This is a genomic window from Mesorhizobium sp. P2_H9 (assembly GCF_056403215.1).
This window is the reverse complement of sequence record NZ_JBFUFX010000005.1, coordinates 334,780-388,271: the sequence shown is the minus strand read 5'-3', so window position 1 is coordinate 388,271 and position 53,492 is coordinate 334,780. Positions and strand designations below refer to the sequence as shown.

Genomic DNA, 53,492 nt, shown 5'->3' with positions numbered 1-53,492 from the left:
ATGCCAGGGTTTTGTGGGGCCAGATCGGGGTGCGCGATGACGCTGCTGCCCGGTTAGCGGAGGAAGCGGGCTTGAAAGTGGTGATGAACCGCTGTCCCAAGATCGAGTTGTTCCGCCCCTTCTGGAAGCCGAAGTTGCACCTGGGAATATGATCGCAGGTCACGGAATTCCGAGTTGTCGCGGCAATCAACCTGTTCCCTCCGGTCCTGGACGATGATGCTGCTAGCTCATTGAATTCTGATTGAGGTATGATGCCAGATGGTCGCTGAGATCACGCGCGTCGTCGCCAGCGCCGTCGATCAGCGCGGACTTGCGGCGGCGCAGAAACTGCATCCCCATCAGGTACAGGCCCGGATAGTCAGCAACCCCGCCGTCGTGACGGACGTAGCCCTTGCGGTCGAGGACCGGCAGCTCCAGCCAGGAGTAGTCCGGCCGGTAGCCGGTGGCCCAGACGATCGTCCTGATCGCGCCTCCGGCGAGGTCGAGGCCGAGCGGCGGGCTGTCCTCGACACGGGTCGGCGGCAGGCGATCCGGCGGCCCGACGGTCGCGTCCAGGCCGTTGGCGCGCGCCCATTCGTCGATGAGGTCGAGCAGTCGGGCCATCTTGAGATCGGAAAGCGCGCACATGTTGCGCAACGACCCCGCAAACTGGGCCTTGCCATCTTCGGTGATGCCGGCGAGACGGCCGACGAGCCTGACGCCGAGGTCGACCAGCGCATTGAGATCGAGGGTGGTGCGGTCGGGCGTGCCGGCAAGCTGCAGCGAAGGAACCCGTCGCGCCCGCCTGATGTCGTCTACCTCGTCGTAGCGCTCGTCGAGCACGCCGGCGGCGTCCATCCACCATTCCAGGTCCTTGCCGCGATAGACGCGGGGCGCCCTTATGTGCTCGCCCACCGACAGGGTCACTTGACGCCCCGAACGCTGCAGCTCCTGTGCGATCTGGGTGCCACTGGCCGACGCGCCCGCCACCAGCACACCACCGTCGGCGACCTGACCCGGATTGCGATAGGACTGCGCCGTCAGCATGGCGACCGACGGCGGCACACGGGCGGCGAAATCGGGCAGGCGCGCGACGTTGCATGCGCCCGACGCCAGCACCACGGTCCGGCATCGCCACTCGCCGCGGTCCGTGCGCACGAGATATCCCGCCCCGTCGCTGCGAACCGAGGTAACGGTCGTGTGTGTTCTGACCGGAGCCGAGATCGCCTTGGCATAGTTCCCGAGGAAGTCGATCACCTCAGGCATCGTCCGGTAGCCGTCGGGGTCGTCGCCGTCATAGCGGAAGCCCGGCAGCCGGCTCTGCCAGTTCGGGGTGAGCAACCGCAGCGAATCCCATCGCTCGGTGCGCCAGGTATGGGCGATCTCGCCGCGCTCCAGCAGCACATGGTCGATAGAGCGCTCCGCGAGGCAGCGGCTCATCGCGAGCCCCGCGTGCCCTGCGCCGACGATCACTGTGGTGACGGAACTAATCGCGCCCTCTCAGGAGAGTCTACGGCTCGAAGCGCCTTTCAGTTCACCACGACCGTGACGTTCGTCGGATTGGTAACAATGTCATAGACCGCCGATCGCTTTTGCGACTGAGCGACGAGAGCCTCGATGTCTTCTTGCTTGGCGTCGGCGTCGATGTTGTACCTCACCGTGATGCCGCTGAAGCCGTTGCGCACGTCGCTGTCGATGCCGAGTATGCCGGCGAGATCCATGTCGCCTTCGATGGTCGCCTTCACCGACTTCAACTGGATGTTCCGGTTCTGGGCAACCGCGGCGATGCCGGCGGTCAGGCAACTGGCCAGCCCGACCAGCACGTATTCGACCGGCGTGGCGCCCTGATCCAGGGAAGCGAAGACCTCCGGATGGTCGGCATCGAATGCGAAGGTGGTCTTGCGATGCTGGTCCTGGCCGAGACCGTAAAAACTCTCGACCGTCGAGTGGCTGTGGGTGCCGTCCTTCCATTCGCAGGCCGCGCGCCACTTGAACTGCGCCGCCTCCGGGGCATTGGTAAGCGCTTCTTTTGCGGCGAGCAGCGCCTCTACGTTAACGCCATTGTTTGCCTGTACTTCGGAAGCCATAATTATTATCCTCCCTACCTTGCACTGGCTCAAAAACCCGACCGATTCCACTGACCTCCTGATCAGATTTCACCAAGACCTGGCATGGTATGGGCAGCGACGCGTTTCTACAAGGTGTTTCCGCGCAGGCATGGTCGCCCTCGTGCACCGAGTTGCGCCTTGCAAGGTGCCCTGCGTGTCTGTCGGCGTTGGTTCTTGAAGGGCGCCAGCAAGTTGGCCCACTGCATTTCGCGCGGCGATCTTCACGGCGTTGCCGACCGCTGGTTCGCCGCCGTGGACGCCATCCAGAAGGCTGCAAGGTCAATTTCGGGGTGCAAAGCCGATTTTCGACACGATTGAATACGCGTCAGCGTACCATCACCTCTGAGCGCTTAGCCTTTGCCGACTCTCCACCACATCCAGCCTTTCCTGCAGATGCCCGTTGAGCACGATCATCTCTTTCAGCGCCTTCACCGCGTCGCCCTTGTGCTGCGCGATGAAGCTGTCGGCGATGTCCTGCAGGGCGGCTTCCTGGCGGCTGTCCAGCGTCACGATGTGATCCATGGCGATGTCTCCGATTGGCTTATTAGGGGATAGTGAACAAATAGGGAACAAAAATGTCAAGGGCGAATTGACTCGGCGAGGAATGCGTTCCTATTTGCTGAGAGGTGGGGCGGTTGCTCGCAATCCGAGGAGAGCCGCGATGGGCAGACGAAACAGCCGCTATGACCGCTTGTTTGCAGGCAATGCGGAGGCAATCATCAACGATGCGCTGCGCCTGCGCCAGACGGTGCTTGCGGCACAATTGCACCTGAAGGCCAATGGCGCGCTGTTCTGGCAGCTGAGCGGGCTGACCGACAAACTGCATGAGGTGATGGCGACGGTGGCGGAGAAGGAGCCCGATTTCCGAGCGGCCGGGCTCGGTCTGCTGCCGCTGCCGCAGGATTATCATAAACGGAAATGAGCCATGGCCGGGCCAATGGACAGCGTCGGGCGAGCGGCCAAGGCCAACATGCTGCTCATTGTCGAGTGCGGTCACTGCTACCATGTCGGCCGCTTCCGCGCCAACGAGGTGGCCAAGGTGGCGGGCTGGAACAAGCCGCTGGAAGCCATCCGCTTCAGGTGCAAGCGCTGCAGCCGAACGGACACGACGGTGCGGACGCAGTTCATCGACCAGGACCATCCGCCGAAGGGCTACGTCTGGGTGCTGCAGAAGTTCAAGCTTTAGAACAGCGAGCCCTGCACCGGCGCCGGCGGTGTTTGCGGTGGTGCCTGCGGCGGGAACTTGATCTGCGTCGCCGGCTTCTCGACAATCACCAACGCGTCATCAGGGGCGGTGCGCTGCAAATGCCTTGCTTCAGACCACGGCGCGGTCAGCCATGTCTCGGTTTCCTCCGGCGTGGTCAGGATCACCGGCATCGCCTTTTCGTGGATCGGCGCGATCAGCGCATTGGGCTTGGTGGTGAGGAAGCCATAGAGCTCGAAGTCGCCCGGGCCGTCCTTCACCTTGCGCACGCCTTGCCAGCGCGTCCACAGGCCGGCGAAGAAGAATAGCGGCCGCTCTTCGCCGCGTGCGAACCAGACATTGCGCTGGATGCCTGTCTCAGGGTCCTTGTCGCCGGGCGTCGGGCTCGGCTCGGCAAAGCTGGTGAGCGGCACCACGCAGCGGTTCTCCACGCCGAGATATTGCTGCCAGTGGCCATATTGCGGGTTGCGGATGTTGGTGGTGCCGTAGTCTGCCTTGCCCTTCACCCGCTCGATCGGCGTCGGCATGCCCCACAGCAGATTGGCCAGCTCGCGCTGCCCGTCCGCCGCGTTGCGTACCACCGGGCCGGCTTGGTTGGGATAGATGTCGATGGAGGGTTCGAGATTGCCGAGGATATCGCGCAAGGTATGTGTCCATTGGCGGATTGCCTCCTGGCTGGTGGTGATGTTGTAGAGGTTGCACATGCCACGGCCTTCCCGGATGTCGCCGCATCTTGTTGGAAAGGGCAGGGGATTTCCAGCCTTGCCCGACCGATTGGTGACAGACCGCCTCAGCCGACGCCCCAATTCCCCAGCCCAGATTAGTTTGCATGCAAATGTTTCAAGCATGCCCGGTTTTGTGAAGTCTTTCACCGTTCTCGCGCAATCGACCGGATACAGACACATCGCAAAACCGGCGCAATGCGACGGGGCGGCGCTGCTGGTTCTGTCGCTGCGATATGGAGGATATCGATGTTCAGGAGACTTGGCCGCCTTGGAGCGGCTCTCAAACGCGCCAGCAAGCGCAAGAAAACCATGCGGGCATTGAACGACTTGCCGCCGGAAATCCGGAAGGACATCGGCTGGCCGAGGACGGTCGAATCCGACGAAATCCGCCTGCCGTTCTAAGGCGAGGCGGTGGCTCTGTCGGGCCGAAGGTCAGCGCAGCCACGCCGACTTTCGGTTTTGGATCGAGGCCCGTCAGCCAATCCCGTACACCAGGCTCACACGCCCATCCGACAGTTTCTCGACCTTGCGCAGCTCGAGCCCGCGACGATTGTGCGCCGCGCCGAACAGCGCCTTGCCGTCGCCGGCAAGCAGCGGATAGAGGATCAGCCGCATTTCATCGACCAGCCCGGCATCGATCAGGCTCGCCGTAATCCTGGCGCCGCCCATCAGGTAGATGTCCTTGCCGGGTTGCTCTTTCAGCGCCGCGATGTCGTCGAGATTGCGTACGAAGCGGGTCGTCGGCCAGGCTGCCGAAGTCATGCTGTTTGACAGCACATAGTGCGGGGTTTTTGCGGCGAAGCGGGCCCATATCAGCTCGGCCGGGTTGACCAGTTTGCCGGTCATCGGCAGCGGCTGGTCCGGCTCGTTCTGCTGGATCGCGCTCCAATAGCGCTCGTAGCCGGAATACATGACGCCGCCGAGCAGGCAGGCGTCGATTTGCGGCATCAGGCCGTATTCCTCCGACCAAGCATCGACCCAGTCGGCGTAACCCTCGGGTCCTTCCATCTTGCCGTCGACGGAAATCTTCATTCCGGTGATCAATTTACGCATGACGTCCTCCATCGGGCTTGCCCGAGGCAAGCACGTTTCATCGTTTCAGGATGTGGGGAAGGGGATGGCTCGCTCGGTTGAACCGGGCGGCGGATTATCTAGGCGACGAGCGCCCGCTCGCTGTCGGTCATCGGTTCGCCGAGATTGGGGTGGCCTTTGCCCGATGCAATCAGGCTCTTCAGGCTGCCGTTGATGTAGGTGCGCCAACCGTCCGAGCAGGCGTCGTAGCACTCATAGTCGGGAACCAGGCCCTGATGCGTGAAACGGATTTCGGTCTTGCCGTCTTTCTCGGCGATGTCGAAGAGGATGTCCGTGCCCGTCCACTCCGTCTTGTCCTCGGTAAAGCTGAAGTAATTCTCCAGCACGCGCCAGGCCACCTTCTTGCCGGGGATGAGCTCCGTTACCTTGATCTTGCAGCGGTGCAGATCCCGGTAGCGATAGTCGAACACCTCGCCGGACTTGTCGGTCGGGCCGATGATTTCTTCCGACCACCAGCCGCGAACATTGGTGATGGCCGCGAAGGCTGCATCCGGGGTCTGGTCGACGGTGAAGGCGGTGGTGAAGCTGGTCATGACTGTCTCCTGTTGCGTTGTGCCCGTGGGCAGGTAGGGTTCCAAATCCATGCGTTGCGTCAGACCGGCAGGCGCCGGTCGTAGTCCGTCATCAGGCGGCTCCAGCCGTCCCAGAACGGTTCCGGCGTGCTCGCCGTCACGCGGGCCGCCAGAATGTCGAGATGCATGTGCCAGCCGGCAACGTGCATCAGCAGGCTCGAGCGGTCGGCCAGGCGGCGGTGGATGATGGTGAGCAGCACCTCGTCGCCCTTCTCCACCAGCTCGAACGAGACGTTGCCGCTGCCGCTCCAGGCGATGGTCAGCTTGCGCGGCGGATCGCACTCGACGATCCGGCTCTGCATCCGGTGTTCCTCGCCAAAGCCGGCCGGGCGCTCGCCGGGCGGGTCGGTCAGCTCGTCATTGCGCCAGGTAAGCTCGAAAGGAGTGCCGGCCTTCATCTCCATCTCACCGGCCGCCAGCCACTGACGGCGCAAATCGCTCCGCGTCAGATATTCCCAGACGCGCTCGATGGTTCCGGGCAAAAGCCGCTCGATCTTCAAGGTGGCGGGCTCGATCAGTTCGCCATAGCCATCGAAGCTTTTCATCTGGTTCATTTGTCGTCTCCCTTTGGTGTTGGCGTTGTTGGCGGTGAGGGGGATTTGCGCGCGATCTCGTCGCGCAAAAGCTGTTCGAGGACATCGAGACGGCTGCTCCAGAAGCGCTCGTAAAAGCTCAGCCATTCGTGGGCGCTGGCCAGCGGCCCGGCTTCGAGCCGGCAGACATGGGTGCGGCCGCGCACCTCGCGCCGGATCAGCCCGGCATTCTCCAGCGCCTTGATGTGCTTGGAGGCCGCCGCCAGCGACATCGCAAAGGGCTCGGCCAGCTGGCTCACCGTGCGCTCGCCGCCGGCGAGGTCGCGAAGCATGTGCCGGCGCGTGGCGTCGCCGAGGGCGTGAAAGACCTGATCCATCTGTGGCGTCTCTAATTCAACCATGTAGTTGAATATAGATATGCGCTTTCAGATAGTCAACCGTTTGGTTGAATGATTTTGAGCGACCGAGGCGGTTCAGCCGTATCAAAGCGGCGGCATCGTTCCGCTCATGGGATTGACAGGGGCTGGCCAGCGATCGGATTGTCGGCGCTTCCACTCGCCAGCAGGCGTTTGATCCTCCATGACTGACAGGTGCGGACCATGACGTTGTCGGGCTTTGTTGCTTACTCGGGCGCGCTGGCAATCGCCGCGATCATTCCCGGTCCGCAGATCGTTGCCATTGTCGCGCAGGCCTTGAAAAGCGGATATCGGCAAGCCGCCTGGGTGACCGCCGGCATGGTCCTAGGCGACGTGCTTTATCTCGCCACGGTGCTCGCCGGCCTGGCGTTCATAGCGGAGACCTTCAGCTTTCTGCTGATCGCGATCAAATGGGCGGGCGTGGCCTATCTCTGCTGGCTGGCGGTGCAGTTCTGGCGGTCCGGCGAAACGTTCGACGGCGCCGACGCGGGCTCGGTCAAGAGTGGCAAGAACGCGTTTGTTTCGGGTGTCCTGATCACGCTGGGCAATCCCAAATCCGTCCTGTTTTATATTTCCATCCTGCCGACAGTCGTCGACATCCACGCGTTGTCGTCGATGGATGTCCCCATTCTCCTGGCAATCACCGCAATCATCCTGGCAGCCGTTCAGTTCCCGTTTGCCATCGCCGGGGCGAGAACCCGCCGGACCCTGCAATCGCCGCGCGCCACCCGGCTGTTCAATCGCGGCGCTGCCGTGTGCATGGGTGGCGCCGCCGCGACGATCGCCTTCAGAAATTAGGGCCCCGACCGTCGCCTAACGCTGGACTGCAAAAGACCGGCAAATCGGCTATCGTGCCGAGCCGAATGAGACGACGATGACCGGCTTCAGCGTAAAACCTCTTGATGAAACTACATGGCCTGACTTCGCCGCGCTGGTCGAGAGACACAACGGCGTCTGGGGCGGATGCTGGTGCATGGCCTTCCATGCCAAAGGCGTCGGCGCGGTGCAAAACCGCCAGGAGAAAGAGGCCAGGGTGCGCGAAGGCCGCACCCATGCCGCCCTGGTCTTCGACGGCGCGGCCTGCGTCGGCTGGTGCCAGTTTGGGCCGACGGATGAGCTGCCGCGCATCAAGCACCAGCGTGCGTATCGCGACGGGCTGGTGAGCCTTCCGGACTGGCGGATCACCTGTTTCTTCGTCGACAAGTCCTACCGCGGCAAGGGCGTCGCGGCGGCGGCTCTCGAGGGCGCTGTCCACGAAATCGGCCGTCGAGGCGGCGGGACGGTGGAAAGCTACCCCGAGGATGCGGAAGGACGGTCGGTCCCCGGCGCCTTCCTGCACAATGCAACGCTTGCCATGTTCGAGCGCCAGGGTTTTGAGTGCGCCCGCCGCCTTGGCAAGCACCGCTGGCTGGTCAGCAAGGTTGTGATGGCGAAGGGCTAGGCAGCGAGTGCGGCGCCTGCAGGCAGCCGTCCGCCCGGCGTCAGACCAGCGGCTCCCTCACGGAAAAGAGCTGCAGGCTGCCCGGCAGCCCGCTTGCTTCCATCTCGCCATGCTCTTCAAATACCAGCCCGGAGCCGACCACGAGATCGCGCACCGTTCGCGATGCGATGATCTCGCCCGGCCGCGCATGGTCGAGCAACCGCGATGACAGCTCGATCGCGATGCCGGTGAAGTCATTGCCGCGCTCCTCGCATTCGCCGGTGTGGACTGCCGACCGGACATCCAGATCGGAATGCCGCAGGCGATGGCGGATGGCGATTGCGCACTGGATTGCCCGCGTCGGCCGTTGGAACACGGCGAGGAATCCGCTTGCCGAGCGCCTGATCTGGCGGCCTTCGGCAGCGAGCAGTTCGCCACGGATATCCTCGGCGTGTCGCTCGATCAGATCTGTACCTGCATCAGATGGCTGGCCGCCTATCTCCAGCGACAGCACCGACACCAGAACCCCTTCGCCCGACGCTGCCGGCAAGGCGCGGGTGACGAAAGCCTGGATCTCGTCAACGAGGCGATCGGAATTCTCGCCCCAGATCACGTGATCCCGGCCAGCAAGCTCAGTATATCTGGCGCCTTCGATATGCGTCGCCAGGTAGCGTCCTTCTTCCCGCTTTATCCAGCCGTCGCCCGTCGTCTGCATTATCAAAGTCGGAACATGAATGGCGGGCAGAATGTCGCGAACATCGATTTCGGTCGCCCAGCGCCAGAGCGCAATCGCGTCTGCCGGCGAGGCTGAATTCCTGAGGTAGGCGGCGAACCATTCCCTCTCGACAGTGTCGCCCATCAGGCTGGGCGCTGCGTTGCTCATATCCGCCGCCTCTCCCCACTCTCTTTCGACAGAGCCGAGGTCTTCTTCCACCTGCTCGCTCGTCTTCGCCCAGGGATAGTCTTTCGACCATCTGCCGCTGGCATAGGCCCCGTTGAGCACGAGTGCCGCCGTGCGCTCGGGATAGGTCGCTGCGAACAGCATGCACATGAGGCCGCCCTCGGAGCTGCCGAACAGGACCGTGCGCTTCGAGCCGACCGCATCCAGCACTGCCCGCACGTCTTCCATCCGCTCTTCCAAGGTCGGCAGACCGACATTGCGGTCGGACAGCCCCGTGCCGCGCTTGTCCATGCGGATCAGGCGCGAGAAGGTGCCGAGGCGGTGGTGAACATGCGCCAGCCGCGGCGATGCCCAGGCAAGGTCGAGATTGGAAACCCAGCCAGGCACGTGGATCAGGTCGATCGGCCCATCGCCGGTCACTTGATAGGCGATATTGATCCCGGCCGATTTGACGTAGTGGGTCGACGGTCGCAGGGGCTCGCCGCTTGCCTCGGCCTGGACGCGCGACGGCTCGGAGGCCGAAGCCGGACGCGGCGATGTCGTGCGGCGGGCCCGCAGCATCTCGTGCAAATGTCTTGTCTCGGGCTCGGGCTGCAGGTGAAGCTCCCGCTGTAACGCACCGCGACAATTCTCATATTGCCTCAGCGCGAGGTTGATCCGGCCCTGGGCCGCATAGGCTCGCATCAGGGCGCGGTGGATGTCCTCCCTCAGCGGCTCGATGGACAGCAGGCGCGTTGCAGCCCGCACGCATGAGGCGGGATCATTGGTCACGCAATAGTGCGAGACGAGCTTGTCCAGTGCCGCGACGGCCATCGCCCTCAGGCGTTCCCGTTCGACCCGCAGCCAATCCTCGAACGGCTCCTCCTTCAGGCCGAAGCCGTCAAGCAGGTCGCCGCGATAGATGACAAGTGCCCGTTCGAGGTCGTCGGGCGCCGAGCTGACGGCCAGCACCTCGAACTGCGCGACGTCGAAATCAAGGCCATCGAGAAGGAAGGCAATGTTGTCGCCGTCCTTCAGGAAGCGCCCGCTGCCGGACGCCTGCATGACTTTGCTGACGACCGATACCGCCTGCCGGAGGTTCATCCGGGCCTGGGTCTCGCTGTTGCCACCCCAAAAAAGGGCGCCGAGCTTCTCGCGCGACTGCCAGTGTCCGGACTGCAACGCGAGGTAAGCCACCATCGCCCGCGCCTTGCGGCTAAGGGCCGGGACCGCGGCCCCGACACCGGCAAAGTCGAAACCACCCAGTAGATAAAGATGAGGCGCCGTCATCGGATCCGCCACAGCCACAATTTGGCGGCGATCCTTTCGCGTCGCGGTCTCTATTTCAACGTGTTTCTGCCTGCATGGCGCTTTTCACGATTTCATCACGATGGTTCCAACGCGTTTCTCACGGTGCTGGAGGAGATTGCCTGGACAAGGCAGCCCTTGTCTCAGGAGGACGCTATGCTACGCCCGAACTCGACCGATTGGCCCATCCGGCACAATGATTCCTGGCAGAACCCGCAGCTGCGCGACGGGCCTGTGCCGCTTCGTCATGATATTGCGCTTGCGCGCTATCTTGAGATGCAGCGGGGCTGGCGGGCAGCAACGACCCGCAGGTTCGATCTCTGGGCCATCACGATCGGCTCATGCGAGCGGATAGCGCGTATCGCACGCGCTTTTTTCCGGCACCTGCGTTCTGGTGGGAGCGGCTCGGCAGCTGGACGGGTTCGAGGTGGCGCGCTCTAGGCGGCGTCGCTCCTGCGCGCCTCAAATTCCCGAGCCATCCAGTTGCTGGCTGTCCTCGCCTTCCCAGGGCGCCGGCATGGAAGCCCGGCTTAGATTGGCTGTCGGCAGCGGCATCCAGCACTTCAGTTCCGGTTCGGCGTATCCAATCACGTGTCCCGGAGACGAGTCGGAAGCGCGCCAGCCTTCAATGCCGAACTGATCGGCTCGCGACCAATAGGCGAGGTCGACTTCGGCCGGCCCCTGTTCGGATGGCCGGATCGTGACCAGGATCCTGCTGCCATCCTTCGGCGCACTGGTCATGTGCCGCCACCGTTCGGGCTCGTCCATCGCATGTCCTCCTGCAGTCTGGCTGTCCGAGCAGAATAGTCGCTTCGCGGCCAAGGCTGGTCAACCGATCTTTGCAGGGGACAGCTCCATCGTTCGCGGCTAATCTGGCTCGGCTGCATCTGGGATATGCGCGATGAAGAGCGAAGGGTTACTGCCCAACGCCACCCGGTGTTCCCTGGGCGCGGACATGGCCGCTGTCGTGCAGCGGGGAAACCGCCCGTGGGGTCATGGCCACGGGACCGACTTCGGCCGGTTCGACACAGGGGGAAAACGATGTCGATCAAGGTGATCGGAACCGGCTTTGGCCGCACCGGAACGGATTCGATGCGCGAAGCGCTGACCATCCTCGGTTTTGGCCCCTGTCATCACATGTCCGAAGTTATCGCCAATGAGGAGCAGAAGCGGCTCTGGCGCGCGCTGGCGAAGGGCGCCGTGCCCGACTGGAGTGCGCTGTTTGCAGGCTATGCCTCCTGCATGGACTGGCCATCGGCGTATTACTGGCGCGAGCTGATCGAGGTCTATCCCGACGCCCGGGTCATCCTCACTTGGCGCTCTGCGGAAAGCTGGTGGCAGAGTTTCGAGAAAACCATCCTGGCCGGCATCAGCCAGAGCCAGGATCAGGAATCGCTGGGCATTGCCTTGGTTTCGAAGCAGGTCTTCGGCGGCAAGGCGCACGACCGCGCGGCCGCGATTGCCCTCTACGAGGCTAACGTCGCCGCGGTCATGGCGACAGTGCAGCCGGAGCGGCTGCTGGTCCACAATCTCGGCGACGGCTGGGAGCCCCTGTGTGCGCATCTGCGCGTTTCGGTGCCGGACCAGCCCTATCCCAATCGCAACAACACCAGGGAATTTCAGGCGGGATTTGCGCTGAACCAGCGCGCTGAGGGAAGGTCGGCGGCTTCGGCTCCGCCAGATCCGCGAGGCCGAAGCTAGAGCCTGTTCCATCCCGATGGAATCGGGATAGGCCTATCCCTTTGTTTGAGCATGATCTTTTCCGAAAACCGGATTCCACTTTTCGGGATCATGCTCTAAAAGGCAGGGCCGACTATCGCAGCCTTGCCGCAATGGGAAATTCCACGACGTCACCCGCGGGCCGAGTGTATTGGGCCGCGACAATTGCCTCGATCAGAAGGTCCAAGGTCGCGCGGGCATGGCTGCTCGTCCCATCGTCGCCGCGCAGATAGTGGCATGCTCGTTCAAGATGGAGGTGTGCGGCGGCAAAGTCGCTCTTCATAAGCTTCTCCTTATTGCCCGCCGTTCAACAGGGATGGCCGATTCGCTTTACCCGATGGCAAATATCCACAGTCGGATTTGAATTAAATGCCTGGCTTGTCGATCCTCACCATGCCGCAATATCCGCAGGCGCGCGGCCCCAAAGCCGCCACGTGGCGCCATCGCCTGAGAAGGGGCCGGCGCCAGACTGATCATGCTATTGAGATGAGGCCAGGCCCGCCGTCCAGCTCGCTACAAACGCAAGCCGCGGAGCCATTCCGACACCGCGGTTTGTGCCTCACCTGCATCCTCCCCCAGCACCGCGAGGCCGTCCAGCACGCTGGCATCCGGGCACAATTCCTGGATGTCCCGCCGGGACCGGCCGAGGCCGCTGACAATGTAGGTGACGAATGGTGCAATGATCTTGCCTGACAGATCATGGCTGGACAGGAAGCTGCGGACCGGCGGCGTCAGCCTGACGTTCCAGAGCGGCGAGCCGATGAAGACAACGTCGTAATCCCGAAGATTGTCGATTGTCGTCTGCAAGGGCGGCATGTAGTCGGAGCTCTGTTCTTCGACGTTTTGTGCGACAAGCGCATCATAGTCATCCGGATAGGGCTGCACGGTCCGGAGCTCCACCATGTCGCCGCCAACCAGCCCATGGATTTGGTTGGCGACAGTCCTTGTGTGGCCGGTGCGCGAATAATAGAGGATCAGCACCTTTCGGCCGGCAAAGTTCGGCTTTGCCGGCTCGGCGAGGATTATTGTTGGCATCAGAAAAAGCCCGCCTGTCACAAGCCCGGAAATTGCCTTCCAGGAAGAACCGAGGAATTGCCTCCGATCCTTCGATATCCGCCTCATGCCAGGCTGACGCTGGCGCGCCATCGCCTAGCGGCCCGTCATGTCGAGCACCGCTTGCGGCAAGCGGGCACCCTTCAATGTGATCTGCGACGCCGCCTGGTCGATATCCCTGAGCTCTTCCGGCGCAAGCTCAATGGCGGAAGATCCGAGGTTTTCCTGCAGACGGTGTAGTTTGGTGGTGCCGGGGATCGGAACGATCCATGGCTTCTGTGCCAGCAGCCAGGCAAGCGCGATCTGCGCCGGGGTAGCGCCCTTCGCCGTCGCCACGCTGCGCAGCAGGTCGACCAGCGCCACATTCGCTTTCAGCGCCTCGGGCGCAAAGCGGGGAACGCTGGCGCGGAAGTCGGTGCTGGCAAAAGTCGTGTTCGCGTCCATATTGCCGGTCAGAAAACCTGCCCCCAGCGGGCTGAAGGGAACGAAGCCGATGCCGAGTTCCTCCAGCGTCGGCAGGATCTCCGCCTCGGGGCCGCGATACCACAGTGAATATTCGCTTTGCACCGCGGTCACGGGATGGACGGCGTGCGCGCGCCGGATGGTCTGCGCCCCGGCTTCGGAGAGACCGAAATGCTTCACCTTGCCCGCATCGACCAGCTCCTTGATTGTGCCGGCGACATCCTCGATCGGCACGGCGGGATCGACGCGGTGCTGGTAGAAGATATCGATGCGGTCGGTCCTGAGCCGCTTCAGCGCAGCCTCCGCGACCGCCTTGATATGGTCCGGCCTGCTGTTCAGACCGCCGCTGCGCTGGCCCGTCTCAAGGTCGATGTCGAAGCCGAACTTGGTGGCGATCACCACTTTATCGCGCAAAGGCGCCAGCGCTTCGCCGACCAGCTCCTCATTGACGAACGGACCATAGGCCTCGGCCGTGTCGAACAAGGTGACGCCAAGCTCGACGGCGCTCCGTATGAGCGAGATCATGTCGCTCTTCACCGCCGGCCGACCGTAGGCCGAGGTCATGCCCATGCAGCCGAGCCCAAAGGCCGAGACGTCGAGGCCGTTTCCAAGTCTGCGCTTTTGCATCTTCTTTCTCCTTGATTGCGGTTTGAAAAAATCGCTCAGCGATCGATCCTTGCCGCCTGTTGCGGAGAATAGCGCTCTCCCTGCACGGCAATCGCGGAAACCGCGTTCTCGATGTTGGCAAGATCGGCTGCGGTCAGCGCCACCGTGGACGATCCGATGTTCTCCTCAAGGCGATGGAGTTTCGTCGTGCCGGGGATCGGAACGATCCAGGGTTTCTGCGCCAGCAGCCAGGCGAGCGCGACTTGTGCCGGGGTCACCTTCTTCTCGGCCGCGATCGCGACAATCGCATCGACCAGCGCCTGGTTCGCCTTGCGGGCCTCCTCCGCAAAGCGTGGGACGGTGTTGCGGAAGTCGCTGCTGTCGAACGTCGTGGTGGCGTCGATGGCGCCGGTGAGGAAACCCTTGCCAAGCGGGCTGAAGGGCACAAAGCCGATCCCCAGTTCTTCGAGGACCGGCAGGATCGCCTCCTCGGGTTCGCGCCACCACAGCGAATATTCGCTTTGCAGGGCGGCGACCGGCTGCACCGCATGCGCGCGCCGGATGGTGCGCACGCCAGCCTCGGAGAGGCCGAAATGCTTCACCTTGCCTTGGCTGATCAAATCCTTCACCGCGCCCGCCACCTCTTCGATAGGCACGACCGGATCGACGCGGTGCTGGTAGAGCAGGTCGATGCGGTCGGTCCGCAGTCGCTTGAGCGAGGCCTCGACGACGTCGCGAATATGCTCCGGCCGGCTGTCCATGCCTTCATGTCCGGCCGTCCCGGCAATGTCGATGCCGAACTTGGTGGCGATCACCACCTGGTCGCGGATCGGCTGCAGCGCCTCGCCGACGACCGCCTCGTTCGTGAACGGCCCATAGACCTCCGCGGTGTCAAAGAAGGTGATGCCCCGCTCGAACGCGGAGCGGATCAGACGGACCGCATCCGGCGTCGCCATCGGCGCCCCGTAGGACTGGCTCATCCCCATGCAGCCAAGGCCAAGGGCCGAGACTTCGAGGTCGCTGTTTCCAAGTTTCCGCTTTTGCATTTGTTTGTCCTTTCAAGAATTGTTGGAGGCCGCGCCACGTCCGTGTCGCGATCTCCGTTTCAGGTCGGATGTTCGATGCTCATGCCGCCCAGGGTGCGGCCTGGTATTGTTGGTCGCTGACATGCTCCATCCAGTCGGCGGCCTTGCCGTCGAGCGATTCCTGGATGGCGATGTGCGTCATCGCCGTGGTCGGCGCAGCACCATGCCAATGTTTCTCGCCGGGCTCGAACCGGACCACGTCGCCCGGACGGATGTCCTCGATCGGGCCGCCCCAGCGCTGGACGCGGCCGCAGCCTGCCGTAACGATCAGGATCTGACCGAGCGGATGGGTATGCCAGGCGGTGCGCGCGCCCGGTTCGAACGTCACCGCATTGCCGGCCGCACGCGCCAGCGCGTTTGCCGCAAACAGCGGGTCGATGCGGACGGTGCCGGTGAACCAATCGGCCGGTCCCTTGCCGGAGGCTTGAGAGCCGCTTCGCTTGATGTCCATAGTCTGGAGTCCTTCGATCGGCCGCGGCGTTCGCCCGGCCTTTCCCGATGATTGGTGTTGGGTGGAATCTAGCGGCTGCGAAGGCGGCGGATTAGATGGTATAATCCGCATGCACCTATGAGGAGGATTCATGAATGCCGCGCGAGAACGTCAACGACCTGATCGCTTTCCTGGCGGTGGCCAAGGAGCGGAGTTTCACCCGGGCGGCGGCGCAACTCGGCGTTTCGCAGTCGGCGCTCAGCCACACGGTTCGCGGGCTGGAAGAGCGGCTTGGGCTCAGGCTGTTGACCCGCACCACGCGCAGCGTCTCGCCGACGGAAGCCGGCGAGCGCCTGCTGCAGACCATTGGCCCACGCTTTGAGGAGATCGAGACCGAGCTCGCCGCGCTGAGCGAACTGCGCGATAAACCCGCCGGCACGGTCCGCATCACGGCGGGCGAGCATGCCGCCGACACGGTGCTGTGGCCGGCTTTGGCGAAGGTGTTGCCGAACTATCCCGACATCAAGGTCGAGATCATCGTCGACTACGGTCTCACCGACATCGTCGCTGAGCGCTATGACGCCGGCGTCAGGCTCGGCGAGCAGGTGGCGAAGGACATGATCGCCGTGCGCATCGGCCCAGACATGCGCATGGCGGTGGTCGGCGCGCCCGCCTATTTCGCCAGGCGCAAGCCGCCAAAAACGCCGCAGGACCTGACGGCGCACGATTGCATCAATCTCAGGCTGCCGACTTATGGCGGGCTCTACGCCTGGGAGTTCGAGAAGAACGGCCGCGAGCTCAAGGTGCGGGTCGAAGGGCAGTTCGTCTTCAACACCTCCGCGCTCAGGCTGAGCGCGGTGCTGGCCGGCTTCGGCCTGGCCTATCTGCCGGAAGACCAGGCGCTGGCTCATATTGCCGATGGCCGGCTGGTGCGCGTGCTCGCCGACTGGTGCCCGCCCTTTTCAGGCTGCCACCTCTATTACCCCAGCCGCCGGCAGCATTCGTCGGCCTTTGCCGTGCTGGTCGAGGCGCTGCGCTATCGGGGGCGAGGGGCGAGCCAGCCCGACTAACCTACGCCGGCTGCATCTCCGGCGCGGCAGAGGCGGAAGGCGAGGCATCTCAAACATGCACCGTACCGTGCGAAAGCTCGCCTTCCTCGCTACTGACGAGGACGGCCGCGGCGAGCATGGCGGCATAGGCCAACCCGACAATGCATGTGACAACGATGCCGGGCACCGGGCCGAGCGAAGCTACCCGCATCGCGTCCAGGAACGAGGCGCCGAAGCCGATTGGCGATCCGTCGCGTTGCAGGCTGGGCGTCGTGATCTTCAACACCCAGGCCAGCATCAGGATCGTGTACATGAAGATGTAGTTGCGGCGCAGCCGCCGCACCAGCGCCGCGCGCTGCGAGATCAGGAAGCGTGGCGAGCGTAAGCCTTCGCCGACAATGGCCAACCAGTTGGAGGCGTAGTCCGGCTGCGGCGAGAAGATCTGCGCGAAATAATAGCGCTCGAACTGGCGTACCCGGGCGCGGTAGACGTCGAAGAAGCGGTAGCGCCGCGCCTCGATCCACAACAGCAGCGTGATGAGCAGCATGGCGAACAACAGCACACCGTGATGGGCGCTGGGCGTCGACAGCGACACCGACAGCATGGCGGCAACAACAGTGATCGCCCAGTTGCTGGTCCGGTCCAGCCTGTCGCGCCAGCCGGCCATGCGGGCGATCTCGGCGCGATGGAAATGCGACATCGTCGTTGCCAGTTCCGATGAAGTGAGCTTCATCGCGAACACCTCCGACGCCCGCGGCGCTGCTGCCGCTTCGGCCGGCTTCACGGTCTTGACCTGGGACATTCCCCGCCACGCGCCTCCCTGACGCCATGGCCGGCCGAAACAAGCCGGCCTACACCCCAATAGACACAACGCGCGGTCGGCCGAAACGTTCCAGCCTCTTTCCTTGGAGGAGTTTATGCGCTCAGCCAGACCCGCTCGGCTACGCGGTCGAATGCGGTGCGCTAATGCCCGCTTCCCGCGCCGTTTTGCCGACGAGACCTGACCGCTTCCAGCAGTTCGCACTCGCCGGTGTGAGCATTTCGAAAAATGGCCACAACCATCACCGCCAGGATTTCGGCGTCCGGGTCCAATGGGTCGAGACGCTCATCCGCGCAGATCCGATCGAACACGCGTTCGCAAATAGCCAGATCGTGAGGGCTGAGGCAGGTGCGATTGAAGCGCCGACGCAGCATCTGTGCGAACCTTTCAGGGCCCGCTGCCCGTGCTGCAGCGGGCCTCTTACCGACGAACCGCTGAGGCGATGGAATGCTCCAGCGATAATATCGTCGATAGTGTATTGCGGTGAGTTTACTCGTTTCCTGACGATTGAACTGTCAGCAATCCCAAAATTTCCCCGCACTCGCGAGCTTTATACTGACCAATGGTCATCAACTGGTAGTAATCCTGCCGCTTGTTTTCCGGTATATGAAAGCCGCGCCTAAAATCGGCCGCCTCCTTCGGCGTTCGAGTGCAGCCGATTTTACTGGCGGTGACTTTCAAACTGGCCAGTGAGCATCCGATCCTGGCCGCAATATCCTTCAACGGCTCGTTGTTAACGTATCCGTCAAGAATTATCTTGCGACGAGCTTCGCTGTTGAGCTTTGCGGTCATTTCGAGGGTCTCCCCAACTACGCTTCTACAATGCTCGATGTATAAGCACCGGGCTGAAGAGTGTCGTTAGCGCCGCATCCAGAAACTTATCTCGGAATGCATTTGTTGCTGTAACTCAGCGTGATCGCCGGCTCTGTCGACGCGAATCAGCTGCAGTCGGCAGGGTTGCGGCTGTGGTCACCGAACGGCTTGATCGGGCTGGTCTGTCGATATCGGCCTCAGAGCCTTGCCAGATACCTGAGATACACCACATGATTGAGCGGGGCATGGGCATAGCCGATTCGGATATGGCACCACGCGATGGACGCTAAAAAGCGAGGCAAGACCCCTGCGAAGCAGCCGCCGGAGCGTGATCGACGTCGTTGGTCGCGCGACGCTCAACCTCACAACGAGCAAGCTTCGTCACTCGCGCCGGCGCTCCAGCCTTTGTCCTTTTCAACGCTCGAACTGACACCAGAGGATCAATTCGCCGCCTGGCAAGCGCATATGGCTCCGCTTGTCGAGGTCAAGTTGCCGGATGACAAATCGCCGGACGATGGCTTTCCCGCCGACCACACGGCCTGGAACCTCGGTGGCATGCTGGTCGTTCAGCAGCGCGCAGCGGCACACAGCTACATGCGTTCTGCCGCAAAACTCCGGTCCAGCTCGATCGATCACTGGTATATCGCCTTGCCCCATACTGGCCGGTCGTGGACGGAGGTCGATCGCCGCGTTGCAGAAGGCCAGCCGGGGAAATTGGAGATCAGGTCGCTTGGCTATCCGTTTCGCGGGAGGACAACGGACTCCGAAAGTCTCTTTCTCTATCTGCCGCGTGATTTGTTCGCCGATGTGGCGGCAACCCTCGACGCGAAGAACAATTCAATTCTGTTCGGCAACTTTGCCAACCTCCTGGTCGACTACGTCAACAGCATCGAGGCAAGGCTGCGCAGCCTCACGGCCGAAGATCTGCCCCGCATAGTGCACGCAACACGCAGCATGATCATTGCCTGCCTCGCGCCGCCGGCGGAACATGCTGCCGCCGCCGAACAATTGGCGGGTGTCGCGCTGATGGAGCGGGCGCGCCGATACGTCCAAAACAATCTGGATGCGGCTCGTCTGACACCGGGTTCAATGTGCCGGGCGCTCGGCGTTTCGCGCTCCCGTCTCTATCAGTTGTTCGAACCAAGCGGTGGTGTTCTCCACTACATTCAAAGCCGCCGGCTTCTGGCAGCCCATATCGCGCTTAGCGATCCGGCGGACAGCCGGCGCATTGTTGAAATTGCCGAGGCCTTCGGGTTTAGTTCAGCGGCCAATTTCAGCCGGGCATTCAGCAAGGAATTCGGTTACAGCCCCCGCGAAGGCCGCAGTACGGTGGTGTTGCCGCGCCCGGCCCACTCTGCTTCTCATGCAGAACACCAGAAGGCCTCTTCCTTTGAAGGTTGGCTCAAGGCGCTTGGAAATTGAAACAGGATCGGCGATGTTGAGATGGGGCAGGTTCAAGCGGGCTTGCCAGGGGCGGCCAAGGCCACGCTGGCTCATGGACCACAATATTTCGTGTCGCGTCGATCGCGACATCAATCATACAGCCAATCTCCGCCAATTGCCGATTTATTAATGAACTGTCACAGTTCACTAATATCGACAATTTTCCGCCAATCACGGCAGAGCATGCATTGCAACAACGCAGCATGCGGAACTTGTTAAGAAGCGAGTTGAAAGTTTGCCAAGCTTGGCAGTTATGCTATTTCTGGACTGGGGAACTCGAATTTGCACCGCCTATGGAGGTGGCTCTTGAACCCAGAGGCATCAGGCGTCGGCACGGATAGTGAGGGGCTTTCCTCAAGCGATGTTCCACATGTCGGCGAAGCGCTTCTCGCTGACCTTTTGGCAAACACGACCGAACTTTTGTCGTTCTATGACAGCGACTTCTGTCTGACGCACTACGCAACCAAGCTCAAAGGCGTGTACGGAGGCGCGGTAGCGCCAGGTGCCGCCGTTTGGGAGATCTACCCGAGCTTCCTCGATGCGAGGTACCGCGACGAATTTCTTCGTGTGTTCCACGGCGGCACTCCGGCACGCATCGACTTGCCGCGATCATCGGACGAAGCGCCCCGTTCCGTTTTCGTATTCGCCGCCGCGAATGGTGTGGGAATCATCGAGACAAGGGGGCACGGCGAGCGGAGTGCGGCGGAGGAGCAGGAGCATGGAATTCTGCTCCATCAGGCGACGCACGACGTGCTGACCGGACTGCAGAATCGGCGGCGATTCGGCGAGCGGCTACAGCAGGCGCTGGCGGGCATCGGCGGAGCAAAGCCGAAAGCCGCCTTGCTGCAAATCGACCTCGACGATTTCAAGGCGGTCAACGACACGCTCGGTCATGGAGCAGGCGACACGCTTCTTCAACTCGCGGCGGGTCGAATCCGCGACGCTCTGCAGGACGGTGAATCCGCATACCGGTATGCCGGCGATGAGTTCGCCGTCATCCAATTGGGAAAGGATCAGCCCGCGGAAGCCGAGCGCCTCGCAGGATCGCTGGTCGACGCGTTCAAGGAGCCTTTCGTCATCAACGGCATTCCCGTTTTCGTCGGCTCGAGTATCGGAATTGCTTTCGGGCCGGAGCACGGGACCGATGGCGAGCAGTTGATGAAAGCCGCCGACATTGCACTTTACGCAGCCAAGACGGATGGACGCGGTTGCGCTCGAACGTTCAACCGTTCGATGCTGCTCTTGCTCGAGCAACGCGAGAATCTGAGGCGCAACCTTCGAACCGCGCTGGAGCGGGGCGAGCTTTATCTGGAGTATCAGCCGCTCATTCGCTCTCCCGCGTCGGTGATCGGCTTCGAAGCGCTGCTGCGGTGGCGGCACCCCGAGATCGGAATCATTCCACCCAGCGTGTTCATACCGATCGCCGAGGCGGACGGTCTGATGGACGAGATTGGACGATGGGTGCTCGAGGAAGCCTGTCGCCAGGCATTGACGTGGCCCTCCTCGCTGACGGTCGCAGTGAACCTGTCGCCGGCTCAGTTCCTTAGCGGTTCGCTGACGGATACCATCGCTCAGGTCATCGATGCAGTTGGAATCCGGGCCGACCGACTTGAACTCGAGATTACCGAGACGGTTCTTCTCGAGAAGACGATCGACAATATCGACACATTAAACACGCTGAACGTCTTGGGAATACGAATATCGCTCGACGATTTTGGAACATACTACTCATCGTTGAGCTACCTTAAGAACTTTCCCTTCGACACGTTGAAGATAGATCAGTACTTCATTGCCGACCTGGAGACCGATCTCAAAAGCCAGACCATCGTGCGATCGATCATAAATCTGGCGCACGGCCTGGGAATAAGCGTCACCGCCGAAGGGGTCGAGACGTCGGCACAGGCGCGGTGGCTCATCAAGGAGAATTGTGATTGCCTGCAAGGCAATTTCCTGGGACGCCCGCTCGGAGCCGAGGCAACCAGCAATTTCATCAGACGGTCCCCGCTAAGGGTGGTGCGAGCGATGGAGGAATCAAATCGGGCGGTTTAGAGCGGTTCAGCTTTTCATAGTGCCGCCGACCCGCTCTAAGTATTTGTTTTTACGCAATTTCGGACGGAAAACCGCTGCGCAGGTTTCCTGAAATTGCTTTGCACCTTGCACCCTTTGTTAACGGTGAAGTGGAGATTTGTACAAAACGATCGAGGCAGATACCGCTCAATTCTTCGAGTCGGTGCAAGAGTGACTCATCACGGCGCGCGGTGAAATTTTTCATCGCGGAGACCATCGCCCTACCAGGGCTCAGTGCTGATGGAACAAGGGAGGATGCCTATGGGACCTGTTCATCATGAGCTGGCTGGCGAGCCGACTTTTGCGCCCATGATCCAGATCGACATGGAAATCAAAGCCTTCGTCTCCGCCTGGAGTCACTGCCATTATGTCTCGTCATACATGGCCCGGATGATCAGTCAAAACAGATCAGACTCGGTCCGGCATTCAAATCTCTTCTCCTCTGCCCTCAATGAATTACTGGAAGTCGCCTTTCGTACCCGCCATGCCGGTGGTGAACTGGCATGCAGGGTGTCCCGCCACGGCGCAACGGACAGGATCGAGCTGACGTTCCCATGCGTGCCGGAGGAGCGCCAATTCTACGAAGAAGCCGTGTCACACGTCGCAGGAACAGAAGCCAGGGAGCGATACCTCAATTCGGTGTCCGGGGATCTCGCGCCCAGCCGGGAGGTCGTGCTGCTGGAACTGGCTGTCGACTACAACGCGATGCTCAGGGTCGAGGAAGCCGATGGTGATGCAATCAAGCTTGTCGTGGATCTTCCGCTTGAGGGTCTGCAACATTGAGCCCTTACGACCTCCTCCCGCGCTTCAAGGCGCAATATGACGCCAACAACCAGGAGTTCTCCATATCCGGGGTGGTCCGGCCTCAGGCAATCGATGAGCTTGGGCCCAGCATAGCATTGCTCCGCGATGCGATCGGCCGTGTGCGCGGCGTTCTCTACTTCAATGTCAGACGCCTGACGCAAATGAATAACGCCGCGTTTCACGCCTTTTCGAGGATCATCATCGACGCCTGCCGCGCTCGGCCCGATCTCAAATTCGTCGTCATCACGTCAAGCGTCGTCGGATGGACCTCGCGAAAATTCGGTCGCTTGAGCGGAATCGAGCCGAACATCACGGTCGAGGAGTATGACAGCGAATTCTATCCGGGACAGGGCTTCCTCGAGGAAGGCGGGTTCGTTCCGATCCTGCGTTCACAGACGAAGATGACCTGGCGCCACGAGCGCGCAATCTTGCCGCGACACGGCATGAGGCCGGGGATCGTCATGGCCGACATCTGTTGCGGGATCGGCGATTTCGCCGTGCTCGTGCAGAAGGAGTTCCAGCCATCGCGGATCGTCGCCCTCGACCACTCCATATCGAGCCTGAACTATGCCCGACAGGTGATGCGGGAGTTCGATATCCGGGGCATCGAATATACCTATGGAGATGCGTCGGAGATGCTGCTCGACGAAGCGCAGTTCGACCTAGTGACCTGCCGGCATTCCCTCCAGATATTCAATCGGCCTGAACTCATCCTCAAGGAGCTCTACCGCATATGCAAGCCGGGCGGGCGGGTCTACATCACCAACGAGAAGAATTCGCATTGCCTCGGCGAGCCGCGCGCCGAAAGCATCCGTTGGACCTACAACGAGGTGGCGAAGCTGTTCGGGCATTTCGAGATGGACGTCGAGCTTGGGCCAAAGAGCCGGCGATACCTGATGGAATCAGGATTCGAAGATATCCGTGTGGAGACCTTCATGGTCACCAACCTGGACAGCGATCCGCAGGATTTCGCCGATGTCATTGCGGCCTGGGCGGATGTCTATGCGGGCGAGATGGCGACCAGGCGCGGCGATGGACCGGAGTTCGTCGCACGGTTCCGGCAGGGCTTCGAGGATCACATTTTCGCTGCGCTCCATCCCAAGGGTTATGCGGGTTGGCCGATCTGGGTCGCATCGGGGCGACGGCCGCAATGAAAGCCGACAATGAGCCTACGCCGCGCTTCGGCCTGCGCTCCTTTCGAGCGAAATTCGTGTTGGTCGTTGGCGGCGCCGTCCTGTTCGACCTCCTGCTGAGCGGTGGCCTGGCGCTTTGGAACGTTCAGAAGCTGTCGCGCGACGCAACATCGGAAGTCGGTGAGGGCCTGACGACCGCAAACCAGGAATACATTCGTTCCTATGCTGAATCGACGGCGTTGAGCGTCGATCTGCTGCTCGATCGGGTTCACGGCGACGTCAAGGCGCTGGCTGGCGTACTGCAGGCCCAGATCGACGAACCGACGAGGCAGCAAGAGGTCGGAGCGACGCTTTCGCATGAAGCGCCCGGCTCCGTGAAGGTCGTCTACGACGCGCAGGGTGATTGGGCGCAGAACCTGCCTGGCGCGCCTTCCGTGGTCAGTGTCTGGGGCTACCTGCTGGGCGCCGATCACACGCCGCTGCCCGACGTTCAGAAGGAAATAGAAGACAGCACCGTGATCGATCTCGTCGCGCCGACTCTCATGGCCAGCGGATCGTCCAAACTGCAAATGTACTATATTGGTCCAAAAGAACGGCCGATCTTCAGGACGGTGCCGTATACGGACCAGGCGCAGACCTTCGACAAGCTCTATCCGGGCCATAACAAGGCGGAGTTCTGGGAGTTCTTCTTTCCGGGCATCTATGGTTCATGGCAGCAATGGGCCAGGGATCCAGCCTCGCGTCCGGTCCCTGACGATATCACCCAGACAGCGCCTTATACCGATGCAATCACGGGAAAGCTGATCGTCAGCTTTTTCCACCCGCTGTGGACGCGCGATCACACCGGTATCGCCGGTACGGCCGGGGCAGACATCACTCTCGATCAGCTCGCGGAAGTCGTCGAAAGGGTGAAGATCGCTGAAACCGGGTTCGGCTTCCTCACCATGTCGACTGGCAATGTGGTGGCGATCAATCCGTCGGGCCAGGCGATCATCGGCCTGACTTCATCAAGCGACGCGGGCACGCAGGGCGTCACCGGCCTGGAGCGGTCCCTGCGGGGAAGTACGCAGCCGGCTATCGCGTCGCTGCCCCTCGGCCAGAACAATGACGGTGTCATTCAGCACATCATGCTCGACAACAAGGGCGAACGCGTACCCTACATTGTTGTCCTCAAGCGACTGAAGCCGACCAATCTGTGGAGTTCGGGACCGATAAAGTCCGAAACGATGTCGGTCGGGATCGTCGTCCCCGAACGGGAGATCTACGCGTCCCTGTTTGCCGCACAGCAGAGTATTTCGCGCGCAACCAATCGTATTCTGCTCTTTCAGATCGGTGCGATCATCGTTTCGCTTCTGATTGTTTTCGCGGCCGTGCTCGGAATTTCGAAGCGGATCACCGCGGGCCTCAGGGCGCTTGCCAGTGCCGCCCAGCGGCTCCAGACCAAGGACTATTCAGTCCGCGTCAGCATTCCGACGCGCGACGAGGTTGGAGCCGCTGGCATCGCTTTCAACCGCATGGCCGAGCAGATCAGCTTCCACACGGAAAACCTCGAGCAACTCGTCGACGAACGAACCAGGGAGCTCGGCGACGCCAATCAAGAGATTTCCGCTCTCAACGAAAAGCTGCAGGACGAGAACGTCCGCCTCGGCGCCGAGCTCGCGGTTGCCAGGCAGATCCAGTTGATGGTCCTGCCGAAACCATTCGAACTCGAAGCGATTCCAGGGCTGGAGATCGCAGCCTACATGCGGCCGGCCGACGAGGTCGGCGGCGATTATTACGACGTCCTGCAGAACGGATCCCGGATCAAGATCGGCATCGGCGACGTGACCGGTCATGGTCTTGAGAGCGGCGTGCTGATGCTGATGGTCCAATCCGTTGCACGCGCGCTGCAGGAGACCGACGAAGCGGATCCGCACCAGTTTTTGGACCGGCTGAACAGAGCGATCTACAAGAACATCGAGCGGACGAACACCGGCAAGCATCTCTCGCTGGCCTTTCTTGACTTCGAGGATGAGCGGGTAACGCTATCCGGCCAGCATGAGGACGTTCTCGTCGTGCGCGCGGACGGGGAAGTCGAACGCATCGATACGCTTGATCTGGGTATGCCGGTTGGTCTGGAGAATGACATCTCGAAGTTCATCGACACGCGTGACATCCTGTTCGAGAGTGGCGACGTGATCGTGCTGCACACCGACGGTGTGACCGAGGCGGAGGATCAGGACAAAAGGCTATTCGGGTTCGAGCGCCTCTGCCAGAGCGCAAAAAAACGTCAAGGCGGCAGCGCCGAGGACATCAAGATCGGGATCATCGAGGATCTGATGGCCCATATCGGAGTCCAGAAGATCCATGACGACATCACCCTCGTGATCATAAGGCACACATAGCAATGACAACGCTGTTCGGGACCCCTGACATTGCAATCGGGATGAAGGAGAGCGTCAGTCGCGTGCGGCTGTTCGACGGACCTCTCGACTTGAGTTGGCGTCATTGTGCCACGACCTCGGACTTCATCGCCGATCTTTTCGCATTGCGTTTCCGGTCGTCCCGCAATGACTACATCGAAGTGCGGCACAGCATCGGATACCTGGTCAACGAGCTCATCGAGAACGCCGTCAAGTTTCGCGCACCGGGTGAGATCGTGATCGAGGCGTCGATGGATTCGGAGTGCTTCAAGCTCAAGGTGTCGAATGACGTCGATGGTGAAAATGCATCCGAGTTCAAGAACCTCCTGGCGGACATCACGGTTGGCGACCCCAAAGACCTGCTGATACAGCGAATTGAAGCGAATGCCGCGAGCCCCGACGTGTCACGCTCCGGACTCGGATTGCTGACGCTGATGAGCGACTATGGCGCACGCCTGGCCTGGATATTCAGCGCCGCCGACGAAAGCGATCGGATTTGCCTGGAAACCTATGCCTCCATTCCGATCTCGCAAACGCACAACTAGAAGAAACGAAGCCAGGCCATGGAAATCAAGACAGACGACTACCGCGTGTGGAACGAAGGAAGCGATATTTTCTTCGACGGCGCAATGCGGCTTGCCAGTTCCGAGGCCGGCGCGCCCGTCACGGCTTTGGCGACCAGTGTTCTTGCCTCAAATCCCGCTTCCATTACACTCAATCTGAAGGACCTTCACTTTCTCAACTCTTCCGGCATCAACCTGCTGGCGAAATTTACCATCGAGGTACGCAAGCATCCCGATGTTCGCCTCGTCGTGCGTGGAACGCCCGACATACCCTGGCAATCGAAATCACTGCCGAACCTGAAGAAGCTGCATCCCGCCCTGGTGCTTTTGATGGACTAAGGTCTGTTGGTCTTCAGGCCTGAAGACCAACAGACCTTAACTGGGCGGCGTCGGCCAGTCGGTGCAAGATCGCCGCACCGAGAGCGAGATATGTACGCCAGGATAAGTATCTGGATGCGAAGCTAACGACATTCCGACCTCGTCCGTAGATGTTCGCAACGGGTCTGGCGGGGGCTCGGCACAGGCGGCAGGCGTCCAGAAAGCTGGGGTGTCGCTGCCTGTGCCGGCAACGCCTCCCGCTACGCGGTCAAAGGTGTCCATTGAGTAAGCGTAGCAAGGTCAGCGGCGGCCGGCTGGAGTTCATTCCGCCGCAGATCCCGACACCGGTCGAGCAACCGCCCGAAGATGAGGGATGGGTTCACGAGGTCAAGTTCGACGGCTACCGGACGCAGCTCATCATCGATCAAGGCGGCGTGCGCCTTTTCAGCAAGAATGGCCATGACTGGACGACAAAATACTGGCCGATCGCGCTGGCAGTCGAGCTGCCATGCAGGGCTGCCATTCTCGACGGCGAGGTCATTGTACCGGGCGAGCAGGGCGCTCCCGATTGCCCTGCGCTGGAATCCGCGATCTGGAATGAGCCGAGCCGGCTGGTGTTCGTGGCGTTCGACATCCTCCATCTCGATGGTCGCAATCTTGCCCCCTTGCCCCTGCTGCAGCGCAAGCAGGCGCTGTGGCAACTGGTTGAGCCTGGCGCCGGCAAGATCCGGTACAGCGAGCATTTCGACGGCGATGCGCTGGCGATCCTCCGCGCCATCGACAAGATGGGGCTTGAGGGCATCATCTCGAAGCGCGCCGACAGCCGCTACCGGAGCGGATCGTCGACCACATGGCTGAAGGCCAGATGTTTCGAGGAACGCGATTTCCGAATTGCCGGGCGTCATTCGCGAGCCTGGCACGGCTCCAGTGGCCCTGATGGCCACGCGTGACGGCGAGAGACGGTATCTCGCCAGCGCTGGCTGATTGCAGTTCGGACAGCCAGGGCAGCAAGTTAGCCCTTGATGTCCACACTCGCTTTCGCGGCGGCCGATACCAGCTGGATCGGGGGCCGCTCGCCAGGCGTGCCGCTTTTGGCGACGACGACGCGGTCGCGTCCTTCGCCCTTGGCTTCGTAGAGCGCATGATCGGCGGCATTGGTGATTTCAGCCCAGCCCGCGCCATGCTCGGGGTAGGCGGCGACCCCGAACGAGACCGTCACGGTGCCCAGCGTGCGGCCGCGATGCGTCRGGTGGAGCTGCCTGATAGCCTGGCGCAGCGCTTCGGCCCGCTCGGCGCCTTCCTCGAGCGAGCATCCCGGCATGGCGATGGCGAATTCCTCGCCGCCGTAGCGTGACACGACATCGCTGTCGCGCGCGTGTTCGATCAATGTCGCGGCGACCTGCTTCAGGACGAGGTCGCCGGCTTCGTGCCCGAACGTGTCGTTGAACTGCTTGAAATGATCGACGTCGAGCATGAGGATCGTCAGCGGCTGGGCCGAGCGCTCCATCCGGCGCAGTTCGCGGCTGCTTGTTTCCTCGAGATAGCGCCGGTTGAACAGGCCAGTGTTCGGATCGCGGATCGATTGCTGCCGCAAAGTCTCGCGCAGGCGCAGATTGGCCAGCGCCAATGCCAGCGTGTCGACGACGCCGCGCAGGATCTGCTGCCTTTCAGCCAGCCATTGCGGCTTCTCGACTGCGTTCGGCTCGCACAGATGCAGGATGCCCAGCGTCTCGCCTTGCGCCGCCAGCGGCATGCAGACATAGCCTTTCTTGCCGTTCTCCGTGATATGGGCGCAGCGCGGAGTCAGCATGCCCGGGCCGGCGACATGCTCCTGGCCGCGCCGCAGCGCCCAGCAGTCTTCGGGCGCAAATTGGGTGGCGCTCGAGCGGATGTCGCCCCAATGTGCCATCTCCTCGACCAGATTGCGCGAGGCGCTGGTCAAATGCACCGTTCCGCTCAAGCCGCCGAGGAACTCGGTCATGGCCGTGCCGACCACAGAAAAAGCTTCGGGGAAGGTCACGCAGGCCTGCAGCAGCTCGCCAAGCTTGACCAGGCGGGTCGTGGTTTCCGACTTCTCGTGCAGCTCGCGGTTGAGCACCGCCATCTGATCGGCACGCTCGTTGACGACCCCTTCGGCGCGGCGCAACTCGCTGATGTCGTTGAGGGTGAGGACCAGTCCGCCGTCGGAGCGGCTGAGCGGACTGCAGCTGGCGATGACCGGCACATGCGAGCCATCGGATCTGGTCAGGCGCACCTCGCCCTGGTGCTGGCGGCCGGTGGCCAAGGCCATTTCAATGGGGGAAGCGCCGGCGGCGAACGCGCCACCTCTCGGGTCGCGCACCGTCAGCACCGAATCCCATTGCTGCCCGACGATCTTGTCGGCGCGCCGCCCGATCATCGTTGCGGCCGCCGGATTGGCGCTGGCGATGCGGCCGTCGACGTCCAGCACCGCGATGCCTTCGGCCGCCGTCTCGACGATATCCTCGACATGCGCCCGCGCCGATGCAAGCTGGTCCGCCATGGTGTTGAACCCGTCGGCCAGCTGCCCGAATTCATCCTTGCGGGCATGACTGATGCGCGTCATGGCATTGCCCTTCGCCAGCGCTGCCATGCCGCCCATCATATCCTTGAGACCGGAGCCGAAACGGCTGAGCAGCATCCATGCAAACCCCACCGCGACCAGCACGGCCGCCGCGGCGCTGAGGCCAACCAGCCAGAGCAGGCTGTTGGTGCGCTCTTCAGCGGCATGAAGGACAGGATCATATTCCAACAGCACGGCGCCGATGATCGTATCCTCGGGATATTCGATCGGCACGGCGAGTATGGCGTTCACTTCCCCCGTGTCGACAAACTTGCGCGGGATGCCGTCCTCCAGCGTCTGGCCGATTTCGTTACCGGAATCGTGTTCGAATTTTTCGCCGATTGCTCTTCGTCGGCGGCATGGGCAACGACGGTCTTGTTGCGGTCGAGAACCAGGAAATCTCGACGCATGCGGCGATGCTGGTGCTCCATGAATTGTTTGAGCGCCTCTGGCCGCTCGAACAGCGAAGGGGTCCCGTCGGACGGCTTGAAGACGATGGTGTCGGCCAGTTCCCGCGCGACGTTGGTCGCCTCGGTCAAACCCAGCGACCTGGTCGCGGCCATCTGCGTAAAGATCGCAAGGCCGCCAACCAGCCCGATCAGCGCCGCGGCGCTCGTCATGCTAAGGATGATCAAGCTTTTGATGCGCACGTTACCGACTCGCTGAGAACGAGGGCATCTTACACGCCAGATCGAGCTTGCAGTTCATCTCCCGTGTTTATTACCAAATGCTTATTAACCTGCTAACGGCGACCAAGCTGGAAGCTTATCTCGCTGCGGTTCATGAAGGCAATTGCCGCTGCCTCGCGGTCACTTGCCGTCGAAGAAATTGCTGATGGCGGCTTCCAGCTTCTCGATGAATTGAGGGTTGTGGCAGCTTCCCGCCCAGATCATGGCGTTCAGTCGCATATCCCGATTGAGGAAGTTCACCTTCCGAGTCTCCAGCAGATATTCCGCGATGGCGAAATGCCGACCCTTGATGGCCTCGATCAGCGCATTGTTGCGCCCTGACTTGTCCATCAGATTGACGTCGGCGCCATGTTCCACCAGCAGCTTCACGATGCCCAGATGCCCGTTCTTGGCGGCTTCGATCAGCGCCGTGCGGCCGTAATAGTCGGCGGTCGCATTGATGTCGATTGCGCGATGTTTGACGAGGGCCGAGATGGAAGCGTAGTGGCCCTTGGCTGCGGCCAGGCTCAACGGCGTGCTCTTCCATTTGTTTCGGGAGTTCACGTTGATTTCGGGGTGTTCGATCAACGCTTCGACTGTCGCCGTGTGGGCGTTGAGGGCCGAAAGATGCAGCGCCGACCAACCGCCTTCGTCCGCCTGGTTGATATCGGCGCCGGCGGCCAGCTCCGATTGCACGGCTTCCGCATCGCCCTTCTCGGCGGCGACCAGCAGGCTCGACCACCCTCTGTCGTCTTCGGCTTCCATGCTTTTGGTCAATGCGGTGGCTCCCGGATGTGCCAGGCCAGAATACCACACATCGCGCCGTTTCGATGGCGTCCGGCAACGGGAACGACGACAAATCCTGATGCAATGGCCGCTCCCGCGAGCGGCCATTGCTTTGGCGCGGGCTACGCCGCCTGCAACTGCCGGCTAGGCTGCGGCGGGAACGCGATGGCGATTGCCATCGCACCCAGTCCGACGATGGCCGAGCCGATGAACAGCCAGGAATAGTTGGCGTAGGCGTCGAACACCATGCCGCCGGCCAGCGGGCCGAAGGCCATGCCGAGGCTGGACAGCATGGTTGCCGCGCCGAACACCGTGCCGATGATGCGTGGCCCGAAATATTCGCGCGCCAGCACCGCATAGAGCGGCATGACGCCGCCATAGGTGGCGCCGAAGATGACCGCCAGCATGTAGAACTGGTCGAGCTGGCTGACGGCAAGATAGGCCGCGATCACCGCGGCCTGGATCGCCAGCCCGGTGATCAGCACCGGCTTGACGCCGAGCCTGTCGCCAAGCACGCCGAACAACAGCCTGCCGCCCAGGCCGGCCAGGCCCTCGACGCTGTAGATCGTGACCGCCGCCATCGGTGCAACGCCGCACAGCATGGCATAACTCACCATATGGAATATCGGGCCGGAATGCGCCGCACAGCAGGCGAAGAAGGTGAGGCCGAGCACGATGAATTGCGGCGAGCGCAACGCCTGGCCGACCGACATGCCGGCACCTTCGGCGGCAGGGCCTGAGGTGGTATCATGGGCGACAAGCTTGGGCGGCTGCCGCACCAGAAGCACCGCCGGCAAGAGCAGCACCCAGGCCATGACGCCGATGTCGAACATGGCGGTGCGCCAGTCATAGGCTGATATCAGCCAGCGCGCGAAGGGCGAGATGGTCATCGGCGCCACACCCATGCCGGCCGAGACCAGCGACACCGCAAGGCTGCGGTTGGTGTCGAACCAGGCGGTGGTTAACGCGATCATCGGCGCGAAGAAGGCGCTGGCCGCGAGGCCGACGAGCACGCCATAGGTTAGCTGGAAGCTGAGCAGCGAGCCGGCCTGGCTCGCCAGCACCAGCGCCAGCCCGAGCAGCGTAGCGCCCACCAGCACGACCGGGCGGGCGCCGAGGCGGTCGTAGATGGCGCCCCAGGCGAAGCCGCCGACGCCCATCACCAAAAAATTCAGCGTCATCGCGCTCGATATGCCGGCGCGCGACCAGTGGGTGTCGAGCGATATCGGCTCAAGAAAAATCGCCAGCGAAAACATCGCCCCGATGGCGACACAGCTCATCAGGGCGCCGGCCGCCACGATGACCCAACGATAGGAAAAGTTCATGCTTTTCTCCCAACATCATGTCTACGCGGCGCGACCTGTTTCGAGCTCCGTCACGCCGCTTGCGTCCGAAGGACGTTGGCGGGATTTCGAATCCGACAATCCGGTTGCATTTATTATCCAGTTTTTGGTGGCGCTCCGAACTATCTCCCCCCAAGGGGGGAGATAAAGCCTGCGCTTCCCGCATTGACCACATCATCGCTGGTTCTAGATTGATCCACTCATCACAGGAGAGATCGCTCATGGAGCTTCATCGCGGCCGTCTTGTCGACCACATCCAACTGGTGGTCAAAGATCTCCCGGCCAGCCGGCGTTTTTACGAAGCCGTTTTTGAGGTGCTCGGCATTCCGATCGGCGGCGAGGCTGAGGACTATTTCTGGGCCGACGAGCTATTCATCTCCAGCGTTGATAGCCGGGCGGCGAGGGGACAACTGACCGGGCGCCATCACCTGGCCTTCCAGGCCAGCGATCAGGCCATGGTCGACGCTTTCTACCGGGCCGGCCTCGACGCCGGCGGCATCGACAATGGCGGACCGGGCGAGCGGCCCTACCACCCTGGCTACTACGCTGCCTTCCTGCTCGATCCCGACGGCAACAACATCGAGGCCGTGTTTCACGGGGCTGCGACGCGCAGTACTGCTTCGGTGAAGATCACGTTCTAAGGCGCGGCTCATCCGCTTTCGCGGAGTTGACGCCTCTCTGTCGGAAGCGGCCCAAAGCAACAATTCTATGCTAGTCTCGCCAGCCATCGATCGGACGGCAGGGGGTAGCAATGTCGCAAACGGACAAGGTATTTGCCGGCTCGATTCCGGAAAACTACGACCGCTACATGGTGCCGTTGATTTTCGAACCGTTCGCCGCGGATCTTGCACGACGGGCAGCGTCCCTGTCGCCCGGTGCCGTTTTGGAAATCGCCGCGGGCACCGGGGTTGTCACCCGCGTGCTGGCGCCAAAATTGTCCCCAGGCGCAAACTTTGTCGTAACCGACCTCAACCAGCCGATGCTCGACTACGCCGCTTCGCGACAAGCGCCCGACAGTCGCATCACATGGCGCCAGGCTGATGCGATGGCGCTGCCGTTTGAAAATGCAGTCTTCGATCTCGTTTGTTGTCAGTTCGGCGCGATGTTCTTTCCCAACCGCACATCGGCCTACCGCGAGGCCAAGCGGGTCCTGAAGCCCGGAGGCCGTTTTCTATTCAACGTATGGGATCGCATCGAGGAGAATGTCTTTGCCGATGATGTGACGAATGCTCTGGCAAAGATGTTTCCGAACGATCCGCCGCGCTTCCTGGCACGCACGCCGCACGGCTACAATGATACGGCACTGATCCGCAGCGACCTGGAAGACGCAGGTTTCTCCCATGTGGTGATCGAAACGAGAGCCGAACAAAGCCGTGCCTCCTCGCCGCGCATTCCGGCCGTTGCCTATTGCCAGGGAACGCCGCTTCGCAACGAAATCGAGGCCAGGGACGCGGGGAAACTGGAAGCGGCTACCGACTGTGCAGAATCTGCGATTGCAGCCAGACATGGCAGTGGCGCGGTTGCCGCCAAGATTCAGGCACACGTCATCGTGGCTGTGGCCTAAGCCATTGGGGCGTAGCGGTTGACCACCATGCCGCAGGCATAGGCTTTCGATCCCAGCAGCCGCAGCTGTCTGAACCCGCTCCGGTCGAAAATCCTCTCGCCGTCGCCAAGTGCTGCCGGGTTGATGAACAGCTGCAATTCATCGACCAGCCCGGCCGCAATCAGCGCCGAGGCAAAGCCTGCGCCGCCGAACACCGCCATGTCGCTACCGTTGGTCGCCTTCAGCGCGTTGACCTCGCGCGGCAGGTCACCGCTGGCAATCGTGGTGCGCTCCCACCGCGATGTCTTGAGCTTGTCGCTCAGCACCACTTTGTCAGCATCGACGATGCGCTGCGCAAAGGCATAAAAACCGTCGCGTGGAAAATTCTTCGCCGCATTGCCCCAATGGGTTAGGTAGCCTTCCTCGGCCATCTTGCGGCTGAGCAGGATGGTGTCGATGCCGGCGAACACGGTGTTGAAATCCCGCTTCAACGCGTCGTCCCACGGGCAATTGCCGCCCCATTCCCAGAGCTGCCAGTGTTCACCGCCAGCGGCGCCGACAAAGCCATCGACCGACATCTGCATCTGCAGGATAAGCTTTCTCATGTCCTCACTCCCTGGCTGTCGGCGGTTTCAAGGAGCCATGCGCTCGCTCCCGCCACTAATGGCTTACTTCTGGAAGTGTTGACGCATCGCCAAAATGATGTCAATAGTAAAGTGATTTAAAAATGGAACCATAGAATGTCGACCAGGGAAAAATCCGGCTGCCCGATCAACCTGTCGCTCGAACTGCTCGGCGATCGCTGGACGCTGCTGATCGTTCGCGACCTGATTTTTGCAGGGAAGAAGCACTTCCGGGAGTTCCTGCTGTCCGACGAGGGCATCTCGTCGCGCACGCTGGCCGAGCGGCTGCAGACCCTGCAGGAAGAGGGCATCATCACCAGGAGCGGCGATCCCAGCCACAAGCTCAAGGCGATCTATCGCCTGACCGAGGCCGGCATCGACCTGTTGCCGGTGCTGGCGACGCTCGGCGCCTGGGGCAGCAGATATCGCAATGCTGATGGTGAACTCGCGAGGGTCGCCGATGAGCTGGCGGCAGGCGGGGAAGCGGCGTTGGAGCAGCTGAAGCAGCAGCTGCGCGCCGAGCATATTGGATGACAGCCAATCTCCCCCCTCGTGGGGGAGATGTCCGGCAGGGCAGAGGGGGGCGCGAAGGATCGCCAGCCTTGCGTCCAATCTGCTTCGAGCGAGAATTGGGCCGAGCGCGCAATGGTATTCGCGCAATGGTATTTGATTGACAGTTGGCGGGACAGCGCCCCCCTCTGTCCTGCCGGACATCTCCCCCACAAGGGGGGAGATCGGCAGCTTCGCGGGTAAGGGAGGTTTGTTTGGATACAAACGTTGCCATTATCGGCGCCGGGCCAGCCGGCCTTGCGGTCGGCGCCTGCCTGAAGCGGGCAGGGATCGATTTCGTCATTCTTGAGAAAGCGAACGAGATCGGGCCGGCCTGGCGGCGGCACTATCGGCGGCTGCATTTGCACACGGTCAAGAAATTCTCGTCGCTGCCGTTCCAGCCATTTCCCCGCGACTATCCGCGCTATGTGCCGCGCGAATTGGTGGTCCGCTATCTCGACGACTATGCGCAAAAGTTTGACCTGCGCCCGCGCTTTGGTGAGACGGTGAAATCCATTCGCCGCGACGGCGGCCATTTTCTGATCGAGACCGGTTCGGACAGTTTCCGGTCGCGCCATATCGTCATCGCCAGCGGCAACAATGCCGAGCCGATCGTTCCCAAGCTCGCCGCCATCGAGACCTTCAAGGGCGAGGTGCTGCACAGCGCCGACTATACGCAAGCCGCACCTTTTGCCGGCCGCTCGGTGCTGATCGTCGGCATGGGCAACACCGGCGCCGAGATCGCGCTCGACCTTGCTGAGAACGGGGTGCGGCCGGTCATCTCGGTGCGCAAAGGCGTCCACATCGTGCCGCGCCAGCTGTTCGGCGTGCCGATCCAGATGGTCGGCATCGCCAGCCGGCCGATGCCGCAGGCGCTGAACGACTGGCTGTTCCCGATCATTCTCGATCTCGCGCTGGGCAAGCTCGAAAAATACGGCATCGTCAGGCCGAAGCAGGGCATCCTGCAGCAGATCGACCAGGTCGGGCGCATCCCGGTCATCGATGTCGGTACGGTGGAAGCGATCACCAAGGGCGCCATCAGGATCGCGCCCGATATATTGCGTTTCAGCGAGCGTGGCGCCCAATTCACCGATGGCCGGCAGGAAGCGTTCGACGCCGTCATCCTCGCGACCGGCTACCGGCCGGGCTACGAAAAGTTCTTGGCCGCTGAGTTGCAGCCGGAGCGCAGCGGTGTCAACGCGCGGTCGTCCGAACTCGGCCTCTACCTCGTCGGCTTCCACAATCCGGTCACCGGCCTGCTGCGCGAAATCGGCCGCGAGGCGATTGCGGTGGCGGCCGACATTGCGCGGCGGGGTGGGTGAAGACTGCACCTTGGCCCTTGGTCGGACAACTGGCGATGTCGAAGGGGCTTGAGGAACAATTCACATGAGGGCACGTTTAGGCCAGTTGCGGAGAACGGTCTCCGGCAATGGTGCGGAGCCCCTAAATGTCACTTTTCGGTACAACAATTCGCTACGGCAGCCTCGCCCAGGCCTTTCATTGGCTGACCGCTTTGCTCGTGCTCGCCGCCTTCCTGGTTTCGGAAGGCGGTCCCCCGACGCGCGTCTATTCGGAGGCCAATGCCGCTACCTTGCAGTTGCATGAATCGCTTGGCTTCGCGGTCTTCGTGCTGCTGGTCATTCGGCTGCTGTGGCGCGTGTTCGACCGAGTTCCGGAAGCGCCACCCATGCCTGGGTGGATGGATCTGGCATCGAAAGTGACACACTGGGCGCTCTATGCGCTGTTGTTCGCGGTGCCCCTGACGGCGATGCTTGGCGCCTGGTTCGGCGGCCATCCGGTCACCGTATATGGCTTCGGAGCACTTGGTCCGTATTTCTCGACGTGGAATCCCGGCGCCTCCCTGGCGGAAATCCACGGTACGCTTGGGGATATCATAATGTGGCTTGCCGGCCTGCATGCCGCAGCCGCGATCTACCACCATGTCTTCCTTCGCGACCGCGTGCTGAGGCAGATGCTGCCAGGCCTGCCCGAGGCCTGATCCGGTGGGAGCGGGAGCGCGTGGCCGCTCCGCTCATTCCGGTATGATCCTGGTCGCCTGGTTCCCTTCGTCCAACAGCCATTGCCGCACCGCTTGCGTTGGCTCGGGGTGCCTCTGCTTGCGTGGCACCACGACATGGAAATCCTGCGTGCCGCGCATCTCCGCACTGAGTGGCTGCACCAGCCGGCCAGCGGCGATGTCCGCGGCGACGAGAAACCGGCTGGCCAGCGCGATGCCTTGGCCGGCGATGGCCGCGTCTATGGCCAGACCCGTCTGGTTGAAGCGCATGCGCTTGGCCTCCGTCGTCATCTTCAGCCCGAGCGCTCGCTCCATGAACTCCGGCCACAGATTGTGCGCGTCGTGCAGCAGCACATGATGCTGGATGTCGGCCGCTGCGATCTCGTTGGCACCGGTCGGCAGCAGCGCCGGGCTGCAGACGGCGACGATCTGTTGCGGGAACAACAGGTCGACGACAAGGCCGGGGCCGAAGGGCGGACGGCCTTGTCGCACGGCAATGTCGACGCCGTCGCTCTGGAAACTCGACAGGCTTTCGCTGGCCAGGATGCGCAAATCGACCAGCGGGTTGTGCGCCACGAACTCCGGCAGTTTCGGGATCAGCCATTTGGTGGCAAAGCTCGGTGTGACGCTGATCGTCAGCCGCGCCGGCTCGGGGCGCAACAGCAAGGTGGCTTCCGAGATCAGGTCGAAGGCACGACGGATGTTCGGCACATAGGCGCGGCCCTCATCGGTCAGCGCCAGGCCGCGCGGCAGCCGCTCGAACAGTTTTGCGCCGAGATCGGCCTCCAGCCCGCGAATGTGCTGCGCCACCGCGCCTTGCGTGACGTTCAGCTCCTGCGCCGCGATGCGAAAGTTGAGATGACGCGCGGCGGCTTCGAAGGCGCGCAGCGCATTCAACGGCGGCAGGCTGTGGAAGGCTTCGGGCATCCAGGAGTTTTTCTACTGCTTGATTTCAGGCTTTCTGGTTCGAACCAGCCGGGAAAACCGGTTATATCATCCTTTTGATGCGCAAGGCACGCGCCGCAAAACCCTCAAGGAGAGAAAAAATGAGTGTAGAAAAAGTGGCTGTTGTCGTTGCCGGCGGCAGCGGCATGGGTGCGGCAGCGGCAAAGCGTTTGGCCGCGGACGGCTTCAAGGTCGCCATCCTGTCCTCGTCCGGCAAGGGCGAGGCCTTGGCCAAGGAACTTGGCGGTCTCGGCGTCACCGGCTCCAACCAGTCGAATGACGATCTGCAGCGTCTTGTCGACCTGACGCTCGAACGCTTTGGCCGCATCGACGTGCTGGTCAACAGCGGCGGCCACGGGCCGCGCGCGCCGATCCTCGAGATCACGGACGAGCAGTGGCACACCGGCATGGACGTCTATCTGCTCAACGTCATCCGGCCGGTGCGCATCGTGGCACCGCAGATGGTCAAGCAGAAGGCCGGCGCCGTCATCAACATCTCGACCGCCTGGGTGGTCGAGCCGAGCCCGATGTTCCCGACCTCGGCCGTGTTCCGCGCCGGCCTTGCCGCCTACACCAAGATCTTCGCCAACACCTATGCCGCCGACAATGTGCGCATGAACAATGTGCTGCCCGGCTGGATCGACAGCCTGCCCGCCACCGAGGAGCGCCGCGACAGCGTGCCGATGCAGCGCTACGGCACCTCGGAAGAGATCGCCGCTACCATCGCCTTCCTCGCCTCCGAAGGTGCCGGCTACATCACTGGCCAGAACATCCGCGTCGATGGCGGGATCATCCGCGCGATCTGACGAGTTGCGATCTCCCCCCTTGTGGGGGAGATGTCCGGCAGGACAGAGGGGGGCGCTGTCCCGCCAGCTTTCCGCGATATGCAGCTTACCACCGCAAGCACTATCCCCCATTCACGAAAGCCAGCACCAGCTTCTGCAGATTGCCGCCAGGGCCGAATTCGACCCGATCGAAGTCGCGGCTCGCCTGGCGCTGCGCCAGCGAGATTTCGGCGAGCTGCCGGGTCAGTTCGGTCCTGATCTTGCTGCAGCCGGGGTCGCCGGCGACGGTCAGGCCGACGCTCACGGTCTCGATTTTGCGCACCATCTCGACGATGGTATCGCCATGCACCTTTTCGTGGGCGGTAAGCCCGGCGATGAACACCTCCCAGTTCTTTTGAACAGTGGCCGGCAGTGGTCCCGCCGGCTTGGGCAGCGTGTAGGTGATGATCAGCTTTGGCCGCGCCGACTTGAGTACGCAGGCACCGCCTTGCGGCCTGTAGTCCCTGGTCCAGGTCAGCTTGAAATTAGTGTGCGCTATGACTCGCCCCTTGCCAAGCAAAGGCCCCTGTTCGCCGATCGCGGCATAGAGCTCGGGGCCGGTCTGGCCTGCAATGGGATAGGTCTCGACCTTCTCGACCGCCTTCCACTCGGCATGTGCCGGCGACGCCGGCAGCGACGCCGTGAGCAGGAGGGAAAAAATGGCTGATTTCATGGGGACGTCAAAGACACTGGGCTGAAGCAAAGATCAACCCGGTGCAGCGCGCTCAGCCACCGCCGCCACTGCAAGCGGCGTCATAGTCGGCCAGCATCTGATCGACCGCCGCGAGCAGAATGGCCTCGGGGTTGCCTGCCGGTCCGAGCGCGGCCGGCAGCATCGGCAGGAACTGCCGCATCAGTGTTTCGGGAATGCTGACGCCGTTGAGCACCTCGCGCAGGCGGCCGACAGCAACGCCGGCGGCGGGGTTGCTCCAGTAATAGCGGATGCGGTCGCTGTAGCTGTAGTGCCGCTGCAGGTACAGGCTCGCGCTGTCGCCATGATAGTGGCTGTGCCAGTGGCCGGGTGCTGCCAGCATCACGCGCTCCATCGTGCGGGCAAGCGACCGGTCGCCATAGTCCGCGACCATTTCGGAGGCGATCAGGTCGAGCCCGTAAAGCGCCTCGCGCAAGGCAAAAGTCAGGCCCGGACCGACCTTGAGGATCGGAAAGCCGTTGTCGACAAGCGCGGTCAGCGCCGCGCGGCTCTGGTAATCGGTGGAATGCGCCTCGTAGACGAGCGACGGTTCCTCGTCGAGCAATCCGGTCAGCGCCTTCGACGCCTCGGGTGCGTAGGGAACAACATTCTGGCTGCCGAATTCGACGCCCGGCTGCACGACCACGGCGATGACGCGGCCGAACGCTTCGGCAAGGCCTTCCCTGGCAAAAATCTCGCGATGCACTTCGATCGTGCGCCGCGCCGCCGCCGCTTCGGTCGGCTTCAAGTCGCTGATCGTATGGTCGACGCCGCCGGGGGCAGGGACCTCGGTGCCGATGATATAGACCGGCAAGGTGCTGCCGGCCGCGCGCGCCGCCTTTTCGGCCGCCTTGGCCAGCCGCGCCGCGCGCGTGGCGATGGTCTCGTCGTCGAGCGCCGCCGGCTCGCCGGCACAGCCCATCGAGGCGTCGAGATGGATCTTGCTGAAGCCGGCCCAGACATAGGCGGTGACCATGGCTTCGGCCTTGATCATCGCTTGCGCCGCCGGCTCGGCGCGCCACGGGTTCGGTCCAAGATGGTCGCCGCCGAAGATGATGCGCGAGGGGTCGAGCCCTTCCCGGTTGGCGATCTCCAGCACGAAGGCGATGAACAGGTCCGGCGTCATCCCGGTATAGCCGCCGAACTGGTTGACCTGGTTGCAGGTCGCCTCGATCAGCAGGATGGTTTCCTTGTCCCTGACGGCGCGCCGTATCGCCGCCTGGATCACCAGCGGATGGGCCGAACAGATCGAGGCGATGCCGTAGGGCGATCCGTTTCTGCGCGCGGTGGCGAGGCCTGCAAGCGGATTGGTCCTCATGTCGCTCTCGCGGTCCCGGCGATGAAATCGTCAAGCACGTCGAAGCCCGCGGTGCCTTCCATCGGCCCCAGTCGTGTCACGTTGCGGGCGCCGGCGGCATTGGCATAGAACAGCGCCTTGCCGGGCTCCATGCCCTTGCGCCGGCAGGTCAGATAGGTGGCGCCAAAGCAGTCGCCGGCGCCGGTCGGGTCGACTTCCTCGACCAGGAAGCCGGCACAGTCGATTCTGCTGCCGTCGCTGCCGAAATAGGAAGAGCCGGCAGCGCCGCGCTTTAGCACGATCTCGCCGACGCCCCTTGATATCAGCGCCTTCACCGCCTGGCATTCGTCGTCGGCGCCGGCAGCCGCAAGCAACTCGTCGCCGGACGGCAGCAGCAGGTCGGCATCGTCGACCAGGGCGGCGAATTGCGCCCCGTCGGCGCCGTCGATCAGTTCCTTGCGCATGTTCGGATCGAAAGAGGTCGAGCCGCCGCGGGCGCGCACTGCGCCAACGGCATAGGCAACGATCTCCCTCAGCCCGGCCACGGACAAGGTCGACCCCATGACATGCAGATGGCCGGCTTTGTCCGCCAACTGGCGCGCCTCGGTGGTGAGGCGGATTTGCCCGGCGGCGGATTCGGCGATGTTGTAGACGAAGTCCCTGCCGCCATCGGGCCTGTAGCGCACGAAGGCGCTGCCTGTGGGGTAGCGGTCGCTGACGGCAACGGCGGAGACGTCGACGCCGTCGTGCCTCAGCCGGTCCAGATTGATCGTGCCGAAATCGTCGCGGCCGATGCAGCCGATGAGCCCGCCGCCGCCGCCCAGCCTTGCTACCTGGTCGATGAAGATTGCCGGCGCGCCGCTCGGGTAGGGGCCGACAAGCGTCAGCGGCTCGAGGAAGCCGAGGCCCCGATCCGTCGCCATGATCTCGACCAGGATTTCGCCGGCGGCAATCGTCAGCCCCGCTGTCTCGGCGGCGATCTCCCTTCGGCGGGACAGGCTCATGCTTGCAATTCCTTCTCTCCCCCAGCGGTAGCGAACGCCGATCGTGGCGGCGTGCGACGATAACGCCCTGCAATAGCCGAGGTAAATCGCGCTGCGAGCGAAGTCAACACAAACTACACATACGTTCACTTTATTTGCAACGCGTGCGGCTTTCCCGATGCGCCGAAAGGCGAGCCGCCATCCGACGAGCACCGGTGAGGTGCCAAATATCAGGCTTTGCGCGCCTTGACTCTGCTGTCTCCAAGCGCAATAAAATATACACGCATGTTCACTTACACATGCGCATTCGTAAAGGAGGAGACGAAATGCCAATTGGTAAGCGTATGGGAATTCTTGGCCTGTCGGTCGCAGCTTTGGCACTGGCGGCGGGTGCCGCTTTGTCCGAGGAAATCACGGTTGCGACAGTCAACAATGGCGACATGATCATCATGCAGAAGCTGTCGCCCGAATGGGAGAAGGCGACCGGCAACAAGGTCAACTGGGTGGTGCTCGAGGAGAACGTGCTGCGCGAGCGGGTCACCACCGACATCGCCACCAAGGGCGGCCAGTTCGACGTCTTGACCATCGGCGGCTATGAGACCCCGATCTGGGGCAAGAGCGGCTGGCTCACATCGCTCAACGATCTCGGCGACGACTATGACTATGACGATCTGATCGCGCCGGTTCGAAGTGGCCTCACCGTCGACGGCAAGCTCTACGCTGTGCCGTTCTATGCAGAAAGCTCGTTCACCCTCTACCGCAAGGACCTGTTCGACGCCGCCGGCCTGAAGATGCCGGAGCAGCCGACCTATGATCAGATCACGGAATTCGCCGACAAGCTCACCGACAAGTCGAAGGAGCAGTATGGTCTGTGCCTGCGCGGCAAGCCGGGCTGGGGCGAGAACATGGCCTTCCTCGGCACGCTGGTGAACACGTTCGGCGGCCGCTGGTTCGACATGGACTGGAAGCCGCAGTTGAATTCCGACGCCTGGAAGAAGGCGATCGGCTGGTATGTCGACACGATGAAGAAGGATGGACCGCCGGGCATCAGCTCCAACGGCTTCAACGAGAACCAGACTTTGTTCGCCTCTGGCCATTGCGCCATGTGGATCGATGCCACGTCCGCGGCGGGTCGCGTCTATGATCCCAAGCAAAGCCAGGTCGCCGACAAGGTTGCCTTCGCCAAGGCGCCGGTGGGGGTCACGCCAAACGGTTCGGCCTGGGGCTGGGCATGGAGTCTGGCCATCCCGACCTCGACCAAGAAGGCGGATGCAGCAAAATCCTTCGTCAAGTGGGCGACCTCGAAAGCCTATGTCCAGCGCGTCGGCGAGACCGAAGGCTGGGTCGCGGCGCCTCCGGGAACGCGCAAGTCCACCTATGCCAGCGCTGACTACCAGAAGGCGGCACCTTTCGCCGCGACGGTGCTTTCGGCGATCGAATCCGCCGATCCGACCAAGCAGACCAAGGATCCGGTTCCCTATACCGGCATCCAGTTCGTCGCCATTCCTGAGTTCCAGGGCATTGGCACCGAGGTCGGCCAGGCGATTGCCGCAGCAGTCACCGGCCAGCAGTCGGTCGACGATGTGCTGAACGGCGCCCAGGCCGCGGTAGAGAAGACGATGACGGAGGCGGGTTACATCAAATAGGCGCGTTCAAGCCAGGGACGGTGCGTGTGCCGTCCCTGGCGATCCGGGCCTGAAAAACCCTCCCGTTGCAGCAGGCCCGGAGGCAGCACGGACCCGTCCACAGCGGGTCCGTGCTTTCCTTTAAGGCGCTTGCAGGCTCCCGTGACGTCGCGCCGGTCGCCATTTGGCGCTACATCTTTCGAGAAACTTTGGAAAAATTGAAATGAGACTGAACAACAAGATTGCCCTCATCACCGGCGCTGCGCGCGGCATTGGCCTCGGCTTCGCGCAAGCCTATGCGCGCGAAGGCGCCACCGTGGTGATTGCCGATATCGAAATCGAGCGCGCGACGCGGGCGGCCGCCGCGATCGGTGCTTCGGCCAGCGCCGTCAAGCTCGACGTCACCGACCTCGCAGCGATCGACAGCATCGTCGCCGCGGTCGATCGCGATTTCGGCGGCATCGACATCCTCGTCAACAACGCGGCCATCTTCGAAATGGCGCCGATCACCGAGATCACCGAAGCCAGCTACGACAGAGTTTTCGCCATCAATCTCAAGGGGCCGCTGTTCATGATGAAAGCGGTGGCCAACGTGATGATCGCGCGCGGCCGCGGCGGCAAGATCATTAACATGGCGAGCCAGGCCGGTCGCCGCGGCGAGGCACTGGTAACACTCTATTGCGCCTCCAAGGCAGCGATCATTTCGGCGACCCAGTCGGCCGCATTGGCGCTGGTCAAGCACGGCATCAACGTCAATGCGATTGCGCCCGGCGTCGTCGATGGCGAGCATTGGGATGTCGTCGACGCCCACTTCGCCCGCTGGGAGGGCCTGAAGCCGGGTGAGAAGAAGGCGGCCGTGGCCAAGTCGGTGCCGATCGGCCGCTTCGCGAACCCTGAGGATATTGCCGGGCTTGCCGTCTTCCTGGCCTCGTCCGACAGCGACTACATCCTGGCGCAGACCTACAATGTCGACGGCGGCAACTGGATGAGCTGAGGCCAACAACCTCGCCCATGTCGTCAAGGGAGACCGAAATGAAGGCCATCCGATTTACCGCCGCGGGCGTTGCCGGCATGGCGGAGCTGGACCTGCCAAGGATCAAGCCGGGACATGCTCTGGTGCGGGTCCGTGCCGCCGGGCTTTGCCACACAGACATCGAGGTCCTGCATGGCCGATACGGGGAGGGCGCGTTTCCGCTGGTCCCCGGTCATGAATATGCCGGCATGGTGGAGTCGGTCGCCGAGGATGTGACCACAGTCAAGCCCGGCGACCGGGTCGCCGTGGATCCCAACATCCCGTGCGGGCATTGCCCGGCCTGCAGCAAGGGCCTCACCAATCTGTGCGCCAGCCTGAAAGCCTATGGCGTCACCGCGGATGGCGGCTTCGCCGAGTACAGCCTGGTTGCCGTCGACCATTTGCACGGCATAGGCGATCTTGGTTTCGCCACCGCAGCCCTTGCCGAGCCGCTCGCCTGTGTGCTGAACGGCCTCGGCGCCGCCGGCATCGAGCAGCGCATGCCCGGCACCGCGCTGGTCTTCGGCGCCGGGCCGATCGGCCTGCTGCTTGCGCTGTCGCTGAAGGCGAGAGGGGTGGCAAAGGTTGCGGTTGCCGACATCAGCGAGCCCCGGCTTGCCTTCGCAGAAGCGCTCGGCCTGGAGCCGCTGATGTCCGGATCGCAGGCGCTGTCGGCACGGGCGCGGGGCTTCGATTTCGTCGCCGACGCCACCGGCGTCGCCAAGGTGGTCGAGGGCATGATCGGCTTCACCGCCGATGGCGGCACCGCGCTGGTTTTTGGCGTCTGCGCGCCCGATGCCAGGATCTCGGTCGCCCCGTTCGAAATTTTCCGCCGCCAGATCAAACTGGCGGGGTCGCATTCGCTGAATCGCAACATTCCGCAGGCGCTCGATATTCTCAAACACGACGACGGCACGATGGCGCGGCTGGTCAGCCATCAGCTGCCGCTTTCCGAGCTGCTGCCATTTTTCGCCAAAGCCGGCGGTGACCCGGCGACGATGAAAGTACAGTTTTCCGCGGACATTTGAGCGAGGATGCGCGGACGTCATGAACCGGCAAACTGGCACTACCACGGGTGAAACCTTGCGGCTTTGCGCAAGATGGTGACTCAAGTAGACAGGGACGGGGAAGGTCGAACAGGGGGCCGGCAAATGGCAAAGACGATAAGGACGATGGAGGATTTCTCGGCCTTTGTCGGTCTGTCTCGCACGACGGTCTCCAAATATTTCAACGACCCTAGCTCGGTCAGGAAAAACACGCGCGGCACCATCGAGGCGGCGCTGAAGAAATCCGATTTTCGGCCGAGCATGTTCGCCGTCAATCTCAACCGCCGCCGCAGCAACATTCTGGGCGTCATCATTCCGAATTCGACCGATCCGTTCTACATGGCGCTGACGCGCCGCATCGAGCTGATCGCCAACGAAGCCGGTTTCCTGGCGTTTGTGCTCTCCTCGGACGGACGCGCCGAGATGGAAGACCAGGCGATCCAGACATTCAAATCGATGAACATCGCCGGCGCCATCATCGCGCCGCTCGGCGTGCAGTCCCACCACCGCATCCTGGCCGAACTCGGATCGAGCATCCCGCTGATCTATGTCGACTCGCCGCTTGACGAGACCTCGTCCTTCGTCGGCACCGACAACAGGCAGAGCTTCAGGCTTATCGTCGACTATCTCTGCCGATCCGGCGAGCCGCCTTGCTACTTCGCCATGCCGCTGGTCAACAACAACGCCTCGGCGCGGCAGGACGCCTATGTCGAGGCCATGCAGCAGTTGAAGATGACGCCTGATATCGTGCCTGTTGCCGACGCACGGTCGTGGGATTTCGAGAAATTCGGCTTTGACGAAGCGCTTCGTATCCTGAAGTCACAAGGCTTTCCGACCAAAACGGTGCTTTGCGCCAACGACCGTGTCGCCTTCGGCGTCATCGCCGCCGCCTATCAGCTGGGCCTGAAGGTCGGCCACGGCGCGGACTGCGACCTCAGGGTTGCCGGACATGACGACCACCCCTTGTCGCGCTACGCCTGCCCACCGATCACGACAGTGGCGCAGAACTACAACGAGATCGGTCGCCTGGCCATCGAGCTGCTGCTGGAGCGGCTGGATGAAGAATCCTCAGCCAAGCCAGCAAATGGTCGCATTCTGCTCAACGCGGAGCTGATGCTGCGCAGTTCGGCTTGAGGCGGGGAAGGCTAGCCGGCGGCCAGCTTGCTCCGAGCGCAATACGGGTGCGTGCCGACAGGGACGATCTCATAGCCGACGGCGATCAATTGGACCTTTAATTCCTCGAAATGCCGCTTTGAGCCGCTGACGATCGATTCAGGCGTGTAATCCCAGCCGTTGCGAGCAGCATTGGCCAGGATGTCGGCATAGGCACGCATGCTGGCAATTTTCACATCCGACTCCAGCAGCTGCCTGCATCCGCTTGCGATTGACGGCGACGGGGCGGCGGAAAAACCCAGGATCGCGCATGCCAGCACTATTGCAACAGGACGCATCGAAACCTTCCTTTCGGCTGAACGCGGCTTGCAGCTGCGTGCGATGAGCTTGCATCGCGTTCACCTGAGGTGGCATCGGGCAGGTGCGGTATTCTGCCTCCTGCATTTGTAGTATTTTGCTGCGCTAGCAGTTGAAACCGTGCCTATCCGATGGCAGGGAACTTCTCGATGAACCGCATCGCGACGTCTTCACCGACCGAAGCGCTATCGGACCGCGAGCGCGCGGTGGCGGAGAGATTTGCCTCGGGCCTGACCTATCGCGAGATCGGCAAAGCGCTGTTTATCGCGCCTTCGACGGTCCGGACTCATCTCGCCGCGATTTACGAGAAGCTCGGCGTCAACAACAAGATCGCGCTTGCCTCGCACATCAATGGCGCCGCGCGCGCCGTGCTGGCACCTTCGCTGGCCGAGGCCTCGCCGGTGCTCGCCATGTTTCCGATCGAATGCCTGAATGCCGAAGAGCGCTGGCGTCGCTTCGCCGACGGCCTATCGTCGGACATCAGCATCGATCTCGCGCGCTATGCCGATCTACCGGTCATCGCCTTCCACACCATGAAGTCGCTGGGCAGCAAGCCCGCCGACTTCGCCGCCGATGGCAAGGCGCTTGGCGCCACCTATATCGTCTCGGGCCAGCTGCGGGCGGATGACCGGCAGGTCCGACTGACGATCGAATTGGCTGACGCTCAGAACGGCGTCAGCCTGTGGAGCGATCGCTTCGATCGCCCGCTGGAGGACGTGTTCACTCTACAGGACAGCCTGACCGAAAGCGTCATCAACGTGCTGGCTGGATGTGGTGGGGCGATTGCTACCGTCGGCCGCAACGCCGTTCGCCGCAAGCCGCCCGCCAGCCTGCGCGCCTATGATCTCTATTTGCTTGGTGCCGAACAGCACAACACCTTCAGCCGTGCCGGCAATGCGGAGGCGATCCGCCTGTTCTCACGTGCGCTCGAACTCGATCCCACCTTGGTCAGGGGTTGGATCGAGCTCGCTTATGCCTATTCGATCCAGTCCTGCCACGGTCTCTGTGGCGATCTTACGGGGGGTGTCGAGAGGTGGCGTGCGGCTGTCGAAAATGCGCTTCGGCTCGACCCGCTGGATAGCACCGTCCAGACTTGCCTGGGCGACCTCATGGGATGCCTTGGCGATCTCGAGGCGGCGGAGCGCGCGTACCAGCGCGCCTTCGAATACGGTGCCAACCATGCCGACACGCTGGCGTTGCTGGCCGGCAGCAGGGCTCTGGTCGCTGGCGACCCGGCCGCAGCGATGCCGCTCATGGAGCGCGCTATGCGCCTCAACCCGCTGGCGCCGTCCTGGTATTTCGGCATGCAGGGCCGCGTCCTGTTCGCCGCCGGCAGGCATCGAGAGGCCATCGCATCGCTGCGCAGGGGCGCGCCGGATTCACCCAATGTGATCATGTTCCTGGCGCTGGCGTATGCGGTGGTTGGCGAGTGTGCGGAGGCGGCCGGGTTGGCGGCCCGGCTCCATGACGAATTCCCCGAGTTCTCGGTCGAACGCTTCATCGCCGGCTACCCCGTCACCAACCCTGATGCCGCAGAGGCCATTCGTCAGGCCGCAAAGCTGGCAAAACTCGGATAGAGCCGCAAGAATCGGGTGGTGCGCGCCGGCGCAGTATGCAAACCCGGCCCTATTGCACGAAGAGGGTCTCCATGCTCACGCTCCATGATTATCTGCCGTCGCAAAATGGCTGGAAGGCCAGGGTCCTGCTCGGGTTGCTCAAGATCCCCTACGAAAGCCGCATGGTCTCGATCTTCGAGGGCGAGAGCCACACCGACGCCTTCCTGAAGCTCAATCCGGCCGGCGCCGTCCCCGTGCTCGAACTCGACGACGGGCGCGCCATCGCTGAGTCCAATGCGATCCTGACCTATGTTGCCGAGGGGACGCCCTTGCTGCCGGCAGACTTCTATCGGCGCGCCAAAATCATGCAGTGGCTGTTCTTCGAACAGTATCACGTCGAGCCGGTCATCGGCTCGCTGCGCTACTGGACGCTGACCGGAAGGCTGGAACGCAACCAGGCGATGGTTGCCGGCAAGCGCGAAGCCGGCGTGCGCACGCTTGCCGCGCTGGAGCGCAGCCTCGCCGCCACTCCGTTTCTCGTCGGCAACGACCTGACCATCGCGGATATCGCCGTCTACGCCTACAGCCACAGGGCCGAAGATTGCGGTTTCTCTCTCGCGGACTACCCGATGCTCATGGCCTGGGTTGATCGCGTGCTGGAGACCATCGGTCCGGACTATCCGGTGCATCCCTACAGCATCGACCCGCATTCCGGCGGGTGAGCAGCCGGGCGCGCAAAGCGCCCGGTGCTAATATTGTCAGTGCTTGCTCTTGCCGGTTCCGGCGCTGCCCCCGATTGGAATGCGCCTGGATTTGGCCTGGGCACGCTGGGTCTTGGGCAACGTCACGGTGAGCACGCCATTGTGGAAGGCGGCGCGGACCTTGTCCTCCTCTACTTCGGTACCGAGCGGGATGCGTCGCTCGAAGCGGCCGTAGAAGCGCTCGGAGAACTGCTTGTCCTTGTCCTCTGTCTCGGCGCGCTTTTCGCCACGCAGCGTCAGCATCCCGTCATCGAGCATCACCTCGACATCCTTTTCCTCCATGCCCGGGATTTCGGCGGTCACGCGGATCTCGGTTTCGCCGTCGGAGATTTCCATGCTCGGCCAACTGGCGTTTGCGCCAAAAGCCCGGGCGAGCGACGGCAGCCGTGTGTCGAAGCCGCGCAACGCATCGTCGAACAGCCGGTTCATCTCGCGATGCAGCGTCATGAAAGGATCGCGCTCGCCTTCGCGATAGAAGTTCGGGGCCTGACTGCCTTCCCGGCCCCAGGGCATGAGATCACGAATAGCCATTTCATTGGTCTCCTTTTCTCGACTGGTTCACATCAGGCGATGCCGGCACCCCCCGCATCCGTGTGTTCAGCCTGGATCCGCAGACTCTCAAGTCGAACCGTGCCGCTGCTCCGGGCTCGAAGCCGGGCGGCCAAGGAGCCGACGCCCTGCGCCGGTTCCGTTCGGCAAACCGGCAAATGTCGATTTGGAGGTTGTCGGCGCGAAGTCAAGACCCAGATTCCATCCAGCGGCAGATTTGATCCCCGATGCCGGTCTCCGGCTGGGTGCTCAACGGAGTTGGGCCGGCACCCTTGCATCGGGCACGGAGGAGAACCATGACACGCAATGACATCATTTCGGTTCTGGGGCCTGTGGACGAGGCCATCATCGCCGACATCGCGTTGACCGGCGCCAGCCTCGAGGAATTGCGCGAGGCCTTCGCCTGGATCGGCGCCGACGAGGCGCTGGTCAATGAGGGCCATCCCTTGCCGGGCGCCAGGGTGGCGCGGTTGATCGAGATCCTCGACCCGCCGGAGGACGAGGACCAACTGGCGAGCGCGGCTCCCGGGCTCGAGTAGTACGGGGGAAGGGCTGTAGGAGAGTAAGGTGGCGCGGAACCGCCCCCGTTCCCCTTGCTTCTACGCCCTCGACAGCAGCCTGCGCATGATCAGCGACGCGTGGCCTCCCACGCCATGCGCGGCCGCCCGCTTCTCGACCACCTGGAATCCGTGTTTGCGGTAGAAGGCGATGGCCCGGTCGTTGCCCTCGATCACTTCCAGCGCGATGCTCGCAATGCCCGCATGGGCGGCAAGCACCGCGTGCAGCATGTCGGCCGCCAAGCCGGTGCCGAATTCGCCGGGGTCGATGTGAAGCCGGTCGAGCATGACGTCGCCCTTGTCGTTCATCGCCGCCATCGCGTAGCCGGCGATCGAGCCGTCGGGCCGTTCCGCCACGAAGGACATCCTGTTGTCGTCGCGCAGCTCCGCCGCCAGCCGCTCCGGCGCGTGTTTGTCATCCGAGAGCCGCGCCGTGGTCTCGGCGCCCAGGATCGGCGAGTAGGTCCGGCGCCAGGATCCGCCCAGGAGCCGCGAGGCCGACGCTACATCCTGTTCGGTCATCGCCCTGATCCGGTTCATCGTCAGCTTCCTGTTTTGGATTGTCTCGAAATTCGCCGCCTCACGCGCGGCTTGCCGACAAAACGAAGGCGGCAAGGCCGGCGAAAACAAGGCGAGGGCAGCTCGACCCTCACCGGTCGATCATGGTCATGACGCGCTCATTGTAGCGCGGCCCGGCCACCTTGCCTGGCGCCAGCGCCATGTCGAGCCCCAGCATTTCTGTGGCATCAAGTTCGATCGCGACCGCCGCGATGTTTTCCTCGAGATAGGTTCTGCGTTTGGTGCCGGGGATAGGCACGATGTCGATGCCGAACTCCGGCCCCTTGCCGAGCAGCCAGGCGATCGCGATCTGCCCGGGCTTGACGCCCTTGGCCGTCGCGATGTCGCGCACCGTAGCGGCGGCCACGACATTGGCATCGAAATTCTCGCCCTGGTAGCGCGGGTCGCCGCGCCGGAAATCGCCCTCGGGATAGTCCTCGGCGCGCTTGACGTCGCCGGCGAGGAAACCGCGGCCGAGCGGCGCGAACGGCACCAGGCCGATGCCGAGTTGCTTGAGCAGCGGGATGATCTCGGGCTCCAGATTGCGCTCCCACAGCGAATATTCGCTCTGCACGGCCGACACCGGGTGCACGGCGTGCGCCCGGCCGATGTTGGCCGCACCTGCCTCCGACAGGCCGAAAAAGCGGACCTTGCCCTCGGCGACCAGCTGGCCGACTGCGCCGGCGACATCCTCCATCGGCACATCGGGGTCGACGCGGTGCTGGTAGAGGAGGTCGATATGGTCGGTGGCGAGCCGGCCGAGCGATGCCTCCACCACCTCCCTGATATGTTCGGGCCGGCTGTCGCGCTTAGTGCCGACCTGCTTGCCGTTCTCGATGCGGAAACCGAACTTGGTGGCGATCGTCACCTGGTGGCGCCGGCCTTTCAGCGCCCGCCCGAGTAGTTCCTCATTGATGAAGGGACCGTAGACCTCAGCCGTGTCGAGGAAGGTGCAACCGAGTTCGATGGCACGGTGCAGCGTGGCGATCGATTCCGCTTCGTCGGCCGGGCCATAGGACTGGCTCATGCCCATGCAGCCGAGGCCGATCAAGGAGACGTGCAGCCCCTGGCTGCCGAGTTTGCGTGTGCCGAGCGTCATTGGTGTGGTCTCCAAAGGAATTGGAAAGGACTATATAGGGCGCGCGCGCTCAGGTTCTACAGCCGCCAATCTGGAGGCCGCGCTGCCATCTCCTTGACAAAGTCCGGCCGCGAGCGCCCTTTGCCGGCGGCCATTTGGGCTTTGGGGATACCGATGAAGAAGATTTACAAGAAGCCGACGCTCGACAAGCGTCAGCTTCTCACCCGCGTCACTGCGCTCGTGTTCTTGTCGGGCAGCGGAACATAATCGCTGCCATTGCAAAGCCCGCCGCCGAAAGGCGGCGGGCGTTTTCGTGCCGGCAGGTGAGCGACCGCTTCGCCATCATTGATGTCCAACCCGGCCTGTTGCAGCCATTTGATCCTGATCAAGGCGGATACGCATCGATGCGCCTATCTGGTCGCCTGTCTTGGGAAGGACGCAAGGCGGGCGGGTGGTCCGGGCCGAACTGAAAAGCTGAAAACAGCTCCGACGTGGACCACCCGCAACCTTCATTGCTTGCGCGCAGATGTGCCCGACAGGGCGATGCGGGGCGGCGCGATTGCCGCGAAAATTGACAGAACAGCCGCTCTCGGCCATCCTAGATAGCCGCTTGTCCTGCGGCTGCATGTGTACGAGCAAGTCATGGCCAGTTCCGCCACCAGCCAGAATTCCAAGCGCGCCGCGGTGCGCAAGGCGCTCGACCGCCACAGGGTCTACATCACCGCGCAGAGCTTTTCCGGTGGCGCCTACTCGGCCCGCGTGCTGGTCGATGGCGAGGCCTACTGGGTCGACGAATTCCGGCTCAGCCAGTTGCAGGGCGGCCTGTCGCCCGCCGAGCTCGAACTGACGCCGGCCACAGACGATTGAGTTGCCATCGATTGAGCAGCCGCCGCATCCCGCCTAGCATGCGGACATGACCACCCCGCCGAAACTCAGGGCCTATCGCGCCAAGCGCGAATTCTCGAAGACGCCCGAGCCGGCGGGTGGGCTGGCTGACGGCGACGGCAATCGTTTCGTCGTCCACAAACACCACGCCACCGCCGACCACTATGATCTCAGGCTTCAGGTCGGCGACGTCCTGAAAAGCTGGGCGGTGCCGCGCGGTCCCTCGCTCAACCCGGTCGACAAAAGACTGGCGGTGGAGACCGAGGACCATCCGCTCGAATACATCGACTTCGAGGGCGTCATTCCCGAGGGCGAATATGGCGGTGGGCCGATGATCGTCTGGGATACCGGCACCTGGGCGCCGATGGACGATGTCGACAAAAGCCTGCGCACCGGCGCTTTCAAGTTTCGCCTCGCCGGCGAAAAACTCAATGGCGGCTGGATGCTGACCAGGCTGAAACCCAAGCCCGGCGAGGACCAGAACAAGAAGAACTGGCTGCTGTTCAAGGAGCGCGACCTCGCGGCCGATACTGCGTTGGAT

63 protein-coding genes (2 of these 63 only partly in view) are annotated in these 53,492 nt (G+C 62.6%); 32 read left to right on the top strand and 31 right to left on the bottom strand.

All coding sequences use genetic code 11. The features are described 5' to 3' along the window. Positions 1-152, top strand: the 3' end of a protein-coding gene (locus tag AC1DXN_RS12205) for a CoA-binding protein (RefSeq protein WP_477274030.1). It extends 298 nt beyond the left edge of the window; 152 of the gene's 450 nt are visible here — the last part of the coding sequence; the start codon falls outside the window, past its left edge; the stop codon is at positions 150-152. 70 nt (positions 153-222) lie between these two features. Here AC1DXN_RS12205 and AC1DXN_RS12200 read toward each other — a convergent pair whose 3' ends face one another. The 3 genes from AC1DXN_RS12200 to AC1DXN_RS12190 all read right to left on the bottom strand — a co-directional run bounded on the left by AC1DXN_RS12200 (position 223) and on the right by AC1DXN_RS12190 (position 2,609). After that, positions 223-1,452 (bottom strand): NAD(P)-binding domain-containing protein, encoded by a 1,230-nt coding sequence (locus tag AC1DXN_RS12200; protein ID WP_477273978.1) that lies wholly within the window; start codon positions 1,450-1,452, stop codon positions 223-225. 56 nt (positions 1,453-1,508) lie between these two features. Continuing rightward, the gene (locus AC1DXN_RS12195) at positions 1,509-2,066 is read right to left on the bottom strand and encodes an OsmC family protein (RefSeq protein WP_477242243.1); all 558 of its coding nucleotides are present in this window, start codon (positions 2,064-2,066) and stop codon (positions 1,509-1,511) included. Between the two features lie 357 nt (positions 2,067-2,423). Continuing rightward, complete coding sequence (locus tag AC1DXN_RS12190; protein WP_477273976.1) at positions 2,424-2,609, bottom strand: hypothetical protein; 186 nt, start codon at positions 2,607-2,609, stop codon at positions 2,424-2,426. Here AC1DXN_RS12190 and AC1DXN_RS12185 point away from each other — a divergent pair. Beyond that, on the top strand, positions 2,608-3,009 hold the full coding sequence (locus AC1DXN_RS12185; protein WP_477273974.1) for a hypothetical protein: 402 nt from the start codon (positions 2,608-2,610) through the stop codon (positions 3,007-3,009). The genes AC1DXN_RS12190 and AC1DXN_RS12185 overlap by 2 nt on opposite strands. Positions 3,010-3,012: 3 nt before the next feature. Beyond that, positions 3,013-3,273, top strand: a complete 261-nt coding sequence (locus AC1DXN_RS12180) for a hypothetical protein (RefSeq protein WP_477242249.1) — start codon at positions 3,013-3,015, stop codon at positions 3,271-3,273. Here the strand turns inward: AC1DXN_RS12180 and AC1DXN_RS12175 are convergent. After that, positions 3,270-3,995 (bottom strand): SOS response-associated peptidase, encoded by a 726-nt coding sequence (locus AC1DXN_RS12175; RefSeq protein ID WP_477273972.1) that lies wholly within the window; start codon positions 3,993-3,995, stop codon positions 3,270-3,272. The genes AC1DXN_RS12180 and AC1DXN_RS12175 overlap by 4 nt on opposite strands. 267 nt (positions 3,996-4,262) lie before the next feature. Between AC1DXN_RS12175 and AC1DXN_RS12170 the strand changes: the two genes are divergently transcribed. Next, the gene (locus AC1DXN_RS12170; RefSeq protein WP_477242252.1) at positions 4,263-4,418 is read left to right on the top strand and encodes a hypothetical protein; all 156 of its coding nucleotides are present in this window, start codon (positions 4,263-4,265) and stop codon (positions 4,416-4,418) included. 72 nt (positions 4,419-4,490) lie between these two features. Here the strand turns inward: AC1DXN_RS12170 and AC1DXN_RS12165 are convergent, their stop codons facing one another. The 4 genes from AC1DXN_RS12165 to AC1DXN_RS12150 form a co-directional block, all read right to left on the bottom strand. Then, positions 4,491-5,069, bottom strand: a complete 579-nt coding sequence (locus AC1DXN_RS12165) for a dihydrofolate reductase family protein (protein ID WP_477273970.1) — start codon at positions 5,067-5,069, stop codon at positions 4,491-4,493. A 98-nt stretch (positions 5,070-5,167) separates the two neighbouring features. Continuing rightward, entirely contained in the window at positions 5,168-5,641 is a 474-nt protein-coding gene (locus AC1DXN_RS12160) for an SRPBCC family protein (RefSeq protein WP_477273969.1), read from the bottom strand. 59 nt (positions 5,642-5,700) lie between these two features. Next, positions 5,701-6,234, bottom strand: coding sequence for an SRPBCC family protein (locus AC1DXN_RS12155; RefSeq protein WP_477273967.1), 534 nt, complete (start codon positions 6,232-6,234; stop codon positions 5,701-5,703). Then, on the bottom strand, positions 6,231-6,614 hold the full coding sequence (locus AC1DXN_RS12150) for an ArsR/SmtB family transcription factor (RefSeq protein WP_477273965.1): 384 nt from the start codon (positions 6,612-6,614) through the stop codon (positions 6,231-6,233). Before AC1DXN_RS12150 ends, AC1DXN_RS12155 begins: the two co-directional genes overlap by 4 nt. Positions 6,615-6,812: 198 nt before the next feature. On the opposite strand from AC1DXN_RS12150, the gene AC1DXN_RS12145 reads away from it, so the two are divergent. Together AC1DXN_RS12145 and AC1DXN_RS12140 are read left to right on the top strand one after the other, a co-directional pair. Continuing rightward, positions 6,813-7,427, top strand: coding sequence for a LysE family translocator (locus AC1DXN_RS12145; RefSeq protein ID WP_477242262.1), 615 nt, complete (start codon positions 6,813-6,815; stop codon positions 7,425-7,427). A 76-nt stretch (positions 7,428-7,503) separates the two neighbouring features. After that, positions 7,504-8,070: a GNAT family N-acetyltransferase gene (locus AC1DXN_RS12140; protein WP_477273963.1), complete on the top strand. Its 567-nt coding sequence runs from the start codon at positions 7,504-7,506 to the stop codon at positions 8,068-8,070. 40 nt (positions 8,071-8,110) lie between these two features. Here the strand turns inward: AC1DXN_RS12140 and AC1DXN_RS12135 are convergent, their stop codons facing one another. Then, a complete protein-coding gene (locus AC1DXN_RS12135; protein WP_477273961.1) occupies positions 8,111-10,219 on the bottom strand; it encodes an alpha/beta fold hydrolase in 2,109 nt (702 codons plus the stop codon). Between AC1DXN_RS12135 and AC1DXN_RS12130 the strand changes: the two genes are divergently transcribed. Next, positions 10,205-10,678, top strand: coding sequence for a hypothetical protein (locus tag AC1DXN_RS12130; protein WP_477273959.1), 474 nt, complete (start codon positions 10,205-10,207; stop codon positions 10,676-10,678). The two genes, AC1DXN_RS12135 and AC1DXN_RS12130, sit on opposite strands and share 15 nt — an antisense overlap. A gap of 21 nt (positions 10,679-10,699) precedes the next feature. On the opposite strand, the gene AC1DXN_RS12125 is transcribed toward AC1DXN_RS12130, so the two are convergent. Further along, positions 10,700-11,005, bottom strand: coding sequence for a hypothetical protein (locus tag AC1DXN_RS12125; protein ID WP_477242270.1), 306 nt, complete (start codon positions 11,003-11,005; stop codon positions 10,700-10,702). 273 nt (positions 11,006-11,278) lie between these two features. On the opposite strand from AC1DXN_RS12125, the gene AC1DXN_RS12120 reads away from it, so the two are divergent. After that, on the top strand, positions 11,279-11,938 hold the full coding sequence (locus AC1DXN_RS12120; RefSeq protein ID WP_477273957.1) for a sulfotransferase family protein: 660 nt from the start codon (positions 11,279-11,281) through the stop codon (positions 11,936-11,938). A gap of 112 nt (positions 11,939-12,050) precedes the next feature. Here AC1DXN_RS12120 and AC1DXN_RS12115 read toward each other — a convergent pair whose 3' ends face one another. From AC1DXN_RS12115 to AC1DXN_RS12095, 5 genes are all read right to left on the bottom strand, one after another. After that, the gene (locus AC1DXN_RS12115) at positions 12,051-12,239 is read right to left on the bottom strand and encodes a hypothetical protein (RefSeq protein ID WP_477273955.1); all 189 of its coding nucleotides are present in this window, start codon (positions 12,237-12,239) and stop codon (positions 12,051-12,053) included. Positions 12,240-12,469: 230 nt separating this feature from the next. After that, positions 12,470-12,991, bottom strand: coding sequence for a flavodoxin (locus AC1DXN_RS12110; RefSeq protein WP_477273953.1), 522 nt, complete (start codon positions 12,989-12,991; stop codon positions 12,470-12,472). 114 nt (positions 12,992-13,105) lie between these two features. Next, positions 13,106-14,098 (bottom strand): aldo/keto reductase, encoded by a 993-nt coding sequence (locus AC1DXN_RS12105; RefSeq protein WP_477273951.1) that lies wholly within the window; start codon positions 14,096-14,098, stop codon positions 13,106-13,108. A 35-nt stretch (positions 14,099-14,133) separates the two neighbouring features. Beyond that, complete coding sequence (locus AC1DXN_RS12100; protein WP_477273949.1) at positions 14,134-15,123, bottom strand: aldo/keto reductase; 990 nt, start codon at positions 15,121-15,123, stop codon at positions 14,134-14,136. Positions 15,124-15,202: 79 nt separating this feature from the next. Next, positions 15,203-15,613 carry a (R)-mandelonitrile lyase gene (locus tag AC1DXN_RS12095; protein ID WP_477242280.1) on the bottom strand — a complete coding sequence of 137 codons (411 nt, stop codon included), beginning with the start codon at positions 15,611-15,613 and terminating at the stop codon, positions 15,203-15,205. A gap of 134 nt (positions 15,614-15,747) precedes the next feature. On the opposite strand from AC1DXN_RS12095, the gene AC1DXN_RS12090 reads away from it, so the two are divergent. After that, positions 15,748-16,662: a LysR family transcriptional regulator gene (locus tag AC1DXN_RS12090; protein WP_477273947.1), complete on the top strand. Its 915-nt coding sequence runs from the start codon at positions 15,748-15,750 to the stop codon at positions 16,660-16,662. 49 nt (positions 16,663-16,711) lie between these two features. On the opposite strand, the gene AC1DXN_RS12085 is transcribed toward AC1DXN_RS12090, so the two are convergent. The 3 genes from AC1DXN_RS12085 to AC1DXN_RS12075 form a co-directional block, all read right to left on the bottom strand. Next, positions 16,712-17,443: a DUF2270 domain-containing protein gene (locus tag AC1DXN_RS12085; RefSeq protein ID WP_477242284.1), complete on the bottom strand. Its 732-nt coding sequence runs from the start codon at positions 17,441-17,443 to the stop codon at positions 16,712-16,714. Between the two features lie 161 nt (positions 17,444-17,604). Next, on the bottom strand, positions 17,605-17,835 hold the full coding sequence (locus AC1DXN_RS12080; protein ID WP_477242286.1) for a hypothetical protein: 231 nt from the start codon (positions 17,833-17,835) through the stop codon (positions 17,605-17,607). 115 nt (positions 17,836-17,950) lie between these two features. Next, positions 17,951-18,253 carry a hypothetical protein gene (locus AC1DXN_RS12075; protein ID WP_477273945.1) on the bottom strand — a complete coding sequence of 101 codons (303 nt, stop codon included), beginning with the start codon at positions 18,251-18,253 and terminating at the stop codon, positions 17,951-17,953. Between the two features lie 300 nt (positions 18,254-18,553). Between AC1DXN_RS12075 and AC1DXN_RS12070 the strand changes: the two genes are divergently transcribed. From AC1DXN_RS12070 to AC1DXN_RS12035, 8 genes are all read left to right on the top strand, one after another. Further along, a complete protein-coding gene (locus AC1DXN_RS12070; protein ID WP_477273943.1) occupies positions 18,554-19,696 on the top strand; it encodes a helix-turn-helix domain-containing protein in 1,143 nt (380 codons plus the stop codon). A gap of 420 nt (positions 19,697-20,116) precedes the next feature. Next, the gene (locus tag AC1DXN_RS12065) at positions 20,117-21,766 is read left to right on the top strand and encodes a putative bifunctional diguanylate cyclase/phosphodiesterase (protein ID WP_477274028.1); all 1,650 of its coding nucleotides are present in this window, start codon (positions 20,117-20,119) and stop codon (positions 21,764-21,766) included. 279 nt (positions 21,767-22,045) lie between these two features. Further along, positions 22,046-22,567, top strand: a complete 522-nt coding sequence (locus tag AC1DXN_RS12060) for a ubiquinone biosynthesis methyltransferase UbiE (RefSeq protein WP_477273941.1) — start codon at positions 22,046-22,048, stop codon at positions 22,565-22,567. Beyond that, positions 22,564-23,742: a methyltransferase domain-containing protein gene (locus AC1DXN_RS12055; RefSeq protein ID WP_477273939.1), complete on the top strand. Its 1,179-nt coding sequence runs from the start codon at positions 22,564-22,566 to the stop codon at positions 23,740-23,742. The genes AC1DXN_RS12060 and AC1DXN_RS12055 overlap by 4 nt, the downstream gene beginning before the upstream one ends. After that, positions 23,739-26,105 carry a SpoIIE family protein phosphatase gene (locus tag AC1DXN_RS12050; RefSeq protein WP_477273937.1) on the top strand — a complete coding sequence of 789 codons (2,367 nt, stop codon included), beginning with the start codon at positions 23,739-23,741 and terminating at the stop codon, positions 26,103-26,105. The genes AC1DXN_RS12055 and AC1DXN_RS12050 overlap by 4 nt, the downstream gene beginning before the upstream one ends. Positions 26,106-26,107: 2 nt before the next feature. Beyond that, positions 26,108-26,668 carry a slr1658 superfamily regulator gene (locus AC1DXN_RS12045; protein WP_477273936.1) on the top strand — a complete coding sequence of 187 codons (561 nt, stop codon included), beginning with the start codon at positions 26,108-26,110 and terminating at the stop codon, positions 26,666-26,668. An 18-nt stretch (positions 26,669-26,686) separates the two neighbouring features. Beyond that, positions 26,687-27,025: a slr1659 superfamily regulator gene (locus tag AC1DXN_RS12040; protein WP_477242300.1), complete on the top strand. Its 339-nt coding sequence runs from the start codon at positions 26,687-26,689 to the stop codon at positions 27,023-27,025. A 260-nt stretch (positions 27,026-27,285) separates the two neighbouring features. Further along, on the top strand, positions 27,286-27,954 hold the full coding sequence (locus AC1DXN_RS12035) for an ATP-dependent DNA ligase (RefSeq protein WP_477273934.1): 669 nt from the start codon (positions 27,286-27,288) through the stop codon (positions 27,952-27,954). 62 nt (positions 27,955-28,016) lie between these two features. On the opposite strand, the gene AC1DXN_RS12030 is transcribed toward AC1DXN_RS12035, so the two are convergent. The 4 genes from AC1DXN_RS12030 to AC1DXN_RS12015 form a co-directional block, all read right to left on the bottom strand. After that, positions 28,017-29,837, bottom strand: coding sequence for a sensor domain-containing diguanylate cyclase (locus AC1DXN_RS12030; RefSeq protein WP_477421551.1), 1,821 nt, complete (start codon positions 29,835-29,837; stop codon positions 28,017-28,019). Next, a complete protein-coding gene (locus AC1DXN_RS12025; protein WP_477273930.1) occupies positions 29,834-30,235 on the bottom strand; it encodes a hypothetical protein in 402 nt (133 codons plus the stop codon). The genes AC1DXN_RS12030 and AC1DXN_RS12025 overlap by 4 nt, the downstream gene beginning before the upstream one ends. A gap of 159 nt (positions 30,236-30,394) precedes the next feature. Beyond that, complete coding sequence (locus AC1DXN_RS12020) at positions 30,395-31,030, bottom strand: ankyrin repeat domain-containing protein (protein WP_477273928.1); 636 nt, start codon at positions 31,028-31,030, stop codon at positions 30,395-30,397. A 131-nt stretch (positions 31,031-31,161) separates the two neighbouring features. Further along, the gene (locus AC1DXN_RS12015; RefSeq protein WP_477273926.1) at positions 31,162-32,364 is read right to left on the bottom strand and encodes an MFS transporter; all 1,203 of its coding nucleotides are present in this window, start codon (positions 32,362-32,364) and stop codon (positions 31,162-31,164) included. A gap of 239 nt (positions 32,365-32,603) precedes the next feature. On the opposite strand from AC1DXN_RS12015, the gene AC1DXN_RS12010 reads away from it, so the two are divergent. Both AC1DXN_RS12010 and AC1DXN_RS12005 read left to right on the top strand, forming a co-directional pair. Beyond that, positions 32,604-33,023 (top strand): VOC family protein, encoded by a 420-nt coding sequence (locus AC1DXN_RS12010; protein ID WP_477273924.1) that lies wholly within the window; start codon positions 32,604-32,606, stop codon positions 33,021-33,023. A 110-nt stretch (positions 33,024-33,133) separates the two neighbouring features. Beyond that, positions 33,134-33,946: a class I SAM-dependent methyltransferase gene (locus AC1DXN_RS12005; RefSeq protein WP_477242310.1), complete on the top strand. Its 813-nt coding sequence runs from the start codon at positions 33,134-33,136 to the stop codon at positions 33,944-33,946. Here AC1DXN_RS12005 and AC1DXN_RS12000 read toward each other — a convergent pair. Continuing rightward, positions 33,943-34,530, bottom strand: coding sequence for a dihydrofolate reductase family protein (locus AC1DXN_RS12000; RefSeq protein ID WP_477273922.1), 588 nt, complete (start codon positions 34,528-34,530; stop codon positions 33,943-33,945). The genes AC1DXN_RS12005 and AC1DXN_RS12000 overlap by 4 nt on opposite strands. A 135-nt stretch (positions 34,531-34,665) precedes the next feature. Between AC1DXN_RS12000 and AC1DXN_RS11995 the strand changes: the two genes are divergently transcribed. The 3 genes from AC1DXN_RS11995 to AC1DXN_RS11985 all read left to right on the top strand — a co-directional run bounded on the left by AC1DXN_RS11995 (position 34,666) and on the right by AC1DXN_RS11985 (position 37,096). Continuing rightward, on the top strand, positions 34,666-35,082 hold the full coding sequence (locus AC1DXN_RS11995) for a winged helix-turn-helix transcriptional regulator (RefSeq protein WP_477273921.1): 417 nt from the start codon (positions 34,666-34,668) through the stop codon (positions 35,080-35,082). A 230-nt stretch (positions 35,083-35,312) separates the two neighbouring features. After that, complete coding sequence (locus AC1DXN_RS11990) at positions 35,313-36,419, top strand: flavin-containing monooxygenase (RefSeq protein WP_477273920.1); 1,107 nt, start codon at positions 35,313-35,315, stop codon at positions 36,417-36,419. A 125-nt stretch (positions 36,420-36,544) separates the two neighbouring features. Continuing rightward, positions 36,545-37,096 (top strand): cytochrome b, encoded by a 552-nt coding sequence (locus AC1DXN_RS11985; RefSeq protein ID WP_477273918.1) that lies wholly within the window; start codon positions 36,545-36,547, stop codon positions 37,094-37,096. A gap of 33 nt (positions 37,097-37,129) precedes the next feature. Here the strand turns inward: AC1DXN_RS11985 and gcvA are convergent, their stop codons facing one another. Beyond that, on the bottom strand, positions 37,130-38,041 hold the full coding sequence (gene gcvA / locus AC1DXN_RS11980; protein ID WP_477273916.1) for a transcriptional regulator GcvA: 912 nt from the start codon (positions 38,039-38,041) through the stop codon (positions 37,130-37,132). 119 nt (positions 38,042-38,160) lie between these two features. Between gcvA and AC1DXN_RS11975 the strand changes: the two genes are divergently transcribed. Then, positions 38,161-38,865 carry an SDR family oxidoreductase gene (locus AC1DXN_RS11975; RefSeq protein WP_477242323.1) on the top strand — a complete coding sequence of 235 codons (705 nt, stop codon included), beginning with the start codon at positions 38,161-38,163 and terminating at the stop codon, positions 38,863-38,865. Positions 38,866-38,965: 100 nt separating this feature from the next. On the opposite strand, the gene AC1DXN_RS11970 is transcribed toward AC1DXN_RS11975, so the two are convergent. Genes AC1DXN_RS11970 through AC1DXN_RS11960 form a run of 3 tightly spaced genes read right to left on the bottom strand, consistent with a single transcriptional unit; the run spans position 38,966 to position 41,875 of the window. After that, positions 38,966-39,556: a DUF922 domain-containing Zn-dependent protease gene (locus AC1DXN_RS11970; RefSeq protein ID WP_477273914.1), complete on the bottom strand. Its 591-nt coding sequence runs from the start codon at positions 39,554-39,556 to the stop codon at positions 38,966-38,968. Between the two features lie 52 nt (positions 39,557-39,608). Continuing rightward, positions 39,609-40,892 carry a D-tagatose-bisphosphate aldolase, class II, non-catalytic subunit gene (locus AC1DXN_RS11965; RefSeq protein ID WP_477273912.1) on the bottom strand — a complete coding sequence of 428 codons (1,284 nt, stop codon included), beginning with the start codon at positions 40,890-40,892 and terminating at the stop codon, positions 39,609-39,611. Further along, the gene (locus AC1DXN_RS11960) at positions 40,889-41,875 is read right to left on the bottom strand and encodes a tagatose kinase (RefSeq protein WP_477273910.1); all 987 of its coding nucleotides are present in this window, start codon (positions 41,873-41,875) and stop codon (positions 40,889-40,891) included. Before AC1DXN_RS11960 ends, AC1DXN_RS11965 begins: the two co-directional genes overlap by 4 nt. 311 nt (positions 41,876-42,186) lie before the next feature. On the opposite strand from AC1DXN_RS11960, the gene AC1DXN_RS11955 reads away from it, so the two are divergent. The 4 genes from AC1DXN_RS11955 to AC1DXN_RS11940 all read left to right on the top strand — a co-directional run bounded on the left by AC1DXN_RS11955 (position 42,187) and on the right by AC1DXN_RS11940 (position 46,671). Further along, a complete protein-coding gene (locus AC1DXN_RS11955) occupies positions 42,187-43,500 on the top strand; it encodes an ABC transporter substrate-binding protein (RefSeq protein ID WP_477274026.1) in 1,314 nt (437 codons plus the stop codon). A gap of 202 nt (positions 43,501-43,702) precedes the next feature. Continuing rightward, positions 43,703-44,473 carry an L-iditol 2-dehydrogenase gene (locus AC1DXN_RS11950; protein ID WP_477273909.1) on the top strand — a complete coding sequence of 257 codons (771 nt, stop codon included), beginning with the start codon at positions 43,703-43,705 and terminating at the stop codon, positions 44,471-44,473. 38 nt (positions 44,474-44,511) lie between these two features. Then, a complete protein-coding gene (locus AC1DXN_RS11945; protein ID WP_477273907.1) occupies positions 44,512-45,519 on the top strand; it encodes a zinc-dependent alcohol dehydrogenase family protein in 1,008 nt (335 codons plus the stop codon). Positions 45,520-45,663: 144 nt separating this feature from the next. Beyond that, positions 45,664-46,671, top strand: coding sequence for a LacI family DNA-binding transcriptional regulator (locus tag AC1DXN_RS11940; RefSeq protein ID WP_477274023.1), 1,008 nt, complete (start codon positions 45,664-45,666; stop codon positions 46,669-46,671). An 11-nt stretch (positions 46,672-46,682) separates the two neighbouring features. Here AC1DXN_RS11940 and AC1DXN_RS11935 read toward each other — a convergent pair whose 3' ends face one another. Next, positions 46,683-46,988, bottom strand: coding sequence for a hypothetical protein (locus AC1DXN_RS11935; protein WP_477273905.1), 306 nt, complete (start codon positions 46,986-46,988; stop codon positions 46,683-46,685). A 168-nt stretch (positions 46,989-47,156) separates the two neighbouring features. On the opposite strand from AC1DXN_RS11935, the gene AC1DXN_RS11930 reads away from it, so the two are divergent. Continuing rightward, positions 47,157-48,584 carry a LuxR C-terminal-related transcriptional regulator gene (locus AC1DXN_RS11930; protein WP_477273903.1) on the top strand — a complete coding sequence of 476 codons (1,428 nt, stop codon included), beginning with the start codon at positions 47,157-47,159 and terminating at the stop codon, positions 48,582-48,584. 71 nt (positions 48,585-48,655) lie between these two features. Next, positions 48,656-49,285: a glutathione S-transferase family protein gene (locus AC1DXN_RS11925; RefSeq protein ID WP_477273901.1), complete on the top strand. Its 630-nt coding sequence runs from the start codon at positions 48,656-48,658 to the stop codon at positions 49,283-49,285. A gap of 36 nt (positions 49,286-49,321) precedes the next feature. On the opposite strand, the gene AC1DXN_RS11920 is transcribed toward AC1DXN_RS11925, so the two are convergent. Then, the gene (locus tag AC1DXN_RS11920; protein ID WP_477242341.1) at positions 49,322-49,855 is read right to left on the bottom strand and encodes an Hsp20/alpha crystallin family protein; all 534 of its coding nucleotides are present in this window, start codon (positions 49,853-49,855) and stop codon (positions 49,322-49,324) included. A gap of 314 nt (positions 49,856-50,169) precedes the next feature. On the opposite strand from AC1DXN_RS11920, the gene AC1DXN_RS11915 reads away from it, so the two are divergent. After that, positions 50,170-50,412, top strand: coding sequence for a hypothetical protein (locus tag AC1DXN_RS11915; RefSeq protein WP_477242343.1), 243 nt, complete (start codon positions 50,170-50,172; stop codon positions 50,410-50,412). 60 nt (positions 50,413-50,472) lie between these two features. On the opposite strand, the gene AC1DXN_RS11910 is transcribed toward AC1DXN_RS11915, so the two are convergent. Together AC1DXN_RS11910 and AC1DXN_RS11905 are read right to left on the bottom strand one after the other, a co-directional pair. Continuing rightward, positions 50,473-50,970 carry a GNAT family N-acetyltransferase gene (locus tag AC1DXN_RS11910; protein ID WP_477273899.1) on the bottom strand — a complete coding sequence of 166 codons (498 nt, stop codon included), beginning with the start codon at positions 50,968-50,970 and terminating at the stop codon, positions 50,473-50,475. Between the two features lie 109 nt (positions 50,971-51,079). Further along, positions 51,080-52,087 (bottom strand): aldo/keto reductase, encoded by a 1,008-nt coding sequence (locus tag AC1DXN_RS11905; RefSeq protein WP_477273897.1) that lies wholly within the window; start codon positions 52,085-52,087, stop codon positions 51,080-51,082. Between the two features lie 621 nt (positions 52,088-52,708). Here AC1DXN_RS11905 and AC1DXN_RS11900 point away from each other — a divergent pair. Together AC1DXN_RS11900 and ligD are read left to right on the top strand one after the other, a co-directional pair. After that, positions 52,709-52,933, top strand: coding sequence for a hypothetical protein (locus AC1DXN_RS11900; protein WP_477273895.1), 225 nt, complete (start codon positions 52,709-52,711; stop codon positions 52,931-52,933). Between the two features lie 46 nt (positions 52,934-52,979). Next, positions 52,980-53,492 carry the 5' portion of a DNA ligase D gene (gene ligD, locus AC1DXN_RS11895; RefSeq protein WP_477273893.1) on the top strand. Its footprint extends 1,974 nt past the window's final position, so only the first 513 of its 2,487 coding nucleotides appear in the window; the start codon lies at positions 52,980-52,982; its stop codon lies beyond the right edge, outside the window.

Bases quoted from the DNA above. Each gene is read 5' to 3' on its own strand.
- AC1DXN_RS12080 (WP_477242286.1), bottom strand. From the start codon at position 17,835: ATGCTGCGTCGGCGCTTCAATCGCACCTGCCTCAGCCCTCACGATCTG.
- AC1DXN_RS11910 (WP_477273899.1), bottom strand. From the start codon at position 50,970: ATGAACCGGATCAGGGCGATGACCGAACAGGATGTAGCGTCGGCCTCG.
- AC1DXN_RS11905 (WP_477273897.1), bottom strand. From the start codon at position 52,087: ATGACGCTCGGCACACGCAAACTCGGCAGCCAGGGGCTGCACGTCTCC.
- AC1DXN_RS12070 (WP_477273943.1), top strand. From the start codon at position 18,554: ATGGACGCTAAAAAGCGAGGCAAGACCCCTGCGAAGCAGCCGCCGGAG.
- AC1DXN_RS12005 (WP_477242310.1), top strand. From the start codon at position 33,134: ATGTCGCAAACGGACAAGGTATTTGCCGGCTCGATTCCGGAAAACTAC.
- AC1DXN_RS12075 (WP_477273945.1), bottom strand. From the start codon at position 18,253: ATGACCGCAAAGCTCAACAGCGAAGCTCGTCGCAAGATAATTCTTGAC.
- AC1DXN_RS12145 (WP_477242262.1), top strand. From the start codon at position 6,813: ATGACGTTGTCGGGCTTTGTTGCTTACTCGGGCGCGCTGGCAATCGCC.
- AC1DXN_RS12000 (WP_477273922.1), bottom strand. From the start codon at position 34,530: ATGAGAAAGCTTATCCTGCAGATGCAGATGTCGGTCGATGGCTTTGTC.
- AC1DXN_RS12010 (WP_477273924.1), top strand. From the start codon at position 32,604: ATGGAGCTTCATCGCGGCCGTCTTGTCGACCACATCCAACTGGTGGTC.
- AC1DXN_RS12110 (WP_477273953.1), bottom strand. From the start codon at position 12,991: ATGCCAACAATAATCCTCGCCGAGCCGGCAAAGCCGAACTTTGCCGGC.
- AC1DXN_RS12125 (WP_477242270.1), bottom strand. From the start codon at position 11,005: ATGGACGAGCCCGAACGGTGGCGGCACATGACCAGTGCGCCGAAGGAT.
- AC1DXN_RS12175 (WP_477273972.1), bottom strand. From the start codon at position 3,995: ATGTGCAACCTCTACAACATCACCACCAGCCAGGAGGCAATCCGCCAA.
- AC1DXN_RS11960 (WP_477273910.1), bottom strand. From the start codon at position 41,875: ATGAGCCTGTCCCGCCGAAGGGAGATCGCCGCCGAGACAGCGGGGCTG.
- AC1DXN_RS11950 (WP_477273909.1), top strand. From the start codon at position 43,703: ATGAGACTGAACAACAAGATTGCCCTCATCACCGGCGCTGCGCGCGGC.
- AC1DXN_RS11970 (WP_477273914.1), bottom strand. From the start codon at position 39,556: ATGAAATCAGCCATTTTTTCCCTCCTGCTCACGGCGTCGCTGCCGGCG.
- AC1DXN_RS12120 (WP_477273957.1), top strand. From the start codon at position 11,279: ATGTCGATCAAGGTGATCGGAACCGGCTTTGGCCGCACCGGAACGGAT.
- AC1DXN_RS11925 (WP_477273901.1), top strand. From the start codon at position 48,656: ATGCTCACGCTCCATGATTATCTGCCGTCGCAAAATGGCTGGAAGGCC.
- AC1DXN_RS12165 (WP_477273970.1), bottom strand. From the start codon at position 5,069: ATGCGTAAATTGATCACCGGAATGAAGATTTCCGTCGACGGCAAGATG.
- AC1DXN_RS11975 (WP_477242323.1), top strand. From the start codon at position 38,161: ATGAGTGTAGAAAAAGTGGCTGTTGTCGTTGCCGGCGGCAGCGGCATG.
- AC1DXN_RS11900 (WP_477273895.1), top strand. From the start codon at position 52,709: ATGGCCAGTTCCGCCACCAGCCAGAATTCCAAGCGCGCCGCGGTGCGC.
- AC1DXN_RS12105 (WP_477273951.1), bottom strand. From the start codon at position 14,098: ATGCAAAAGCGCAGACTTGGAAACGGCCTCGACGTCTCGGCCTTTGGG.
- AC1DXN_RS12140 (WP_477273963.1), top strand. From the start codon at position 7,504: ATGACCGGCTTCAGCGTAAAACCTCTTGATGAAACTACATGGCCTGAC.
- AC1DXN_RS12015 (WP_477273926.1), bottom strand. From the start codon at position 32,364: ATGAACTTTTCCTATCGTTGGGTCATCGTGGCGGCCGGCGCCCTGATG.
- AC1DXN_RS12155 (WP_477273967.1), bottom strand. From the start codon at position 6,234: ATGAACCAGATGAAAAGCTTCGATGGCTATGGCGAACTGATCGAGCCC.
- AC1DXN_RS12050 (WP_477273937.1), top strand. From the start codon at position 23,739: ATGAAAGCCGACAATGAGCCTACGCCGCGCTTCGGCCTGCGCTCCTTT.
- AC1DXN_RS12190 (WP_477273976.1), bottom strand. From the start codon at position 2,609: ATGGATCACATCGTGACGCTGGACAGCCGCCAGGAAGCCGCCCTGCAG.
- AC1DXN_RS12170 (WP_477242252.1), top strand. From the start codon at position 4,263: ATGTTCAGGAGACTTGGCCGCCTTGGAGCGGCTCTCAAACGCGCCAGC.
- AC1DXN_RS12185 (WP_477273974.1), top strand. From the start codon at position 2,608: ATGGCGATGTCTCCGATTGGCTTATTAGGGGATAGTGAACAAATAGGG.
- AC1DXN_RS11930 (WP_477273903.1), top strand. From the start codon at position 47,157: ATGAACCGCATCGCGACGTCTTCACCGACCGAAGCGCTATCGGACCGC.
- AC1DXN_RS11935 (WP_477273905.1), bottom strand. From the start codon at position 46,988: ATGCGTCCTGTTGCAATAGTGCTGGCATGCGCGATCCTGGGTTTTTCC.
- AC1DXN_RS12180 (WP_477242249.1), top strand. From the start codon at position 3,013: ATGGCCGGGCCAATGGACAGCGTCGGGCGAGCGGCCAAGGCCAACATG.
- AC1DXN_RS12195 (WP_477242243.1), bottom strand. From the start codon at position 2,066: ATGGCTTCCGAAGTACAGGCAAACAATGGCGTTAACGTAGAGGCGCTG.
- AC1DXN_RS11995 (WP_477273921.1), top strand. From the start codon at position 34,666: ATGTCGACCAGGGAAAAATCCGGCTGCCCGATCAACCTGTCGCTCGAA.
- AC1DXN_RS11915 (WP_477242343.1), top strand. From the start codon at position 50,170: ATGACACGCAATGACATCATTTCGGTTCTGGGGCCTGTGGACGAGGCC.
- AC1DXN_RS12135 (WP_477273961.1), bottom strand. From the start codon at position 10,219: ATGACGGCGCCTCATCTTTATCTACTGGGTGGTTTCGACTTTGCCGGT.
- AC1DXN_RS12130 (WP_477273959.1), top strand. From the start codon at position 10,205: ATGAGGCGCCGTCATCGGATCCGCCACAGCCACAATTTGGCGGCGATC.
- AC1DXN_RS12045 (WP_477273936.1), top strand. From the start codon at position 26,108: ATGACAACGCTGTTCGGGACCCCTGACATTGCAATCGGGATGAAGGAG.
- AC1DXN_RS12150 (WP_477273965.1), bottom strand. From the start codon at position 6,614: ATGGTTGAATTAGAGACGCCACAGATGGATCAGGTCTTTCACGCCCTC.
- AC1DXN_RS12090 (WP_477273947.1), top strand. From the start codon at position 15,748: ATGCCGCGCGAGAACGTCAACGACCTGATCGCTTTCCTGGCGGTGGCC.
- AC1DXN_RS11965 (WP_477273912.1), bottom strand. From the start codon at position 40,892: ATGAGGACCAATCCGCTTGCAGGCCTCGCCACCGCGCGCAGAAACGGA.
- AC1DXN_RS12085 (WP_477242284.1), bottom strand. From the start codon at position 17,443: ATGTCCCAGGTCAAGACCGTGAAGCCGGCCGAAGCGGCAGCAGCGCCG.
- AC1DXN_RS12060 (WP_477273941.1), top strand. From the start codon at position 22,046: ATGGGACCTGTTCATCATGAGCTGGCTGGCGAGCCGACTTTTGCGCCC.
- AC1DXN_RS11920 (WP_477242341.1), bottom strand. From the start codon at position 49,855: ATGGCTATTCGTGATCTCATGCCCTGGGGCCGGGAAGGCAGTCAGGCC.
- AC1DXN_RS11985 (WP_477273918.1), top strand. From the start codon at position 36,545: ATGTCACTTTTCGGTACAACAATTCGCTACGGCAGCCTCGCCCAGGCC.
- gcvA (WP_477273916.1), bottom strand. From the start codon at position 38,041: ATGCCCGAAGCCTTCCACAGCCTGCCGCCGTTGAATGCGCTGCGCGCC.
- AC1DXN_RS12160 (WP_477273969.1), bottom strand. From the start codon at position 5,641: ATGACCAGCTTCACCACCGCCTTCACCGTCGACCAGACCCCGGATGCA.
- AC1DXN_RS12095 (WP_477242280.1), bottom strand. From the start codon at position 15,613: ATGGACATCAAGCGAAGCGGCTCTCAAGCCTCCGGCAAGGGACCGGCC.
- AC1DXN_RS12100 (WP_477273949.1), bottom strand. From the start codon at position 15,123: ATGCAAAAGCGGAAACTTGGAAACAGCGACCTCGAAGTCTCGGCCCTT.
- AC1DXN_RS12040 (WP_477242300.1), top strand. From the start codon at position 26,687: ATGGAAATCAAGACAGACGACTACCGCGTGTGGAACGAAGGAAGCGAT.
- AC1DXN_RS11945 (WP_477273907.1), top strand. From the start codon at position 44,512: ATGAAGGCCATCCGATTTACCGCCGCGGGCGTTGCCGGCATGGCGGAG.
- AC1DXN_RS12115 (WP_477273955.1), bottom strand. From the start codon at position 12,239: ATGAAGAGCGACTTTGCCGCCGCACACCTCCATCTTGAACGAGCATGC.
- AC1DXN_RS11940 (WP_477274023.1), top strand. From the start codon at position 45,664: ATGGAGGATTTCTCGGCCTTTGTCGGTCTGTCTCGCACGACGGTCTCC.